This window comes from Pseudacidovorax intermedius (assembly GCF_001476815.1).
Taxonomy (GTDB): Bacteria; Pseudomonadota; Gammaproteobacteria; order Burkholderiales; family Burkholderiaceae_C; genus Xenophilus; species Xenophilus intermedius_A.
Genome location: NZ_LDSL01000038.1, coordinates 1 through 57,090, shown reverse-complemented (window position 1 = coordinate 57,090; position 57,090 = coordinate 1). Strand labels below are relative to the sequence as shown.

Genomic DNA, 57,090 nt, shown 5'->3' with positions numbered 1-57,090 from the left:
GCACAGGGCCAGCTTGCCGTAGCGCAGCCGTTCGCCGCTGCCGGCCAGCACCAGTTCGTGCCGGACCCGGTCTATGGCAGCGACGCGCACGCCGCTGCGGCGCACCACGCCTGCGCGTTCGTAGGCGGCCTCGGGGCGCAGCGCCAGGGCGCCGGCGTCCATCTCGCCACTGAGGTACGCCTTGGAAAGCGGTGGCCGGTGGTAGGGCAGTCCCGGCTCGTCACCGAGCAGCAGGATGCTGCCCGCCCAGCCCGCCTGGCGCGTGGTCACGGCCAGCTCGCTGCCGGCATGGCCGGCACCGATCACGATCAGGTCCCAGTGCGCTTGCTGTACTGTCTCCATGTTCATCCTGTGTGCCGCCTCGAAGCGGGCGCCTTATAGTCCGTCCGGTCGGTCTAATATATCGACTGGGTCAACAAGTGGCAAGACAACCGGCGAAGGACACGCAACGTGACACGCACCCGTGCAGACGACTACGAGGACAAGAAGCGCGCCATCCTGGAGAAGGCGGCGGCCCTGATCGCGCGCAAGGGCTTCGACCAGGCCACGATGATGGATGTGGCGAAGGCCTGCAATGCCTCCAAGTCCCACCTCTACCACTACTTCCCCAGCAAGGAGGACCTGCTCTTCGCCGTCGTGCATGAGCACATCGCGCAGCAGACGGCCGAGTTGCGGGCCATCGTGGCCCTGCCGCTGCCGGCAGAGGAACGCTTCGCGCGCTTCATCGACAGCTTCGTGCAGGGCGCGGCCCGCTCGCGCAGCGAGCACCTCATCCTGATGGCCGACCTCAAGTTCCTGCCGCGCGCCGAGCGCGAGCAGATTCGCGTCATGGAAGTGGAGCTGGCCGACCTGCTGGAACAGCTGCTCGGCGAGATGAACCCCACCGTCATGCGCGACCCCAAGGCGCGCAAGCCCTATTCGCTGCTGCTCTTCGGCATGATGATCTGGACCTTCACCTGGTATCGCAAGAGCGGCCAGATCCCGCCGCGCGAGCTGGCCGCCCGCGTCTCGGCGCTGTGGACGGCGGGCTTCGTTCAACTCGATGCCGAAGGCCGGCCGCTCAGTTGACCGCGCGCTTCTTTCCCTCCCAGTAGGGCGCGCGCAGCACGTTCTTCATGATCTTTCCGGCACCGGAAAGCGGCAGCGCCTCGCAGAACGCCACGCGACGCGGGCATTTGTAGCTGGCGATCAGCATGCGGCAGTGCGCGATCAGTTCCTGCTCGGTCACGGCATGGCCGGCCTTGAGCGCCACCACGGCCAGCACCGCCTCGCCCCACTTCTCGTCGGGGATGCCGATCACCGCGCATTCGCGCACGGCCGGGTGCGCATGCACGGCGTTCTCCACCTCGCGCGAGTAGATGTTCTCGCCCCCGCTGATGATCATGTCCTTGACGCGATCGACGATGTAGATGAAGCCGGCCTCGTCCATCCAGGCGCCGTCCCCGGTGTGCATCCAGCCGTCGCGCAGCACGGCCGCCGTGTCCTCGGGACGCTTCCAGTAGCCCAGCATGACCTGTGCGCCGCGCACCGCGATCTCGCCCGGCATGCCGCGCGGCACTTCCTGACCCTCGGCATCCACGATGCGCACATCGACACCATACGACGCGCGGCCCGCTGCCTTACGCTTGTGAGGGCCGTGCTCCCCGTCGAAGTGAAAGCGCCAGGGCAGGCTCACCGTCAACGCGGCCGTCTCGGTCATGCCATAGCCCTGGATGAACTCCCAGCCCGGCAGCTTCTCGATGGCGGCGGCCAGCACCGCGTCGGGAATGGGCGAGGCGCCATATTCGCAGTAGCGCACGCTGCTGAGGTCGTGGCGCTCGAAGTCCGGGTGGTTCAGCATCATGTTGATCATGGTCGGCACGAACAGCACGTAGTTGACCCGGTGGCGCTCGATGGCCTGGAAGGCCAGCAGGGCATCGAACTTGGGCAGGCACACATGCGTGCCACCGGCCATGGTGAGGGCGAAGGCCGGCGACGCGCCGGCCAGGTGGAACAGCCCGGCCGAATGCAGGTAGCGGGTCTGGTCGGTGAAGTGCAGCGTGGCGATCCAGTTGATGGAGGCGGCGACGAAGTTGCGATGCGACAGCATCACGCCCTTGGGGCTGCCGGTGGTGCCGCCCGTGTAGTAGATGCCGCACAGCGCATCGTCGCGGCCGCAGGCGTCGGGCATGGGCGCCGAGCGCGCGATCAGGGCTTCGGAGCCGGTCATGCCGGCGGGCGTGGGCGCATCGCCCATATGCACCACATGCGCCATGGCGTGGCCGTCCAGCAGGGCCGGCGCCTGCTCCGCGAAGGCGTCGTCCAGCACCAGGCCCGCGCATTCCGCGTCCCGCAGGCTGTAGATGTTCTCGGGCACCGCCCAGCGGGTGTTGAGCGGCACCAGCACCAGGTCGGCCCAGGCGGCGGCGAACAGGAGCTCGATGTAGTTGTCGCTGTTGAGGGCCAGCACGGCCAGGCGCTCCCCGGCCTTCAGCCCCATCGCGCGAAGCCCGGCCGCAAGCCGCGGCACGCGTTCGCCCACTTCGGCCCAGGTGCGCGAGCGGTCGTTGTAGAGCGTGGCCGTGTGGCGGTGGCGGATCTGCACCGCGCGGGTCAGTGCCTGCGTGAGTTGCATGGCGGGTTTCCCTGGCGCAGCTACAGCGCCGGATGCTTCTGCGGCAGCGGATAGCGGCCGTAGCCAGTGGCCACGCCGTATTCGCTGATCCCGATGCCCTGTTCGCCCTCTGTGTGCACACGCATGACGTGGTCGCCGAGGGTGCGGGCACGCTCGCGCGTGAGCGGGTCGTCCAGATTCCAGCGGTCGTGGGCCTCGGCATAGGCGCCGCGGTCGTCGCCGTGGTTCCAGCCGCCCCAGCCGCCGTAGAGGCCCCCCTTGAGGTAGTACCGCGCCGGCAGCGCCTCCACGCGCAGCACGCGCGCCGGGCCCTCGTCGAAGCGCAGGATGAACTCGCCGGCCGTCAGCGTCTGGCCGAGCGGGTCGTCGGCCCACTCCAGCGCATGCGCCAGCTCGCGCACCTCGCGCTTGCGCACCCGCCCGTGGGCGTCGCGTTGGAACTCGGCGCCCGACAGGTAATAGGGCCTGTCCGCCTCGCGCTCCTTGAGGAACAGCGAGACGCCGACCGAGGGCGTCTGAAACATCGACCAGGTCCAGAAGAACTGCTTGTGCGTCTGCATGGGCGGCACGGCCCAGTCGGTACGCATCTCGGACCGGACACCCCAGGACCGGTCACGCTGGCCCCACCAGTCGGAAGCGCTCACTGCATGCCGCTCGCCGGCCACCTGCAGCCAGCCCTGCCAGCGGCCGAACTGGGCGACGCGCGCCAGGTCTTCGTCGACCACGCCGTCGCGCTCGCGCCGGCTCTGCTTCTCCTGGGCGGCGGGAAAGCAGGCCTCGAAGTCCAGTTCGAAGGCGATGCCCGAGGCGTTGTCGCGGAGCGTGAGCCGATGCAGCCGATGGCCTTCGACGATCTGCAGCCGCAGCGGCCCGACCTCCAGGTCCAGCGGACGGTCGCCGAGTTGGCGCGAGGCACGGAAGTTGTGCTGCGTGCGCCCGACCGTCACGCCGGCAAACGCATCCATGACGCCGCGGTTGGGGTAGTAGCCGAAGCCCACGTCCAGGATCAGCGGCCGTCCGTCCAGCGGATGGGCCGTGTACCACCAGCGTTCGGTGAAGCGGGGATCGCCCTGGCCCGCCTGGGCGAAGGGGGCCGGCGTCTGGTGGCCTGGCAGGTCGTCCTGCGAAGTGAGCATGGGTCAGTCCTTGGGAGCGGTTGCGGCTCCGGCCGTCATGGCGCCGAAGTCGGTCAGGGGAATGCGCCTGCGCTCCACCAGGAGCTGTTCGCGCAGGGCTTGGCGCACGATGGCGTCGAGTTCGGCATGGCGTGCGGGGCCGAGGTCCTCGGCGCTGGCATCCAGCCAGTCCACGCACTGGCGCACGCGTGCCTCGGCGGCGGCCAGTTCGTCGGCATCAGGGCTGCCGGCCGCGGCGGGCAGCCGCTGCCCGGCCTGCGCGGCATAGGCCTCGAAACGGCCAAGGCCCGCACGCAGGGCCTCGGCCTGCGCACTGCGCGCGGCCGGGTCCCACACCGCCATGCCGGCCAGCTTGCCGAGGATGTCGTGCACCGCCGCCAGCTGGCCGCGGGCGAAGTCGCTCTGCAGCTCGGGCGCCACCGACTGCTCGAGCGCACGGCGCAGGGCCTCGATCAGGCGCGGCAGGTCGTCGTTCATGGCGCCTCTCCCAGCAGGCGGTTGAGTTCGAGCAGCGTGGAGGCCACCTGGAAGCCCATCGACGCCATGCGCACGTCGCGCGCCTGGCCGCCCTGCACGCGCTGGGCCGCACCCATCAGCATCGACGCGCTCTTGAACAGGCCCAGCACCTCGTAGTAGCGCAGCACGCGCGGATCGGGCTGGAAGCCGGCCTGGGCGGCGTAGCGGTCCAGGAAGGCGTCGCGCGTCATCAGGCCGCCCACGCGGCCGGTGCCGCCCGAGAAGATGCGCAGGGCCGCCCAGGCCAGGTCTTCGTGCGGATCGCCGGCATGCACCAGCTCCCAATCCAGCACCGCCGTGATGCGCCCGGCCTGCTGCAGGAAGTTGCCCACGCGGTAGTCGCCATGGACGATGACCACGCGCGGCGCAACGGGCGCATGGCGCTGCAGCCAGCGCAGGGCATGGTGCATCTGCGGCGGCGGGGCCGTGTCGTGGCCGGCCAGGCCGGCATGCGTCCACCAGAAGTCCACCTGCGCGCGGGCGACCTCGGTGGCGTCCACCGCGCCCCACAGCCGCGCCAGCGGGGTGGCGCGCCAGTCCACCCGGTGCAGCGCGGCCAGGCCATCGACGAAGTCGGCGGCCAGGCTGGCGTTGAGGGCCTCGCCGCGGGCCTCCGCAGCGCCCTTCCAGGGCATGGGCGTGTCGCCCTCCACCCGGCCGGTCACCAGGAAGGGTGCGCCGATCACGGCCGGATCGTCGCTGAAGGCGAAGACGCGCGGCACCGGCAGCGCCGGCAGGCTCTCCAGCGCGGCGAGCACGTGGTATTCGGGCTCGGCGCGATAGGGCGCAAGCAGCCCGGCCGGATCGCCCACGCGCAGGATCAGCGCGCGCGTCTCGCCCGGCGCGTCCCCGTGGGCCGGCAGCATGGCGCTGAAGCCCAGCGTGATCCACGACATGCCGGCCGCAAAGCGATGCAGCGCGTCGATGGCCACCGGCCGGGCCCAGGCCGCGGACAGGAAGCCGGCCAGCCGGGGCACCAGCACCGGCGCCGAGAGGTCGAGGGCCGGCTGCGTCATCCGGCAGCGCTCTTGAACAGCAGGTTGGGCAGCCACAGGCTGAGGGCAGGCACGCCGGCGATCAGCAGCACCCGCGTCAGGTCGGCCACGATGAAAGGCACCACGCCGCGCACGATCGCGCCCATCGGCATGTCCGGCGTCACGGAGCGGATGACGAAGAGGTTGACGCCGATGGGCGGCGTGATGAGCCCGATCTCCACCACCACGACGATGAGGATGCCGAACCACACGGGATCGAAGCCCAGCGCCGTCACGATGGGAAAGAAGATCGGCACCGTCAGCAGGATCATCGACAGGCTCTCGAGCACGCAACCCAGGACGAGGTAGACGGCGATCATCGCCAGGATGATGCCGAAGGGCGACAGCCCACTGCCCTGCACCATCGCCAGCAGCCCCTGGTGCACGCCGGTGATGTTGACGAACTCGCCGAACAGGGCCGCGCCCAGGATGATGGCGAACATCATGGCCGAGGTGCGTGCGCTGTCCGCGAAGATCTCGCCGATCTGCGCCAGGCTCAGGTTGTGTCGGGTCAGTGCAAACACCAGCGCGGCCGCGGCGCCGATGCCCGAGGCTTCGACGGAGGTGAAGAAGCCGCCGTAGATGCCGCCCATCACGATGCCGAAGATGGCCGCGACCGGCCACAGCGTGCGCAGCAGCGCCCCCCCGTCCATGCGGACGCGCTCGGCGTCCACGGGCGCCTGCGAGGGATCCCGCCATACCGTCCAGCGCACGGCGAGCATGTAGCCGATGACCGCGATGAGGCCCGGCACGATGCCGGCGGCGAACAGCTTGCCGATGTGCGTCTGCGTGGCGACGCCGTAGACCACCATGATCACGGAAGGCGGAATGAGGATGCCCAGCGTGCCGCCGGCTGCCACCGCGGCGCTGGCCAGCCGGTCGCCATAGCCGAGGCGGCGCATCTCCGGGATCGCGACCTTGCCCATGGTCGCGGCGGTGGCCACGCTGGAGCCGCAGATGGCGCCGAAGGCGCCGCAGGCCGCCACCGTCGCCATGGCCACGCCGCCTCGCCGGCGCCCGATCAGCGCCTGGGCGGCGCGGAACAAGTCGCCCGAGATGCCGGCGCCCGCCACCAGGTTGCCCATCAGCACGAACAGGGGCAGGACGATCAGCGTGTAGACCAGGGTGCTGTCGCGCGTGATCGTGGCCGCCATGCTGAGCGCGGGCGTCCAGCCGTTGAGCAGCACCACGCCGCCGAAGCCGACCAGGCCCAGTGCCGTGGCGATCGGCACCTGCATGAAGATCAGTGCGAAGGCAACGAGGAAGCCCAGGGTGACGGCCAGCATCTCAGCCCCCCTGCCCGGCCGACGCCGGTGCGACCGTCAGCACGCCCGCTGCGCGCGCCAGGAAGATGACGGCGCTGAGGGCCGCCAGCGCCGTCATGGCCCAGAGCACCCAGGCCGTGGGCAGGCCCAGCACGGCGGACGCATCGCCGTATTCGGCCGAGCGCAGCGCCTGGCGCCCGCAGCACCACGCCACGATGCCGAACAGCGCCGCGCCGACCACACCGGCGAGCGCGCGCTGCAGCATGCGCAGCGCAGGCGCCACCGGAATCAGATCGACCACGATGTGTCCGTCGCGCCGCGCCAGCACAGGGTAGAAGACGAACACCATGAGCGCCAGCAGCACCTCGGCCAGTTCGGTGCCCCACAGCAGCGGCCGGTTGAAGAGGTTGCGGCCCAGCACATCGACGAAGACGATGCCCATCAGGGCGAGCAGGCTGAGCGTGCCAACCGCCGTGAGCAGGCGCTCCAGGCGGCCGGGTGTCATCATGGCCACGCCTTTACTTCCCGGCGGCCACGTCGGCGCGCAGTTGATCCAGCAGCTTCTGCGGCTCGGCCACGCCCTTCTTGCGGGCCTTGGCGATCCAGTCCTGCTCGACCGGCACCAGCACCTTCTTCATGTCCGCCACCAGCGCGGGCGAGGCCGTCTCCACGCTTTTGCCCGCCTTGCGCAGGCCGTCGAAGGCCGCGCGGTCGCCCTTGGCGTAGGCGGCGCCGATCTTCGCCGCGAACACGTCGCCGCTGATGCGCATGACGGCCTCGCGGTCCTCGGCCCGCAGGCTGTTCCACTTCGATTCGTTGATGCCCAGCACCAGCACCGTGTTGTAGATGGCGCCCGGCACGATGGTGGCGTAGGGCACCAGGTCGTTGAGCTTGAATGCCGGGATGGACTCCGGCGGCATCAGCGTGCCGTCGAGCACGCCCGAGGACATGAGCTCGTAGGTCTCGCTCACCGGCTTGCTGACCGGCACTGCGCCCATCAGCGTCAGCGCCTGCGTGGCACTGGGCTGGGGACTGCGCATCTTCAGGCCCTTGAAGTCGTCCAGCGTCCGCAGCGGCCGCTTGTTGTTGAACAGCTGGCCCGGCGACACCACGTACACCGACAGCGGGAACACACCCTTGAACTCGCCATAGCTCGCCAGGTGCTTGCGGAAGAAGCGGTCGGCCACCGGCGCCAGCACTTCGGGGTTGTCGCTCACGAAGGGCATCTGCAGCGCTTCGAGGATGTCGAAGCGGTTCGGCGTGTAGCCTGGGATGAACACGACCAGGTCGGCCTGGCCGTCACGCGCCACGTCGAACTGCGCTGGCAAGGTGCCGACCACCTTCGGCAGCGTGTCGATCTTGACGCGGCCGGCGGTGACCTTCTCAACCTCGGCGATCCAGGGCTCGATCACCTCCATGCGCATGGCCTGGCCGACGGGCAGCCAGTTGGAGTACTTCAGGACCGTGGTCTGCGCGGCGGCCGGCGGGGCCGCCGCGGCGGCGCCCATGAGCGCCAGGGCACCGACGAGGCGGCGGGTACGGGAAATCATGGCTGTGTCTCCGGTTGTAGGTGGGGGCCATCGCGGGAAAACGGCCTGCCTTTGACGACGCTCAATAATAGTCCGACGAGACGGAATATAGGAGGTTCAACCTTCCGGTTTCCGCTCGGGGTTTCCCCCTGGCGCCTGGGCCCGGCCTGGGCCCGGACGCTCAGCCCGCGGCCTGCCGCACCACGCCGCGGTCGTGCAGGCGGCCGAAGCCGGCGGCATCGATGCCCAGCAGTTCGGCCAGCACTTCCTCGGTGTGGGCGCCCAGCTGCGGGGCCGGCCGCGCAGGCTGGCGCGGCGCGGCACCGAAATCCAGCGGCAGGCCGGCCAGCAGCATCTCGCCAACGCCGGGCTGACCGGTCCGGGTGAACAGCGGATTGGCCGGCGAACATTCGGGATCGCGCGCCAGGGCGGCGACGTCCTGGTAGCGGCTCCAGCACACGCCATGCTGCTGGAAGGCCGCGGCCACCTCGGCGAAGGGTCGGGCCGCGATCCATGGGCCGATCAGCGCAGCCAGTTCTTCGCGGGCGCGGAAGCGCTCGCCCTCGCGGTCCAGGTCCACGCCGCGCTGCCTGGCCAGGGCCGCCACCGCGTCGGCGCAGCCGGTGGCTTCGACCAGCGCGCGCCACTGCTTGAGCGTGAGGCCGACCACCATCACGCGCTGGCCATCGTCCGTCAAGAAGTCGCGGCCGAAGGCGCCGAACAGCGCATTGCCATGGCGCTCGCGCGGCTGGCCCTGCTGCGCCTCGGCGATGAAGCCCAGGTGCTGCATCACGGCCAGGGCCACGTCCTCCAGCGCCAGCTTCACATGCTGGCCCTCACCGGTACGCCGGCGGTGCCGCTCGGCAGCCAGCAGGCCCACGGCCACCATCTGGCCGGTGATCAGGTCCCAGGCCGGCAGCACATGGTTGACCGCACCTTGGGCCTCGACGGCACCGGTCATGTAGGGCAAGCCCAGGCGGGCATTGACGGTGTAGTCCACCGCGGAGCCGCCATGCCGGTCGCCGGTCAGGGTGAGCTGGATCAGGTCGGGCCGGCGGGCGCGCAGCGCCTCGTGCGCCAGCCAGCCGCGGGCCGGGAAGTTGGTGAGGAAGAGCCCCGCGTCCTCGCCCGGCGCGCAGGCCAGGGCCATGGCGATCTCGCGGCCCTCGGCCGAGGCCAGGTCCAGCGCCACCGAGCGCTTGGCCTTGTTCAGGCCGCACCAGAAGAGGCTGGCGTCGTCGGCCGTGACCGGCCAGCGGCGATGGTCCAGGCCGCCGTGCAGCGGATCGATGCGGATCACGTCGGCGCCCATCTGCGCCAGGGTCATGCCGCCCAGCGGCGCGGCCACGAAGGCCGCCGCCTCCACCACGCGCAGGCCGGTGAGGATGTCGTTGCTCAAATCAACCTCCGGAGGCGTTCAGGCCGAGCGCGCGTTCCATCAGGCTGCGGGCCACCACCTTGAGCGCCAGCGTCTCCTCGGCGCCCTCGAAGATCGACAGCACGCGGGCGTCGACGAAGTAGCGGCTGACCGCCGTCTCCTCGGCATAACCCATGCCGCCGTGCAACTGCAGCGCCTCGCGCGTGACCAGCTCGGCCGAGCGGCAGGCCAGCAGCTTGACCAGGCTGGCCTCCATGCGGCCTTCACCGGTGTCCACGATGCGGGCCACCGCATAGGCCAGGCGGCGGCAGGCGGCCAGGCGGGCCGCCATGCGCGCCAGCTTGGCCTGCGTGAGCGCCAGGTCGGCCAGCGGCGCGCCGAAGACCTTGCGGTCCTGCGTATAGCGCACCGCCGCGCGCAGGGCGGCGCGCATCACGCCGCAGGCGCGGGCCGACGTCTGCATGCGGCCGCCGACCATGCCGGACAGCGTGTAGTAGAAGCCCTTGCCCAGACCCGCTTCGCCACCGACCACGTTGGCGTCGGGCACGAAGTAGTCCTCGAAGGCGAGGTCGAAGGAATGCATGCCGCGGTAGCCGATGGTCGGAATCGCCCGGCCGCTGAGCCTGCCGCCGCCGGGCTGCTGCACCTCGAAGCTGTGGCCGTCGAAGGCGGGCTTCTCGGCCAGCAGCACCGACAGGCCCTTGTGGCCCAGCGCGCGGTCGGGGTCGGTGCGCGTCACCACCATCAGCACGCCCGCCTTGCCGGCGAAGGTGCACCAGGTCTTGGCGCCATTGAGCAGCCAGCCGCCTTCCAAGCGCGTGCCCTTGAGCTGGCAGGCCGCCAGGTCCGAGCCGCAGTCGGGCTCGGTCATGGCGATGGCGCAGAGCGGGTCGCCCGCCGCCAGCCGCGGCAGCCAGTGCGCCTTCTGCGCCTCGGTGCCGCCGGCCATGAGCGCGCGGGTCAGGATCTCGGGCCGGGTGATCAGGCTGCCGGCCGCGGCCAGCGAGCCTTCCGACAGCGCCTCGGTCACCACCACCATCAGCAGCGTGTCCTCCCGGTCGTCCGGGGCACTGCCGCCGTGCGATTCGGGAATGGCCAGACCGAAGACGCCCATCTCGCGCATGGGCTGCAGCAGCGATTCGGGCACGGTGAGGTCGTGCCGGTGGATGGCCTCGGCCTGCGGCGCCACCACCTCGGCGGCGAAGCGGCGGAAGGCGTCCTGCGCCAGGGCATGCGGCTCGTCGAGCGCGACCTCGCCGACCAGGCCCTGGGCTTCGACCACCCCATGGCCGGCCGCGCGCAGGGCGGCGGCGCTGCCCATTGCGGCGCGCAGGGCGCGCCAGGCAGGCAGGCTGCGCAGGGCATCGACAGCATCGGGCGCCATGCCGGCTTCGGCGGCGATCACGTCCAGGCGGTCCAGCAGGGCGACGATGGCGTCGGTGGTGAAGACCAGCGCCAGTTGGGCTTCCAGCGGATCGGCCTGCGCGTCGAGCGAGGCGATGGCGGTTTCAGCGGCCAGGAGTTCAGCACCAGCCCAGGCCAGCTCGAAGCTGGCGATCTGGTGGGCGTCGAGGCGCGCGGCGCTGAGGCGGCCGGCGTCCAGGCACTGCTCGGCGAGGTTGCGGACGGACTGATCAAAGAGCGCGCGCAGACGGCCGAGCATGTCGCGGGCCTGCGCCGCGTGCGGTTGCAGAAGCTGCGAGCCGGTCATGCCGCTACGCCCACGCCCAGCACGGCCAGCGCCTTGTGCGCGGCCTCGCGGCCGGTGTCGACGCAGGCCTGGGTGCCGCCGCCGCCGTAGTCCTTGACGGCGTCGCCCACGTTCCACAGGTTGGGCAGCGGCGTCTCCTGCGGCAGGTCGAAGCCGGCGCAGGAGCGCTGGGCCGGCCACTCGCCGCGCATGACGCGGATCGACAGGATCTTCGCGTCCTTGAAGCTCGGAAATTCGTTGCGCAGGTCCTGCAGGCCCAGCTCGGTCTCGGCCTTCTCGTCGAAGTCGCCCAGCGCGGGCTTGGGCACCACGTAAGCCACGTACAGGTGCCAGCCGGGCGGCGCCATCTCCGGGCACATGGCCGTCAGCTCGCCCATGTTGCACAGCCGCTCGGTGTTGGCGAAGGTGACCAGGCCCGGGAGGTCGATCAGCCGCTCGCGGGTGGCGAAGTTGACGACGATGTTGGCGGCGGGGCGCAGCACGCGGCGCACCTTGGCCACGTAGTCCGCGCCCAGCGCTGCCTCGCCCGCCAGCGGCACCGTGGCCGCAGGCCCGATGTTGCTGATGACCACCCCGGCTTCAATGCGCTCGGTACGGCCGTTGCGCACCACGTCCACGCCGGTGGCGCGGCCGCCGTCGACATGAATGCGCGTGACCGGCGCGTCGAGCCAGATCTCGCCGCCGCGCGCGCGGATGGCGTCACCCAGGTCGTTCCACAGGCCGATGGTGCCGCGCGGGCAGAAGCCGAAGCGCTTGAACGCGCCCTTGAAGGAGAAGTAGGTGAGGAAGGCCCGGGCCGGCAGCTCGTCCGCATTGGCCGCCCAGATGGCGGCGCACAGGTTGCGGAACAGCCGGTGCACCGTCTGGTTCTTGGTGAACTTGCGCAGCCATTCCTCGGTGCTGAGCGCCTCTTCGGGCAGCTCGGTGTTGCCCTTGCGCACGTCGCCGAAGGTGGCGCCGATCTTGGCGGCGGCCTTGGTCAGCCCACCGATGATCAGGTTCCAGCCGCCGCCCTTGCTCGGGTCGATGATCTTGCCGTCGATGCGGAAGACGGTGGCCGGCTGCGGTTCGCGCACATCCAGTGGCACACCCAGCAGGTCGAAGGTCTGCTCGAAGCCGCTGCCGCGCTCGATGGCGATGGCGCCGCGGTTGACGATGAAGCCGTCGATCTCCTCGCTGGAGGCGCGGCCGCCCAGGCGGTCCTGCGACTCCACGATGAGCACCTTGCGGCCGGCGGCCACCAGGTGGGCGGCGGCGCTCATGCCGCCTGCGCCGGCGCCGATGACGATGGCGTCGTAATGGGATTGGGTCATGGTCTTGTCTCCTCGGGAAGTTCTTTGGGGAGGGGCGCGCTTCGCCGTGCCAACCGGCTCAGCGCTGCGCCTCGGGCGTGGTCAGCGGCAGGCCCAGCGCCACGCGGCGCTGAAGCCAGGCGCTGGGGCGGTAACGCGGGTCGCCCGTGGCCGCGAGCTGCGCCCGCAGCACCTGCAGCAGGCGGGCCGCGCCCAGGTGGTCGCCCCAGCCCAGCGGGCCGCGCGGGTAGCCCAGGCCCAGGCGCACCGCGTCCTCCAGGTCGGCCACGCTGGCGATGCCGCGCTGCGCGATGTTGGCGGCGATGTTGACGATGGTCGCCATCACCCGCTGCGCGATGAAGCCGGGGCTGTCGTTGATCACGGTGACGGCCGTGCCGTCGGCTGCGAGCAGGGCATGGGCGGCGTCGCGCACCGCCGGCGCGGTGACGGCCGTGAGCATCAGCGTGCGGCGCAGCGCCAGCGGGGGCAGCGGGTCCACCGCCACGCAGCGCGCGGCATCCAGGCCCAGGCGCAGTGCGGCCGAGGTGGCGTCCTCGCCCCAGGGCTGCAGGAGAAGCAGGTCGGCCTCGGCCGCCTGCGACAGGGTGCGTGCGCCTGCAGCCTCGGCCAGTGCGCGCAGCCCATCAGCGCCGCTGGACTGCGGATCCACCCACACCGCCAGACCGGTAGGCAAGGCAGGCACGGGACGTGCGGCCGGCCGCTGCTGCTGGCCGTCCGCATAGCGGTACCAGCCCTCCCCGCTCTTGCGGCCGAACAGGCCAGCCGCCACACGCGGCGGCACCAGCGAAGAGGGACGGAAGCGCGGCTCCTGCTGGAACTGCTCGTAGATCGAGGCCATCACGCGTGCCGACACGTCCAGGCCCGTCAGGTCCAGCAGCTCGAAGGGCCCCATGCGAAAGCCCAGCGCCTCGCGCAGCACGTCGTCCACGTCGGCGGGACTGGCGACCTGATCTTCGACGATGCGCAGGCCCTCGGTGTACAGGCCACGGCCGGCATGGTTGATGAGAAAACCCGGCTGGTCGGCCGTGACCACCGCGCGGTGGCCGGCCGATTCGGTGAGCGCGCACAGGCGCTGCACCACGGCCGGTGCCGTCCGCACCGCGGCGATCACCTCGGCCACCTTCATCAGCGGCACCGGGTTGAAGAAGTGCAGCCCGGCCACGCGCCCGGGCCGCGCACAGGCGGCGGCGATCTCGGCCACCGTGAGCGAGGAGGTGTTGCTGGCCAGGATGGCATCGTCGGCGACCAGCGCCTCCAGTTGCCGGAACAGGTTGCGCTTGGCCTCCAGGTCTTCGACGATGGCCTCGATGACCAGCGTGCAGCCGGCCAGTTCTTCGAGCGCGTTGCAGGCCTGCAGCCGCCCGCGCGCCGCCTGGTGGTCGGCCGTCGTCATGCGGCCCTTCTCGACGGCACGGGCGAGCATGCCGTCGACGTACTCGACCGCCTTGGCGGCCGCGCCCGGCTGGGCATCGTGGCAGCGCACCATGTGGCCCGCCTGCAGGAAGAGCTGCGCGATGCCGCGGCCCATGGTGCCGGCGCCGACGACGCCGATCGTGGTGGTGTTTGACGAAGTGGCCATTGAACGATGAACGCGAAGGGGTGATGATGGCCTTCAGCGGCCGTTGAACTGCGGCTTGCGCTTGTCGAGGAAGGCGCGCATGCCCTCGGTCTTGTCCTCGGTGTCGAAGAGCAGCAGGAACTCGCGGTTCTCCAGCGCCAGTGCGGCCTCCAGCGGCAGGTCGGCGCCCTGGCGCAGCACGCGCCGGGTGGCTTCCACCGCCTTGGGCGGCAGGCGCGCCGCCTTGCGCGCGAGTTCCATCGCCCGCGGCAGCGCCTGGCCCTCCGGCGCCAGCTCGGCCACCAGCCCCAGCTGGAAGGCCCGCTCGCCGGTCAGCGGCTCGGCCGTCAGCAGCATCAGGCTGGCGACCTGCTTGCCCACGCTGCGCACCAGCCGCTGCGTCCCGCCTGCGCCGGGCATGATGCCCACCGCCAGTTCGGGCTGGCCCAGCCGCGCGGTGACGTCGGCCACGATGAAGTCGCACATCAGCGCCAGCTCGCAGCCCGCGCCAAGCGCGAAGCCGCTCACCGCCGCGATCACCGGCTTGCGCGACTGCGCCAGGGGGGCCCAGTACTGGCCCAGGTCCAGCCCTGCGACGTCCTGCGCACCCTTGTCCACCAGCAGGTTGAGGTCGGCCCCGGCTGCAAAGACCTGGTCGCCGCCCGTGATGACGATGGCGCGCACCTCGGCATCGGCCTCCAGAGCGCGCAGGGCCTCGGCAATGGCGGCGCGCATGGCCAGGTCCAGCGCATTGCGCTTGTCGGGCCGGTTGAGCGTGAGCACGCCCACCGCGCCCTCGCGGTGGCGCAGGACGAGTTCGACGCCGACATCCACGGCGTGGCCGTCGGCGATCATCGCGCGGCTCCCGGGCGGCCGATGAAGTCGGCGCTGCGCTTGGTCATGAAGGCGTCGTAGCCCTCGCGGAAGTCCTCGCCAGTGAGGCACACGGCCTGGTCGGCCTCTTCGCGCTGCAGCTCTTCGTCAAGCGTGGCCGAAGGATGGTGCAGCCGCTGCTTCATGCGGGCGAAGGCCTCACCGGGCAGGCGGGCCAGCGAGGCGGCCAGGGCCACGGCCCCGACCATCACGTCGGCGTCGTCGTGCACCGCATCCGCCAGGCCCAGGCGCACCGCCTCCTCGCCGTCGACGGCCTGACCATCGCTGAGCAGCCGGCGGGCGACAGGCAGGCCCACGCGGCGCGGCAGCGTCAGCAGCTGGCCCCAGTCGGGCGCCAGGCCCAGCTTGAGGAAGGGAAAGAGCACCCGCGCCCCGCGGCCGATGACGATGCGGTCGCCCAGCAGCGCCAGTCCCACGGCGGCGCCGGCCGTCACGCCTTCCATGGCGCTCACCACCGGGATGCGCGCATGGGCCACCATCCGGCACAGGCCGTGGATGTGCTGCATGCGCTCGCGTGCCTGTGCTTTCGACAGGCCCACCATGCTGGGGATGTCGCCGCCAGCGGAGAACACGCCTTCGACGCCGCCCAGCACAAGGGCTCGCACCTGCGGGTCGGCCAGCAGCACCGTGAGGTGGTCGACGAAGCCCTGACGCACGGCCTGGTCGATGGCATTGCGCTTGTCGGGGCGGTTGATGCGCAGCCGCGCCACGTGGGGCGCCGGATGGTCGAGCAGAACGACCGATGCGCTCGCGTTGGCCCCCATCGTCAGACGCCCTCCAGCCCCACGATGGACACCGCGCAGACGTTCTGCGAGGGCTGCCCGCCCAGGTTGTGGATCAGCCCCGTCTTCGGGTTGGACAGCTGGCGCGCGCCCGCCCGGCCCTGCAACTGCAGGTAGATCTCGTAGAGCATGCGGATGCCGCTGGCGCCCACCGGATGGCCGAAGCACTTGAGGCCGCCGTCGATCTGGCAGGGCACCCGGCCCTCGGCGTCGAAATCGCCGTCGAGCACGTCGTAGACCGCGCGGCCTTCGTCCGACAGGCCCAGGTCTTCCATGGTCACCAGCTCGGTGATGGAGAAGCAGTCGTGCACCTCGGTCATGCTGATGCCGGTGCGCGGATCGGCGATGCCGGCTTCCGCATAGGCGCGGCGAGCGGCGATGCGGGCGGTGTGCACGTAGCTGCCGTCCCATTCGCTGGACTGCAGCTCCCAGCCGTTGGAGGTGGCGATCTGCAGGGCCTTGAAGGTGACGAGGTCCGTCTTGCCCAGGCTGCGCGCAATCTCCGGCGTGGTGACGATCACGGCCGCCGCCCCGTCCGAAACGCCGCAGCAGTCGAACAGCCCCAGCGGCGCCGCGATGGTCGGTGCCTTCAGGCACTGCTCCTCGGTGATCGGCTTCTGCAGGTGGGCCTTGGGGTTCTTGGCGCCGTTGGCATGGCTCTTGATCGAGACATGCGAGATGGCCCGTTTGAGCAGCGCGGCATCCACGCCATGCTTGGCGCGATAAGCAGTGGCCAGCTGTGCGAAGTTGGCCGGCGCCACCGCATTGGGATACCACTGCGGGATGTAGGTGCCGACGGTGGCCATCGGCAGCCCGCCATAGCCGGTGTCCTTGAGCTTCTCCACGCCCAGAGCCAGTGCGATGTCGCAGGCCCCAGCCGCCACCGCGTAGACGGCCGCGCGCACCGCCTCGGAGCCGCCGGCGCAGAAGTTCTCCACCCGCGTGACACCGATGTTGGGCAGGCGCAGCGCGATGCCCATGGGCGTGCCGCCGCGGCCGGTGCCCACGTCGTCCATGTGGGTCGAGAACCAGGCCGCGCCCAGTTGCTCGGGCGCGATGCCGGCGTCGGCCATGGCCTCGTTGTAGGCCTCCAGCATGAGGTCCTCGGGGCTGGCGTCCCAGCGCTCACCGAACTTGCTGCAGCCCATGCCGAGGATGGCGACCTTGTCCTTGATGCCTTGTGCCATGGTGGTGTGCTCCTCGTTCAGTCCTGTGCCTCGCCACGAACCGGCGTGGCCTTCCAGAAATACCGCGTGAAGCCGCGGCGCTCGTCGATGTCCTTGATGCGAAAAACCATCTCCATGGCGGTGCCGGCGTCGACCTCGCCCACCTCCAGGTCGGTGAAGTCCATCAGGATGCGCCCGCCGCCCTCGAAGTCGATCTGGCCGTAGTGGTGTGGCGGCGCCGGGTGCCACGACAGGTATTCGGCCGACCAGCTCAGGATGCGCGCAGGTCGGTCCGCCAGCGGATGGGGCTTCTGCGTGTCCTGAAGCGGCGTGGCGTCGTAGCTCAGGCGCGAAGGCGGAAAGTGCACACTGCCCGTCACCTCACAGCGACCGGCCACCAGCGCCTGCAATGCCTGGTGGTGGCGCCAGGCGGTGGAAAGCGCCGTCTTGCGGTCGGCCTCGCCGCGCATGCCGCGCTCCAGTTGCAGCTGGCCCTTGAAGGACAGGAAGCGGGTGTAGTTGCGCTCCTCCACGCCACGCGCCAGCCAGCGCGAGACGCCCCGCGCCGGCGCAAAACCGCGGATGGCCTCGGTCACGCGGAAGACCAGCGCCTGCGCACCGCTGCCGAACTGCGCCAGCACGATGCACTGGCCGGGCGTGGCCTTCTCCAGCACCCGCGCCAGCAGCAGCAGGCCGTGCGGCACGCCGCTGTCGCCCACGCTGTCCGCCAGGTTGTCGGCCACGGCTTCGGCGCGGATGCCGCAGGCCTTGGCCAGCTGCTGGTCCATCTTGGCGAAGGTGCTGGGAAAGAGGAAGTGGTCCACCTCCGCCGCGGCCACGCCCGCCTGTTGCAGCGCCGCCTTCACGGCCGCGGGCACCAGCTTGGCGATGCCTTCGTCGCGCACCCAGCGCTCTTCCCATTGGTAGTCGACGTCCTCGCCGGCGGCGCGGAAGTGGTCCACGAAGTCGGCCGTGACAGTGCCGGCGCCCAGGTACTCGGCCAGCACGTCCTCGGTGCCCACGAGCACCGCCGCGGCGGCGTCGCCATAGTCCAGCTCCTGCGCGCTGGCCGCGCGGGTGCGCCGGTTGTCGGCGGCCAGCACCAGCGTGTCGCCGCCGCCAGCGCGCACCCGGGCCACGGCCTGGGTGAAGGCCGAGAGCGCGGCGCGCTGCGTGCCGCCGAGGTCCAGCGCCTCGATGTCCTCATCGAGCGCCAGCGCACCGGCCACCACGCCGGCGTTGAGCCGCTCGGCGAAGGGCAGCGTGTCCGAGGCCAGCAGCAGTGCGCGCACGCGACCGCGGTCGCGCTGCGTGGCCGGGCCGAGGGCATCGCGTGCAGCGGCCACGGCCAGCGTGATGCTGTCCTCGTCCCAGTTGGCGAAGGCGCGCGTACCCTTGCGGCCGGCGAATTGCGGCGCGTACCAGGCATTGGCCTGGGCCGCGGCCTGGCGCGACAGGCGCAGCCGCGGGATGTAGCCGCCGTAGGCGGTGATTCCGATCATGGGGCGATGTCTCCGGTGGAAGGGCCACCCAGGTGGGCGGCAAGGAAGAGGCCGCCCTCCGCCAGCGCAGCGCGCGCCTGGGGCAGCTCGTTCGGGAATTGCTGGAACACATGGACCATCTCCGGCCAGGCTTGGCAGACGGCCCGGCCGCCGGCGGCATTGACGCGCTGCGCGAACTCGACGGAGTCGCTCAGCACCGTCTCCCGGTCGCCAACCTGCAGTAGCAGTGGAGGCAACCGGCCCAGCGCGGCCGCATCGGCATACAGGGGCGAGGCCAGCGGGTCGCGCGCATCGGCCTGCGGGCCCAGGAAGTTGCGGGCCATGGCCTGGATCATGGGCCGCTGGTGGATGGGGTCCGCCTGTTTGCGCGTCTCGTAGCTCTCGCCGGTGGCGGCCAGGTCGGTCCAGGCGGACATCAGGAAGGCGGCGGCCGGGCGCTCGTCGCCCAGACCTTGCAGAGCCAGCACCGTGGCCAGCGCCAGCCCGCCGCCCGCGGAGTCGCCGGCCAATGCGATGTGCGACAGCGGCAGGCCCTGCTGGCCCAGCCAGCGAATCACGGTGAGGGCGTCCTCCAGCGGCGCGGGATGGCGGTGCTCCGGCGCCAGCCGGTAGTCCACGCCCAGTACGCGCACGCCCGCCGCGGCGGAGAGCCGGCCCATCAGCTCGCGATGCGACTGCAGCGAGCCGACCTGGAAGCCGCCGCCGTGTAAGTAGACGATGACGCGGTCCTCGCGCACCCCCGGCGCGGCGATCCAGGCGCAGGGCACGCCGTCGGCCTGCACGGGCGTGAAGCGCGCGTCGCCGGTGGCGCCGAAGAGCTGGTCCCAGTCGGCGCGCATCTGCGCCACGGGCGTGTCGCGGCGCCAGCGGCCGTAGACGGCGCGGACCTTGGCGATGACGGCCTCGACGGCGCCGTCGTCGGCGGTCGTTGACGGATCGCCGTTCATGCCCCGCACCCCATGCCGCCCGAGACGCCCAGCACCTCGCCGGTCACATAGCTGGCCTGCTCCGACGCAAGGAAGGCCACGGCCGCCGCCACCTCGTCGGCGCTGCCGAGCCGGCCCAGCAGCGTGGCCTGCGTCATCGCGTCCATCAAGCGCTCGCCACCTGACGCGACCGCCTGCCGCAGCAGCGGCGTGTCGATGGGGCCGGGGGCCACCACGTTGGCGGTGATGCCCTTGCGGCCGTTCTCGCGGGCGATGGAGCGGGTGAAGGCGATCACGCCGCCCTTGGCCGCCGCATAGACCGAGCCGCCACGCGAGCCCAGTCGGCCCGCCTCGGAAGCGACGTTGACGATGCGGCCATGGCCGCGGGCCTGCATTCCCGGCAGCACGGCGTGGGTGGTGTTGAGCACGGCCTCCAGGTTCACGGCCAGCAGCCGGCGCCAGTCCGCGGGCAGGGTCTGCGTGAAGAAGGCATGCTGGTCCACACCCGCGTTGTTGACCAGCACGTCGAGCGGGCCGATGTCGGCCAGCGCGGCATGCACGCGGTCGAAGTCGCAGACGTCGAGGACGCAGGCCGTGGCCCCTGCTTCTTCGGCCAGGGCCCGGGCTGCCTCGGCATCGAGGTCGGCGCACCAGACCTCCAGACCGTCCGCCGCCAGACGCCGGACGATGGCCGCGCCGATGCCGCGGGCACCGCCGGTCACCAGAGCGCGTCGCCGCGTCGTGGTTGCGCCGGGCATTCAGCGCCCCGTGAAGCGCGGCGCGCGCTTCTCGATCACCGCCGCCAGGCCTTCTCGCGCATCGGCCATGCCCGAGAGGAAGGCCTGCGCATGGTTCTCTTCAGGCATGGCCGCTTCCACGCCCTGGCCGATGCCGTTCCACAGCAGGCGCTTGGTGTTGGCCAGCGCGGCCGGCGCGCCGGCCGCCAGCTCGCGGGCCAGGGCCCAGGCGGCGTCCTGCAGTTCGGCATCGGGCACCACGCGCGTGACCAGGCCGATCTCCTTCGCCTCGGCCGCCGTGAGCGTCGGGTTGAGCATGAGGATCTCCATCGCACGCCGGAAGCCCACCAGCTGCGTGAGCGTCACCGACACGCCGGCATCGGGCACCATGGCCACGCGGGTGGCACCGGCCAGGAACCTGGCCGACTCAGCCGCGAGCACGAAGTCGCTGGCACAGACCAGGCCCATGCCGCCCCCACCCGCCGCGAAGCCATGCACAGCGGCGACGACCGGCGGGTTGAGCCGGATCAGCGCAGCCGTGGCCAGCTGCAGCAGCGCGGTCGCCACGCGGATGTAGTCCGGCAGCGCCTCGCCCTTGGAAAGGAAGGTGTGGACGTCGCCGCCCGCGCAGAAGTGCCTGCCTTCGCCGGTCAGCAGCACGGCGCGCACGCGGCCGTCGCCGTGGATGCGAAGCACCGCATCGTGCAACGCGCGCAGCAGCTCCACGTTGAGGCCGTTCGCTGCGTCGGGCCGGTTCAGGTGCAGATGGGCCACGCCATCCGCATGCAGGCTCAGCAGCACCGGTCCATCGGCCACCAGCCGCTCGGGGCCGGGTTGAGTCGGGGTGTTCATGCGTGTCTCCGTGTCCGCCATGGATGGCGTGTCAGTTATCCATCGAATGGCCGCGGAGCAGGCCATATCAGTGCACCCGCGGAACGGGCTTTGCCCGGCCGCCGGGTGCGCCCCTTGAGGGGGATGGGACTTCCACACGCAGTGAGGAAGTCCAAACGGGGTGGGTTCATGTCAGACGAGAAAGGCCATGGAATAGAGGGCGTCCTGGTTGTTCACCAGATTCACCTTCTTGCGCACCATGCGCAGCGTGCCGTCCACGCGGCGCAGCCGGTACTCGGTGCGCGCGGCCCAGAGCACGTCGCCGCGGGTCTGGTTCTCGAAGATGAGCATGTTGCAGCCCACCGACAGCTCCTGGCCATCGTCCTGCTCCACCTCGATGTTCGACACCAGCCGGCGCAGGCGCGACTGCGGCGTCTGGCTGAAGCGCTTGCCGGTGTGGTACTGGCGAATGCGCAGTGCGATGCGCGAGCGGTTGTCGTAGATGATCGACATGACCTGCTCCGGGTCACCGCCGTCGCCGTTGGCGGGCACCCAGTACACGCCGTCGTCGGTCCACAGCGCTTCCCAGTCGTCGTAGCGGTGCTCGTCCTGCAGACGGGCCTCGCGGTAGATGAACTGCGTGACGTCTTCCAGCGCGGCGCGCGCTTCGGGGCTCATCGGCATCACGCGGCCTCCATCATCTGCCGGTAATGGCGCCAGATGCCGCGGCTGGGCACCTCGTCGGTGTTGTCGCCGATCAGGAAGCCGTCCTCGTCGCGGCGCTCGCGGTGCATGCCGCGGCCGAGGAACAGCCATTCGGGATTGCGCATCTGCACGCCCATCTGCGTGCGCTCGTACATCTCGGCATCGTCGGCCAGCAGGAATCCCGCGGGCCCCACCGAGCCCATGGTCTGCTGGCGCATGCGGCGGTTGAGGTCGGGTGCGCCCTTGAACTGCAGTGCGGTCACGTGCTGCACGGTCTCGTTCACCGACAGCGGCTGCAGCACGAAGATCTGGATCTCCGCGATGAACAGGTTCGGGAAGATCATGATGTGGGGCGTGCCGTCGATCATGATGCGGCGCGCCTTCTGCTCGCCATAGGCCGCGTTCATGCGCGCGGTGTAGTCGGGCAGCCGGTCGGCCGTGGTGCCGAACCAGGACATGGGCTCGTCGCGCTTGCGGAACTCGGGCCGCAGATCGTTCTCGGTGTGGCCGTTGCCGAAGTCGCGCGAGACCGCGGTCGACTCGGCGCTGTAGAGCGAGCCGATGCCGCTTTGCGCCACTTCGAAGATCGAGGCATGCACGAAGGAGGGGTGATAGCCGTCGGTCTCGTTCTCGACCAGGAACTTCCAGTTGGCCTTGACCTTGTGCTTGAGGAAGCCGGCGGTCACCTGCACCTCGCCCTCGGGCGAGGTCTCGCACAGCGCGTCGATGGACTTCATGGCCGCACCCAGATGCTCTTCGAGGCTGGGGCCTTCGGCCGCCATGGAGCCGAAGACGAAGCCGCGGTAGCTGGCGACGCGGGCCACCTTGCCCAGGCCATGGTCCTTGCGGTCCACACCCTCGTAGCCCGAGGGAAAGGGCCAGCCTTTGAGTGCGCCGTCGTTGGCGAAGGTCCAGCCGTGATAGGGGCAGGTAAAGGAGCGCGCGTTGCCCTGCTCCGTCATGCACACGCGGTTGCCCCGGTGCGGGCAGCGGTTGTGCAGCAGGTGGATCCGGCCCGTGCGGTCGCGCGTCATGAGCACGGGTTCGGGGCCGATGGACTTCATGACGTAGTCGTTGGCGTTGGGGATCTCGCTCTCGTGGCCGACGTAGACCCAGGTGCGGAACCAGATCTTCTCCAGCTCGGCCTCGTAGACGGCCGGATCGGTGTAGAGCGAGCCGTGCACGCGGCCGTCGTGCACGAGCTGGTCCCAGCGCGGCGCTGCCGCAGCGGCGGCAGAGGCGACGGGAGCAATGGGGATCACGTGGGCGCAAGGGTCCATGCCAGGGGTCCTCCGTTCGATGTGGATGTGTGTGTTGTCCGGCGACTGCGTTGATGGAATAATAGTCCGACGAGACGGACTATGTCAAACTCCGTTTCAGCGACTTTCACGAAGGACGAAGACCCATGCCCACCGTTGTATTCATCGACCCCCAAGGTGCCGAACATGCCGTCGAGGCGCCGGTGGGCCGCAGCCTGATGCAGGTGGCCGTGGACCACGGCGTGCCGGGCATCCTGGGCGACTGCGGCGGGGCCTGCAGCTGCGCCACCTGCCATGGCTACGTGGACCCGGCCTTCCTGCCCCTGCTGCCCGCGCGCACCGAGACCGAGACCTTCATGCTGGAGGGTGTGCCCGATCTGCGCGAGACCAGCCGGCTGTGCTGCCAGATCCGCATGCAGGCCGAGCTGGAGGGCCTGCGGGTGCAACTGCCCGACGAGCAGGTCTGAAAGGCCGGCTCAACGCCCCGCGAAGGCCATCAGGCAGTCCTGCGTGGCGCTGGCCACATGCCGGCCGTCGGCATCGTGGTACTGCGCCACCGCCAGGCCCCGGCCGCCGGCCGAATGCACGCAGGCGGTCTGCACATGCAGCCAGTCGTCGGCCCGCAGCGGGGCGTGCAGCCACAGCGCATGGTTGAGGCTTGAGATGTACATGGCCCGCTCGCCCGCCTCCCCCAGGTGCGGCAACAGCATGCAGGCGTTGAGCCACCAGTCCGACAGATAGGCGAAGGCGGCGATCTGCACCGCCGGATCGTCGCCCAGCGGCTGCGGCGCCTTGAGCCAGTAGCGCAGTTGCGGGCCGGCGCGCCGCGGATCGAGCTGGCGCTCCATCTCTGGAATGCGGAAATCGATCGCGGCATCGCAGCCTCGGCCGTAGCCGCCCATGCGGGCCAGGGCCTCGCGCGTGGCAGCGGGGATGTCGTCGAGCGTGGGCAGGATCGCCGGCTGCTCGCCAGGCGGCGCGGCACTGCCCAGCCGGTGCGAGGGCCCTTCCATGGCGGCGGCGCAGGTCGCGTGGGCATCGAGCACTGTGCGTTCGCCCTGCGTGCCGCGCACATGGCGGGCGCTGAAGCGCTTGCCTTCCTGCAGCCGCGTCACCTCGAAGACGATGGGCTGCTCGGGCATGGCACCCTGCAGGAAGAGGAACTGCATCATCGTGGGCGCGCGGCCGGCCGGCATGTCCAGCAGCAGGGCGCGCATGGCCTGGCCGAGCAGCTGGCCGCCATAGGCGCGGCCGTTCTGGTTGGCGTCGCCATGAAGGTTGCGCCAGCGGCCGGGTCCGGCGGCGCGCAGCTGCAGTCGGTCGGCCAGATCGGGAACGAGGACAGTGGCGCTCACAGGTCCGGCCTCGTCGTGGGCGCGGCGGCGGCGCGGCGGTGGCCGGCCGTGCGCGATGCGACCTCGGGCCTGAGCCGCCAGTCGGGACCGAAGTCCGAGAGTGGATGTGCGGGCATGGGACTGTCGCCCTCGATGCCGCGCAGCCGCTGCGCATAGGCATCGAGATAGGCCGCTCGCTGTGCCTCGTCGCTGTACTGGATGGCCCAGCCCACGAAGGGCGGCAGCACCTGCAGGCCGCTGTAGCCGAAGACGCCATGCTGCAGATGCCACAGGATCACGTCGCGCTCGCCCAGCAGGCCGTCGCTGTCCATCATGGCCGGGAAGCAGCCGGTGGTGAAGGACAGCATGGCCCGCCGGCCGCGCAGCCCACCTTGGTCGAAGCGCTTGCCGCCCGCGCCATAGACCAGCCCGTTGACGAAGACCCGGTCGATCCAGCCCTTGAGGATGGCGGGCACCGAGAACCACCACAGCGGGAACTGCAGGATCAGCAGGTCGCAGGCGAGCAGCTTGTCGATCTCCTGCTGGATGTCGGGCACGAAGCTTCCGCGCTGCGACGCCTGCTTCTGCTCGCGGTCGTACTGCAGGGCATCGGGAAAGCGGCGCTCGCTGAAGTCATCGGGGCCCGCCACCGGGTTGAAGCCCATGGCATACAGGTCGGACACCACCACCTGATGGCCCTGCTCGCCCAGCGTGCGCACGGCCGTGTCCAGCAATGCACGGTTGAAGGAGCGCGGCTCGGGATGGGCATGGACGATCAGCACGTTCACGGAAGGGCTCCTGAATGGGATTCGGCGTGGGAACAGGGGGCGGCGACGCGCCGCGCGGCACGCTGCGGCGTCGGGCTGCGAATCGCACGACTCCCTTGTTTATAACCCGACGCGTCGGTTTATCAAAAGCACGGCGCGGTCAACCGCTTCACCACCGGTAGGCCGGGTTGTCGATGGCCAGTCGGGCCAGGGTGGTTCGCCACAGATGGACGAGCAGCGACGGGTCGTCGACCGCCAGCCGGTCATCGGCCATGCCGTCGCACAGGCGCTGCCGCAGCTCGTCCACCGACGCCCCGCCCGCCAAGTCGTCATCGGCCATGCCATGTGCGCACAGCAGTCGCAGGAGGCCCGCGCGCTCTTCCGCTTCCGCGGCCTCGCCCTGCCGCTGCTCGCGCTGGAGCACGCCCAGCAGCCGCGCGGCCACGCGCAGGTCGAAGTCGGATCGGCCCGCGCCCTCCTCCCGGCGCACCGCCGCCTCGATGGCGGACTGCGCCGCGGCCAGGATCTCCTCGGGCTGGGCAGGCAGGTTCATGATGACGCCGCGCCGCGGGGCGCGATGAGTTGAAGAAGATCGGCCTCGACCTCGGTGGCGCGGCGGCCGATGGCCAGGCGTTCGATGCGGCGGTCCTGCCCGCTGCGCCAGGCCAGGCCCATGGCGTCGCAGGTGACGCCCCACTTGAGGTTGCCCAGCACTTCCCAGAAGCGCACGCGCTGCGGGTCCACCCGCGCGCCGCCGGCCGCCTCGTAGGCGGCGAACAGTTGCTCGCGCGTGCCGAAGCCGCCAGCGGGCCGGCCGGTGCCGCCGAAGCGCCAGGCGTTCACGCAGAACCAGCCCAGGTCTTCCATGGGGTCGCCGCGATGGGCCAATTCCCAGTCGAGCACGGCGCGCAGGCCCTCGGGCCCCACGACCAGATTGCCGTTGCGCAGGTCGCCATGCACCAGCACCGGTGCCACCGCGGGCGGCCGGTGGGCTTCGAGCCAGCGCAGCGCCAGACTGAAGACGGGCCGCGCCGTGCCGTTGGCCGCATGGGCCTGCGCCCAGTGGCGCAACTCGTCGGCCGCCTGTCCTTCCCGCAGCGGCGGCAGTGCGTTGGCGGGAATGGCATGCAGCCGGGCGAGCGCCGCGGCGCAGTCCCGCAGCAGCTGGCCATGGGCGGCCACCAGCGCAGGCTCGCGCACGACGCGCGGCCCGGCGGTTTCGCCCGCCACATGGGCCATCACGTAGCCCGAGCCCAGACCTTCGTCGTCCGCCAACTCGCTGAACACTTCAGGCACCGGCACGCCATGGCGGCCGGCCAGGCGCAGCAGCGCGGCTTCGGCCGGCATGCCGGCACTCATGGCCTGGCTCTCGCAGCTCCACAACCGCGCCCGGCGCAGCACGCGGGGCTCGCGCGTGCCGGCCCGGCAGGCCTCGAAGGTCCAGATCTCCTGGCTGGCGCCGGTGGTCACGGGCCGCAGCGCCTCCACGGCGTCGATGGCCGGATCGTGCGCGCGCAGATGGCGCAGCAGCGCGGGCGCCAGCGTGTCGTCGGCGGCGGTGCTCACCATCCCGCGGCCATGCCTTCGAAGTGGCCCTGCGCATCGACATGGTCCATGTACTCGGCCAGGCCCCAACCCTCGCGGCCGCCGCAGCGGTAGCGCGTGAGGCTTTCCATGATGCGGGTGCGGTCGCTGCGGCCGTCGGCCAGCCGGCGCACATGGCGGCAGGGCAAGGCGTTCACCGTCTCGCCCTCGACCTGGTGCTTCCGGCCGCGCTCGTCGACGAAGCGCAGGTGGAAGCCGGCCGGGTAGCCATCGGCGCCGTAGCGGCTTTCCAGCGCGATCTCCTCCACATGCAGCAGCGCGGGCCCGCCGTCGTGCAGGTAGCCGGTCTTGAGCAGGCGTCCGTTGGCCTGGCGCACCACCATCAGGCAGAAGGCGAAGTCCGCGCCGAAGGTACACGGGAACCAGCGGTACCAGGGAATGGCCTGCCAGATGCGCGGCCCCCAGGAATGGTCGATGAGGCCATGGCCCTGCAGCGTCCACGATTCACCACCCACGGTGATGCGGCCCTGGCCGCGCAGCGACTGGTCGATGTGGGCGCGGGCGAAGTAGCGGCCCTCGCCCTCGTCGTAGGGCCGGCCCGCGTCGTCCAGCAGTTCGCCGCCATGCGGGGGCGCCACGGCGTCGAGCAACAGATCGACCTCGCAGTCCACCACGGGATGCGCCTGGAAGGCCGCACGTGGGTCTTCCATCAGCGCGCCGTGCGGCAGCACGTGCAGCGGCCCGCGGTAGGTGAGCCGCCGCTGCGCGAAGGGTTCGATCACCTCGAAGTGCAGGCCCGCCGCTTCGGCACGCAGCGGGTCCACGCCCTGCGGCCGCGCGTGGTGAAAGCCCACGCGCCCGTCCGGCAGGTAGAGGCACACGGTCATCTCGCCGAAGCCCTGGTTGGCCCGCTGGCCCACGCGGAACCAGCCGCCCAGGCCCTGCGCGCCATCGACCAGATGCAGGTAGCGGCTTTCGTTGAAGAAGGGATGCGCCTCCACCGGATGGTTGAAGTCGTCCTCCGGCCGCAGCGGGCGCACCGGGCGGAAGCGGCCGGAGTAGTCCATGCGCTCGCGCCTGCCCTCAGGCCGGGTGGTAGCGCCCGCCGCTTGCGGCCAGCTCGCGCAGCGCGGGCGGCACCTCGAAGCGCTCGCCATGCCGGCGAGCCAGCCGGTCGCAGGCTTCGACGAAGGCGGCCGACCCCACCGTGTCGATCTGACCCAGCGCCCCGCCCAGCACGGCCGGGAAGCCCCATCCCAGCAGCGAGCCCACGTCGGCATCGCGCGGACTGACGATGCCCTCGGCCACGCAGCGCGCGGCCTCCAGCGACTGCGAATACATCAGCCGCTCGCGCACCTCGTCCACCGTCGGCTGCTCGGCCGCACGCGGAAAGACCTCCGCGAGACCGGACCACAGCTGCCTGGCCCCCTCGGCCGGATAGTCGTAGAAGCCCTGCCCCACCTTGCGGCCCAGCCGGCCCAGGCGCTCGACCATGGTGGTCAGCACATGGTCCTGCGGCTGCTCGCGGTAGGCCGCGCCCTGGTCGGCGCGCAGCTGCTTCATGGCCTTGTGCAGCAGCTCGGCCGACACCTCGTCGATCAGCGCCAGCGGCGGCATCGGCATGCCCGCCTGCCGGCCGGCGTTCTCGATCAGCACCGGGTCCACGCCCTCGCCCAGCATCGTCATGGCCTCGTAGGGGAACATGGCGAAGGCGCGGTTGGCATAGAAGGAGGGGCAGTCGTTGACCACGATGGGCGTCTTGCGGATGCGCTTGGCGAAGTCCAGCGCATGGGCGATGGTCTCCTCACTCGTCCGCGCGCCGCGGATCACCTCCAGCAGCGGCATCTTCTCCACCGGCGAGAAGAAGTGCAGCCCGACGAACTGCGCCGGCCGCGACGACACCTCGGCCAGCCCCGTGATGGGCAGCGTCGACGTGTTGGTGGCGAAGATCGCATCCGCATCCATGGCCGCCTCGGCGCGGCGCGTGACCTCGGCCTTGACGGCGCGGTCCTCGAACACGGCCTCGATCACCAGCTGGCAGCCGGCGAGCTGCGCATAGTCGGTGGTGCAGCGCACGCGGGCCAGGGTTGCGTCGCGCTTTTCCGCGGCGAGCCGGCCCTTGGCCACCTGCGCGTCCATGACCTTCGCGCCATAGGCCTTGCCCTTCTCGGCAGCCTCGATGCTGGTGTCCAGCAGCACCACCTCCAGCCCGGCCTGCGCCGACACATAGGCCAGGCCCGCGCCCATCATGCCGGCGCCCAGCACCGCGATGCGCGAGTAGCTGCGCACCGGAACGCCGCGCGGCCGGTCGGCCAGTCGGTTGGCCTCACCCATGGCATAGAACAGCGTGCGGATCATGTTCTTGGTGGCCTGCGAGGTGGCCAGGCGCGCGAACTGCCGCTGCTCGATCCGCAGGCCCGTGTCGATGTCCACCTGGCAGCCGTCGTACACGCAGGCCAGGATGGCCTCGGGCGCCGGCACCAGGCCCTGCGTCTTCTGCAGCAGGCCGCCGCCCACGCCGAAGAAGAGCTGCGTGGGCCCCGGCGTCTGCGGCGAACCGCCCGGGAACTTGAAGCCCTTGGCGTCCCAGGGCTTGACCGTGGCCTTCGCGCCTTCGGCGAGCAGCCACTCGCGGGCCCTGGCCAGCAGCTGGTCGGCGGGCACCACCTCGTCGACGATACCGGCCGCCAACGCCGCAGCGGGCCCGACCTTGCGGCCTTCCAGCAGGTAGGGCAGCGCGTTCTTGATGCCGATCATGCGCGGCAGCCGCTGCGTGCCGCCGGCCGCGGGCAGCAGGCCCAGCGTCACTTCGGGGAGTCCGAACTGCGCCTGCGGGTTGTCGGCCGCGATGCGGCGATGGCAGGCCAGGCACAGCTCCAGCCCGCCGCCCAGCGCCGTGCCGTTGATGGCGGCGACGAAGGGTTTGCCACCGGTCTCCAGCCGGCGCAGCGTGGCACTCACCGGACCCGATGCGGCGAAGGATTGCTGCGCGTCGGCGATGCCGCGGATCAGGTCCAGGTCGCCCCCGGCCACGAACTCCGGCCGCGCCGAGGTCACGATGGCACCCTTCACGGCGGGGTCTTCCAGCACGCGCCGCACCGCGGCGTCGAAGGCCGCCGTGCTCTCGGCGTTCATCACGTTCATCGGCCGGTCGGCCACGTTCCAGCGCAGGGTGGCAATGCCGTCCGCGTCCACCTGGTAGTCGATCATGTCCATGTGCTCCTTGCTCCTCACACCCGCTCGATCACCATCACCGAGCCCATGCCGCCGCCCACGCACAGCGTGACGAGGCCGGTGGCCAGGTCGCGGCGCTCCAGTTCGTCCAGCACCGTGCCCAGCAGCATGCCGCCGGTGGCACCCAGCGGATGGCCCATGGCGATCGCACCGCCGTTGACGTTGACCTTGTCGTGCGGCACGCCCAGCGCTTCCATGAAGCGCAGCACCACGGCCGCGAAGGCCTCGTTGCATTCGAAGAGGTCGATGTCGCTGGCCGTCATGCCGGCGCGGCGCAGCGCGGCCTCGGCTGCGGCGGCCGGTGCGGTGAGCATGATGGTGGGCTCGCTGCCCACGGCACCGAAGCTGCGCACGCGGGCGCGCGGCCTGAGGCCCAGCCGGTCGGCCATGGCGCGGCTGCCGATCAGCACCGCGGAGGCGCCGTCCACGATGCCCGAGGAATTGCCCGCATGGTGCACATGCGAGATGGCGCCCACCTGCGGATAGCGCTGGATGGCGACAGCGTCGAAGCCCATCTTCTCGCCCAGCTGCGTGAAGGAGGGCTCCAGCTGCGCCAGCGACTCGACCGTGGTGTCGCCGCGCACATGCTCGTCGCGGTCCAGCAGCAGGTTGCCGTGCATGTCCTTGACCGGCACCACCGAGCGGGCGAAGCGGCCTTCGGCCCAGGCCGCCGCGGCACGGCGCTGGCTCTCGGCGGCGTAGGCGTCCACGTCGCGGCGGCTGTAGCCGTGCAGCGTGGCGATCAGGTCGGCCGAGATGCCCTGCGGCACGAGGCGATTGGGCAGCGTGATCTGCGGATCGGTCACCCAGGCACCGCCGCCGGCGAACATGGGCACGCGCGACATGCTCTCCACGCCGCCGCCGATCATCAGGTCTGCCTGGCCGGCCATGACCATGGCCGAGGCGAAGCTGCAGGCCTCCAGGCCCGAGCCGCAGAAGCGGTTGAGCTGGACGCCGGGCACCTCGCGGAAGCCCGGCGTGGCCAGCGTGGCGGCCTTGGCGATGTTGGAGGCCTGCTCCAGCGAGGGCTCACCGCAGCCGAGGATCACGTCGTTGATCTGCTCGGGCGCGAAGCCGTTGCGCGTGCGCAGCGCGTCCAGGGTCACGGCCGCCAGCCGGGCGGGCGGCACTTCGTGCAGGCGTCCGCTGGCGCGGCCCTTGCCGCGCGGCGTGCGCACGGCGTCGAGGATGAAGGCGTCGGTCATGGGTTCGAAGGGAGCGGAGAAAAAAAGGAGCGGCCGGTCATCGGCCCTGGAACTGCGGTTTGCGTCGCTGCTGGAAGGCAGCGATGCCTTCGCGCAGGTCGGCGGTGGCGAAGACCTGCTGCAGTTGCCGGCCCTCGTGCGCCACCATGGCGTCGAAGTCGCCGCCCTGCAGCAGCAACTGTTTGCTGAGGGCGAAGGCGCGGGTGGGGCCCTGCGCGATGTCCTGGGCCAGCCGCCGTGCCTCGGCGGGCAGCTCGGCCGCCGGCAGCGCGCGGTTGACCAGGCGCAGGGCCGCGGCCTCGCCGCCCTTGAGCAGCCGGCCGGTGTAGATCAGCTCGCTTGCCAGGCCCAGGCCCAGTCGGCTCAGCAAGTGGTGGTGGGTGCCGCTGTCGGGCACCATGCCCAGATTGCGGAAGGGGCTGCCCAGCAGCGCGTCTTCCGCGGCCAGCACGATGTCGCAGCACAGCGCCAGGCCGAAGCCGAAGCCCAGCGCGGGGCCGGCCACCTCGGCCACGGTGGGCACGGGCAGTTCGCGCAACTGGCGCAGCAGCGGACCCACCACCTCGGCGATCACGGCCATCGGGTCCGAGTCGCCCGGCCGGATCGAGGCCACGTCCCAGCCCGCGCAGAAGACCGCGCCGGCGCCGCGCAGCAGCACGGCGCGGGCGCCGTCGGCCAGCGCGCCGTCGAGCGCCGCCGACAGGGCCTGCGCGTTGCCAGCGCGGAAGCTGTTCTTGGGTTGCGGCAGGTCGAGCTCGACCACCGCCAGCGGGCCATCGTGGCGCACGGCGATGCCGTCGCGGGCGAAAGAGGCCTTGGTTTCGGATTCGCTCATGCGCTGTCCTTCAAAGATCGCGGGCGATCAGTTCCTTCATGATTTCGTTGGTGCCGCCGTAGATGCGCTGGGCGCGCGCATCGACATAGGCGCGGCCGATGGGCACCTCGGCCATGAAGCCGTAGCCGCCGTGCAACTGCACACAGGCATCGACCACGCGCCCCTGCAGGTCGCTGCACCAGTACTTGGCCATCGAGGCGGCCTGCGCATCGAGGCGGCCGGCCATCAGGTCCGCCAGGCAGCGCTCGACGAAGGTGCGGCCGATGCGGATCTCGGTCTTCAGTTCGGCCAACAGGAAGCGCGTGTGCTGGAAGTCGGCCACCGCCTGGCCAAAGGCGCGGCGGTCGCGCACATAGGCCAGGGTCTGGCGGTAGGCATCCTCGGCGGCGGCCACGGCGGAGACGGCGATCTGCAGCCGCTCCCAGGGCAACTCCTTCATCAGGTAGACGAAGCCCTGGCCGCGTTCGCCCAGCAACTGGTCGGCAGGCACGCGCACATCCTCGAAGAAGAGTTCGCCCGTGTCCTGGGACTTGAGGCCGATCTTCTTGAGCGGCTGGCCCTTGCGCACGCCGGGCAGCGTGGTGTCCACCACCAGCAGGCTGATGCCGCGGGCCCCCGCATCGGGCTCGGTGCGGGCCACAACGATGACCAGGTCGCAGGTAGTGGCGTTGGAGATGAAGGTCTTGGCGCCGTTGAGCCGCCAGTGCCCGTCCTCCAGCACCGCATGCGTGCGGATGGCCTTGACGTCGGAGCCGCCGTCGGGCTCGGTCATGGCCAAGGCGCCGATGGCTTCGCCCGTGACCATGCGCGGCAGCCACTGCGCCTGCAGCGCCGGGCTGGCGAAGTGCAGCAGGTAGTTGGTGACGATCTCGGAGTGCATCGTCAGCGACAGGCCGAAGTTGCTGTACGGCGCAGCTTCCTCCAGCAGCACGGCCGAATACAGCAGGTCCGCCCCCGGGCCGCCCAGCGCCTCGGGCACGGTGGGGCACAGCAGGCCCAGCTCGCCGGCCTCGCGGAAGATGCTGCGGTCGAAGCAGCCGCGCTCGGCCCACCGGTCCAGCTGCGGGCCGACCCGCTCGGCCATGAAGCGGCGTACGGTGTCGCGGAAGAGTTCGTGGTCGGGGCGGTAGAGCTCGCTCGTCTGCGTCATGCGTCGCAGTGTCGAAAGCGCGAGCCGCTGCGGTATCGTCGCTTGCGACGAGATTGCGGCCTGGCCGGGGCCGAGCGCACCTGCTCAGGGAATCAGACCCGCCTTGCGCGTGAGCGCGATGGCTTCCATGCGGTTGCGCGCATCGAGCTTGACGTTGATGTTGCGCAGGTGCGTGCGCACCGTGGTCTCGGCCACGAACAGGCGCTCGGCGATGTCGTCGTTCGACAGGCCTTCGGCCGCCAGGCGCATGACCTGGATCTCCTTGCGCGTGAGCAGCTCGCTGGCCGCAGCGGCGCTGCGCAGCCCTGGCGCCTCGGCGGGCCGTCTGTCGAATGCCGCGGCGGGCGGCTCCCGCAGCAGGCGGTCGATGAAGGCCAGCGGCGCGTCGGCACTGCCCTCCCCCGCGCCATCGAGCAGCAAGTCGGGCACGGCCCGCAGGTCGCGCATCAGTGTCATCAGGTAGGCGTCCTCGTCGAGGAAGGCGCGCACATAGCCTTCCGCGGTAGCCTGGCGCACCGCCTTGGCCAGCACGCGCATGGCCTTGTTGCGCTGCTCCAGCCGGTACAGGGCCTGGGCCAGCAGCAGCCGCAGCGTGAGCGCGCGTCGCTCGCGGTGGGCGCGCTCGACCGTGTCCAGCTGGCGGCGCAGCAGCTCGGCCACCTCATCCGCATGGCCGCTGGCAATGGCCCAGCGCGCCAGGCCCACGTCGTGGGTCTCCACCTCGTTGGCGCGCAGGGACAGCCGGCTCACGCGCCGCCACAGCGCCTTGTCATTACACCGTTCCAGCTCCGCATGGGCCTGGGCCAGGCGACCTTCCACCACCAGCGAGCGGGCCCGCTCCAGGCGCGCACAGGCCACCACACGCGGCAGGCCCTCGCGATGGCCGATGTGCTCCAGCTCGGTCAGCAGGCGCTGCGCGCGATCGGCGTCGCCCTGCCCGCGCGCGATGCGGGCCATGACGATGTGCGCACCGATGAGCTGGTCCGGAATGCCGACCCGGCGGATCAGGGGGATGTAGACCGCCAGCAGGCGCTCGGCCTGCTCACACTGGTCGGCCTCGTACAGCGCCTCGGCCAGCAACACGCCGGCCATGGCATTGCCGTTGGTGGCGCGGGTGGAATCGGCGGCGCCCGCACTCACGGCCAGACGCAGGCGCGCCAGGGCCTTGTGCAGGCGCCCCTGCGTCAGATCGACAGCGCCTTCGGCCGCTTCGGAGATGGCGAAGTTGAAGCTGCTGGCATGCGCCGGCTGGCGGCTGCGCGCGGCATCGGCCAGACGCAGCGCCTCGGGATAGCGGCCGGCGATCATCGACAGGTTGGCCAGCACCACTTCGAGAAAGCTGCGCGCGAAGCTGGCGCTGGACGGCAGCGCCTTGAGCAGCGGCGCCACGCTGTCCATGGCCTCGTCAGTGCGGTCGGTGAGCACCATCAGCAGCGGCTGCAGGGCGAGCAGGATGGCACGGCTGTGCGGATCGTCGTGCACGTCCGGCCCCAGCGCATCGGCCAGCGGACCGGCGGCGCGCGGGCCGTCGGCCAGGCACACGGCCCAGGCATGCACCACCTGCAGCAGCGGCTGGTCACGCAGCTGACCGGCCTTGTGCAGCGGATCGAGCCAGCGCGAGAGCATCCGCACCCGGCCCTGATCCAGCAGCGGCTGCGCATGCGCGCGCAGCAGCGGCAACGCAAAGCCCAGGTCGCCCGCGGCCAGGCCATGCTCGATGGCCGGCACCGGCCTTGCGCTGGCCAGGAACCAGTCGGCCGCGGCCCGATGCAGCACGGCGATGCGCCCCGGATGCTGGCGCCGCAGCTGCGCCCGCAGGAACTCCGCGAACATGCCGTGGTAGCGGAACTCGCTGCGGTCGGCCTGCAGGGGAATGAGGAACAGGTGCGCCTGGTCGATGGCTCGCAGCAGTTCGGCGCTGTCGTGCTGCTCGCCCACCGCCGCGCACACGGCATCGCAGAGCGAGGCATCGAGGCGCGCCAGGATGCTGGTGTTGAGCAGGAAGGCGCGCACGGTCTCGCTCTGGCGGGCCAGCACATCCTCCATCAGGTAGTCCATGACCGCGGCATTGGAGCCCGAGAAGCCGGCGATGAAGCGGCCAGGCTCGTCGCGGTCTTCCAGCGTGACCGAGGCCAGCCACAGCGCCGCCACCCAGCCCTCGGTGCTGCGATGCAGGCGGCGGATGTCCTCCGGCTGCAGGGCCAGGCCGCGGCGCTCGCGCAGGTAGCCGTCGACCTCGGCCTCCGAGAAGCGCAGCTGCTCGGGCTCGATCTCCAGCAGACGGCCGCGGGCCCGCAGCCGGCCCAGGCCCAGCTCGGGCGCGCCGCGCGAACCGGCGATCAGCTGCGCGCCGCGCGGCAACTGCGCGATCAGCTCCTGCAGCAGGCCCAGGCCGACGGCGCCCTGCAGCTCCTCCAGGTCGTCGAGGAAGAGTGCGAAGGGCGCGGGATGCGCGGCCACCGCATCGATGAGCGCGAAGGCCAGTTCGTCGGCGCCGGCCGGGCCGGCGGGCTGAAGGCGGCGCAGGGCGGGGATGAGCGGCTCCAGCGCCGCGATCAGCACGGCCAGCAGCCGGCCCACGTCGTTGTCGGCCCGGTCCAGCGTCAGCCAGGCGTGGGGCAGGCCGGTCTCCTCGAAGCGGCGACGCACCTGCAGCATGACGGTGGTCTTGCCGAAGCCGGCCGGCGCGCGCAGCAGCACGAGGCGCGCAGCGCCGGCGTTGAAGATGCGTTCGCACACCTCGGTGCGCGGCAGCTCGAAGGCGGTGTCCAGCGGCGGACGCAGCTTACCGGCCAGCGGCACCGGCAGCGGTGCGGCGGGCGCTGGCGCGCCGACATCGGCGATTAGCAGTCTCATGGGACTGGAATGCTACCGGCGATGCGCGCCGGTGCGCACAGGGTTCAACCGAGTTCGTACACCGTGACCACGCAGGCGCCGCCCAGGCCCAGGTTGTGCTGCAGCGCATGGCGGGCACCCGGCACCTGCCGGCCGCCGGCCTCGCCGCGAAGCTGCCAGGTCAGCTCGGCGCACTGTGCGAGCCCAGTGGCGCCCAGCGGATGGCCCTTGGAAAGCAGGCCGCCCGAGGGATTGGTCACCACCCGCCCGCCGTGCGTGTTCTGCCCATCGAGCACGAAGCCCTCGGCCTCCCCCTCGCGGCACAGGCCCAGGGCCTCGTAGCTGATGAGCTCGTTGGCGGTGAAGCAGTCGTGCAGCTCCACCACCGGAATGTCCTCGGGCCCAACGCCGGCCTCCTCGTAGGCCGCGCGCGCGGCGCGACGGGCCATGTCGTAGCCCACCAGCTTGCGCAGGTCCTGCTCGTCGAAGCTGCTGTTGCCGTCTGTCGCCATGCCCTGGCCCGCGATGCGCACCCGCATGTCGAGGCCATGGCGACGCGCGAAGGCGGCCGAGCACAGCACCGCCGCCGCGGCGCCGCAGGTGGGCGGACAGCATTGCAGACGGGTGAGCGGATCGAAGACCATGGGCGATGCCATGACCTCGTCCAGCGTGAGCGGCGTACGGAACAGCGCCAGCGGGTTGTGCGCCGCATGCGCGCGGGCCTTGACCGCGATGCGACCGAAGGTGTCGGCACGGGTCCCATAGAGCTGCATGTGCATGCGCCCCGCGCCGCCGAAGAGCTGCGCCGCGATGGGCGCCTGCGGGTCGCGGCCCTGCACCTGGTCCAGCGTGTCCAGCAGCCGCTGCGACGGGTCGGGCCGGTCGGACCACTGCGCGGCGATGGCGCCGCGGCCCATCTGCTCGAAGCCCACCGCCAGCACGCAGTCGGCGGCGCCGCTGGCCACCGCCTGCCGGGCCAGGAACAGGGCCGTGGAGCCGGTCGCGCAGTTGTTGTTGACGTTGAAGACCGGCACGCCGGTGAGCCCCAGCCGGTACGACACCGCCTGGCCGCAGCAGGAGTCGCCGTAGACATAGCCGGCCATGACCTGCTGCACCGACTGGTAGTCGACACCGGCGTCGTCCAGCGCGGCCCGCGCGGCGCGCGCCCCCATGACGTCGTAGGCCTCGCTGGCGCCGGGCTTGGCGAAGGGCAGCATGCCCACGCCGACGACGTGCACCGGCTGCATGGCCTTAGCGGAACTGGTCATAGTCGAGCACCACCTTCCAGCGGCCGTTCTGCAGCTGCGACAGTCGCGAGCGGCTGGAGCCCAGGTGCTGCGCGGCCGAGAAGCGCATCGGCGGGTTGCCGAAGATGTCACCGGGCACGTCCACGCCCTCCATCGCACGCGTGAAGCCCTCGGTCGTGAGCTGCGGCCCGGCGCGTTCGAGCGCCCTGGCGATCAGGTTGATCTTGGTGTAGCCGTACACGCTGAAGATGGTGGGCGCCGACTGGAACTGCGCCTGGTAGCGCCGGGCCCAGTCGGCCACGGGCGCAGAGGCATCGTCCAGATACGGAAAGGCCGCCGTGTGCACCGCATAGAGGCCATCCATGTCCTTGCCGCCCAGGCGCGGAATGAGCTCCGAATAGCCGGTGGACGAGATGAGGAAGGTCGGCGAGAAGCCCAGCTTGCGCGCCTCGGCGATCACGCCCACCGTCTCGCGGATGATGGTGCCCAGCACCACGAAGTCGCAGTTGGCCGCCTTCAGACGCGCCACCTGCGAGGAGAAATCGGTGGCGCCGCGCTTGTAGCTGGCCCGCTCGACGAGCGTGGCGCCCACGGTCTTGAGGCCCGCCTCGGTGCCGCTGAGCACCTCGTGGCCGAAGTCGTCGTCCTGGTAGAGCACGCAGGCCCGCGTGGCCTTGCGTTCGCGGTACAGCCCCGGCACCACCGGCGCGATCTGGTCGAAGGAGGCCGGCAGCATGGCGAACTTGAGCGGGTTCAGCGGCTCGTAGGTCTCGCGCGCCAGCGCCATCGGAAACAGACTGAACACGCCCTTCGGGAACATCACCTGCATGGCCGCCAGCGAATGCGGCGTGCCGAAGCTGCCGACGATGGCGAAGACCTTGTCCTGGTTCACCAGCTTCTGCGCCGCGAGCACCGAGCGCTTGGGGTCGTAGCCGTGGTCCTCGACCAGCAGGCGCAGCTGGCGGCCGTGGATGCCGCCGCGCGCGTTGATCTCGGCGATGGCCATCTGCAGGCCGTTGCGCACGTCGCGGCCATAGGGCGCCACCGGGCCGGAGAGGTCGGCGATGGTGCCCAGCAGCACCTCGTTGGGCGTCACGCCCTGGGGCGGCGTCTGGGCCTGGGCGAGCGCGGCGAGCAGGCCGGCGCCCAACAGCGCCATCGTGCGCACAGAGCGGTCCAGGATGGAAGGAAGCGGCATGGCCGTGTCTCCGTGTCGATGCAGGGCGAAGCGGGCCGGCAGCTCAGCGCGCCATCTGGTCGTAGTCCAGCACCACCTTCCAGCGGCCGTCCTGGATCTGCGACAGCCGGGCCTTGTTGGAGCCCAGGTGGCGGTCGGGCGCGAAGGACAGCTCGGGCACGCCGAACATGTCGGCCGGCGTCTTCAGCGCCTCCACGGCGCGCGCCAGGCTGTCGGTGTCGGGCTGGGCGCCGGCCTTGTCCAGGGCCTGCACCAGGCGGTCGGCGATCACGTAGCCGTAGATCGAATAGGCGCTGGGTGCCTCGTTGAAGCGACCGCGGTAGGCCGTGAGCCAGGGCTTGAGCGCGTCCGACACGCTGTCTTCGTACGGATGCTGCACGGTCATCGTGGAATAGAAGCCGTCCATCGGCTTGCCGCCCAGCTTGTGGATGAGGTCGGTGTAGGTGCCGAAGGCGCCCAGGAAGGTGGGGTTGAAGTCGATGCGCCGCGCCTCGTTGAGCGTGCCCACGGTCTCGCGGATCAGCGTGCCGGTGACCACGAAGTCGCAGCCCGCGGCCTTCATGCGTGCCACCTGCGACGAGAAGTCGGTGGCACCGCGCTTGAAGCTGGTCTTCTCGGCCAACTCGGCGCCCACGGTCTTGAGCCCGGCCTCGGTGCCGCGCAGGATCTCCAGGCCGTATTCGTCGTCCTGGTAGATGATGCAGGGCCTGGCCGCCTTCTTCTCGCGGTAGAGCCGCGCCGCCGCCGGCGCGATCTGGTCATAGTAGGACGAGAGGAAGGCGAACTTGAGCTTGCTCACCGGCTCGTACATGTCACGCGACAGCGCGGCCGGGAAGAAGTTCATGACGTTCTTCGACGCCAGCACCGGCAGCGCGGCGTTGTTGACGCCGGTGCCCAGCGAGCCGGCCATGACGAAGATGCGGTCCTGGTTCACCAGCTTCTGCGTCGCCAGCACGGCACGCTTCGGGTCGTAGCCCGAGTCCTCGACCAGCAGGCGCAGCTTGCGGCCCTGCACGCCACCCTTGTCGTTGGCTTCGGCGATGCGCATCTGGATGCCGTTGCGCAGGTCCTTGCCGTAGCCGGCCAGCGGGCCCGACAGGTCCTGCAGGGTGCCGACCAGGATCTCGTCCTTGGTCACGCCCTGAATCTGGGCGGCGGCCAAGCCGCAGGCCGCCAGGGCCACGCCGCCGATGAAGGAATGAAGGCGTCTCGAAGTGCGCATGGGGTTGTCTCCGTCAGTGGCTGGCCGGTCGGTGCGGGGCCGGCATGTTGTCGTGCCCGAACCATAGGGCGCGCGAGGGCGGCCGGTATCGTCGTATCCGACGAGCGCGGGGCGCGCGATCCTGCACCGACCTGCAGCGCGACGCGCGGCGGTGCGCTGCAGGTCGCCGCTCAGGCCGCGGCCAGCAGCGACTTCAGCTGCATGCGGTCGAAGTACACCGTGTCGCGCGAGATCTGGTCGCCGCGCACCATCACCAGGTCCATGCCCTTGGTCATGACGCGGTCGGTCGAGCCCGGGCGCCAGACTTCCATGTCCCAGAACACGACCAGGCCGTTCTGGCCTTCCAGGCGATGGTGCTCGTAGATGGTCCAGCGCGAGTCCCACGCCTTGAAGTAGCTGTTCAGGTAGTTGCGCAGCCGGTCGCGGCCATCGATGCGCACGCCGGCGCCGGGCTCGCTGTACTGCACGTCCTCGGTGTAGTAGTTCAGCGTGCCTTCGATGTCGCGCTGGTCCCAGCAGCGCGTGAGGCGCTCGGTCACGTCCAGCAGGTGTTCGGTGCTTTGCAGTTCTTGGGTGCTCATGGTTCGCTCCTTGGAAGTGGAAGGGAAAGGACGGTCAGTCCGCCGACACCCATCGGCCGTCGTGGATTCGGGCCAGGCGGACGGCGTCGATGCCCAGGCGTCGGCCCGGGGCATAGCGGATCTCCGGCGTGCCGAAGAGGGTGGCGGGCAGGGGCTGCGTCTCCAGCGTCTTGACGAGGCTGGCGGTGTCCAGCGCGGGGCCGGCGGCACGCGCCGCGGCGGCGAAGCTGTCGATGACGAAATAGCCCTGAGCCGAGAAGACGCTGGGCTCCTCGCCGAAGGCGGCCTTGTAACGCTGGGCCCAGGCGCGCACGGGGGCGGGGCCGCTGTCGGCATAGGGCTGGTCGATGACGACGCTGGCGTACAGACCCTCCACCGCCTCGCCACCCAGCCGCGGCACGGTGGCCGAGTAGGCCGACACGGTGGCCAGGAAGGCGGGGCGGAAGCCGATCTTGCGGGCCTCGGTCATCACGCCCACGGTCTCGCGGATCACGGTGCCGAGCACCACGCCGTCGCAGCCCGCGGCCGCCAGGCGGGCCACCTGCGAAGAAAAGTCCGTCGCGCCGCGCTTGTAGCTGGTGCGCTCGGCCAGCGTGCGGCCGGCGGCCTTGAGCCCGGCCTCGGACCCGCGCAGGATCTCCTGGCCGAATTCGTCGTCCTGGTAGACCGTGCAGACGGTGCGCGCGCCGCTCTGGCGCAGGAAGGCGGGCAAGCCCTTGGAGAGCTGGTCCACGTACGACGGCAGGTAGGCGAAAGTCAGCGGCTGCGGCGGCTCGTAGGTCAGCGCCGTGGCGGTGAGCGGCATGAAGTTGAGCGTCTGCGTCTGCCGCAGCAGACCGGCCGATGCCATCATGGGCGCCGTGCCCAACTGGCCCACGATGGCGAAGACGCCGTCGCGCTCGATCAGCTTCTGCGCGCCCAGCACGGCCCGCTTGGGGTCGTAGCCGTGGTCTTCCACCAGCAGGCGCAGCTTGCGGCCGCCGATGCCGCCCTGGGCATTGATCTCGTCGACGCGCATCTGCATGCCGTCGCGCGCATCCTTGCCGGCGCTGGCCAGCGCGCCGGAGAGGTCCAGCAGTGTGCCGATGCGCAGCTCCTGCGGACCCACACCGCGCGCCTGGGCACCGGCCAGCGCGGCGGCGGTGCCCAGCACCAGGGCCATCAGGGCGCTGCGCAGGGATGCGGTCTTGGTCGTGGTCTTCATCGATGTCTCCTGGGGTGGCGGATCGGTCGGCCGGCCGGCATGTGCGCTCACATGGGCGGCAGGTGCGCCACCTCGTCGTAGCGGCCGTAGCCGGGCGAGAGGCCGCACTGCAGCGCGCCGTAGCCGATGCGTGCACCGTCGCGAATCTCCAGCACCTGGTCGGCCAGGCTGCGCAGCAGCGCGCGGTCGGCCGGGTCCGCGAAGTCCCACCGGCGCGCGCCTGCATGCAGCGGCCCCTTGTCGTCGCCGTGGTTCCAGCCATCCAGGCCGCCGTACAGGCCGCCCTTGAGGAAGTAGCGACCCGGCAGGGCGCGCAGGCTCAGGGCCCGCGTCGAGCCGTCGGCGAAGGCCAGCGTCAGGCGGCCGCCGGTGACGACCTGGCTGGGCGCCGACGCGTCCCAGTCGAGCGCGTGCGTGACGCCGACGATGGGCACCGGCGCCCCGCCCTGCCCGCGCCGGCCGCTGCGCGAGCCGCCCAGGAAGCGCACCTGGCCCGGCGCCTTTTCCTTGAGGAAGAAGTGAAGCGCCTCGTCCTCGAACTGCAGGCAGGCGAAGGCATAGAACATGGGCGGAAAGCGCGAAGGTGCGGCGTCGCCGGCTTCGGTGCGCAGTTCCAGCCGGCGGCCCCAGGAGCGGTCGCGCGCGCCCCAGCAGGTGTCGGCGTCCACGGCGTGGCGACGGCCGTCGAATTCGATCCATCCCTCGTAGCGGCCCAGCTGCACGAAGCGGTTGACGTCGGAATACAGCACGCCGTCCTTGCGGATCAGCTCGCGCCCTTCCTCGTTGGGCACCATGCGGCCATGGAACAGCAGGTCCATCGCCACGCCCGACGCGTTGGGCGCCACCACCAGGCGATGGCGGTCGAAGCCGGCCTGAACCTCGATGCGCAGGGCGCCGGCCTCCGGGTCCAGCGGCCGGTCGCCGGCATGGCGCGAGACCTGGTAGTCGAACTGGCGGCCGTCCATCGACACGCCCGCGTAGCCATCGACGATGCCGCGGCCCGGGTAGCGGCCCATGCCGACGTTGAAGGCCAGCCGGCCCCCGGGCACCACCTGGCCGGTGTACCAGAAGCGTTCGGTGAACACCGTCATGCCGCTGTCGTCGGCCGCCGGCTCGTGCAGGGGCGCGGCCGTCTGGTGGCCGAAGAAGTCGTCCTGGGGCGTGATCATGGTCGGGGGCCTGCCGGTGCGGCGGAAGGGGCCGGCGCCCGCTTGCGCGTGAGCCGGCCGAGGTGGGTGGGCGCCATGAAGCGAAGGTCGGCCTCGGCGGCCACGCGGCCGTAGGCGAGCAGCCAGGCGTCGAGGTCGGGTGGCACGGGTTGCGCGCCCGGCGGCACCTGGGCTTCGGCCCAGGCGTCGCAGGCATGGATGGCCTGTTCCAGCGCCACGGCATCGGTGGCGGCGGGCATGGGGCGCGGCACGCCCGGCGCATCCGCCACGGGCGGCTGTGCCAGCAGCGCCTGCCGTGCGGCCAGCCGGGCGGCCAGGGGCGCCGGGTCCCAGGCCACGGTGGCGCCGAGCTGCGCGATCACCTGCAGCAGGCTGGCCGCGGCGGCCCGCGCCGGGGCATCGGTGAGCCGCGGCATCAGCTGGTCCTCCACCGTGGCGGCCATGGCGGCAAGGATCATCTGGGGGGTCTCGCACAGAGCCGGCTGCGCCGCTCGCCCGGCGCCGGCTCCATCGGAGGCGCCATCGGCGACGGTGATGCGTGCGTTCATGCCGCTTCCTCCATCGCCTGCGCCAGACGCAGCAGGAAGCTCGGGTTGTTGTGCGCCAGACAGACCAGGCGCAGGTCCTGCCCACCCGAGAGGAAGCCCGATTCGCCGCCGAGGTTGATGGCCACCATCTTGTAGAGCGAGAACACCTGCCAGTAAGCCAGCGCCTGCCGGTCCACGCGAAGGCCACCGGCGGCCTCGTACTGCGCGATGAAGGCCTCGTGGTCGATCAGGCCCGCCAGGCGCATGTCGGGCAGCATCACCCAGGCCAGGTCCTCGTGCGGATCGCCCAGGTGCGTCATCTCCCAGTCGAGCATGGCCGTGATGCGCGGGCCAACGCTGAGGAAATTGCCCACGCGGTAGTCGCCATGCACCACCACCGGCCGCGCGACCTGCGGCGCCCTGGCCTGCAGCCAGTGGGACGCATGGGCCATGAGCGGCTGAGGCCGCCGGCTCCAGCGCCGCACGCGGGCCTGCCAGAACTGAACCTGCGCGATGCCTGGTGACTGCGCGGCGTCCTCGCCCTGCAGCGTGTCGATGCCGGCGGCCTGCCAGTCGAAGCGATGCAGCCGCGCCAGCACCTGCGCCAGCTCACCCCCCAGCGGGGCCAGCACCGAAGCATCGGCGATGCCGTAGTCGCGGGTGAAGGGGTTGAGCTCCTCGCCCGCCACGCAGTCGGTGACCAGGAAGGGCGCGGCCAGGATGGCCGGGTCGTCCGAATGCCAGCGAAGCGCCGGTACCGGCACGCCGGAATCGGCCAGGGCCTGCAGCACGCGGGCCTGGGGCAGCGCCGAGTACGGCGCCATCAACCCGGCCGGCGAGCCGACCTTGACGATGAAGCGCCGGCCGTTTAGCGCATGGCCCATCGCGCGCAGGGTGAAGGCGGCCGTGATCCAGGACATGCCACCGGTGAAGCGGCGCAGGGCCTCGACCTGCACCGCGCAGCCGAGCGCGTCGCGCAGGTGACGCGCCAGGCCCGCGGCGATGGCCGCGTCGCTCAGGTCCGGCGCCTGCGGCGCATCGGCGATGACGGTGGCGGCGCTCATCCGGATCAGTTGTTCAGCAGCACCCAGCGGCCACCCTGGATCTGCGAGATCCGCGCCACGTCGTTGCCCAGCCGCCGCTGCGGGCCGAAGCGCATCTCCGGGGTGCCGAAGAGCGAAGGCGGGATGCGCAGCCCGTCCATCGCCTGGCCGAAGCTGGCCGGCGTCAGCGCCGGCCCCGCCGCCTGCACGCCACGCACGAAGCTGTCGAGGATGAAGTAGCCGTAGCCCGAGAACACTGTCGGGTCGTCCGAGAAGCGGGCCTTGTAGCGGGCGGCCCATTCGCGCAGCGGCCCGTTCGGCGAATCGAGGTAGGGCTCCTCCACCAGCATGGTGGCGTAGAGGCCCTCCACCGCCTCGCCGCCCAGGCGCGGGATCGCCGACGAATAGGCCGAAGACGTGCCGACGAACACCGGCTTGAAGCCCAGCTTGCGGGCCTCGGTCATCACGCCGACGGTCTCGCGCACCACCGTGGCCAGCACCACGCCGTCGCAGTCGGCGGCCTTGGCGCGCGCCACCTGCGACGAGAAGTCGGTGGAGCCACGCTTGAAGCCCATCTTCTCGGTCCACTGCAGGCCCTGCGCCTGCAGCGCGGCCTCGGCACCGCGGGTGATCTCCAGGCCCAGTTCGTCGTCCTGGTAGATGGCGCAGATGCGCTTGAGCCCGCGCGCCTGCATCAGGCCGGGCAGCGCATGGCGGATCTGGTCGTAGTCGGCCGGATGGAAGGCGTACTTCAGCGGCGAGGCGGGCTCGAAGGCCTGGCGCGCCGATGACAGCGGAAAGAAGTTGACCATGCCGGCACGCTCCAGCAGCGGCAGCGTGGCCAGCATGGTGGCCGAGCCGAACTGGCCCACCATCATGAAGACCTGGTCGCGATCGATGAGCTTCTGCGCGCCCAGCACGGCGCGCTTGGGGTCGTAGCCGTGGTCCTCGATCACCAGGCGCAGCTTGCGGCCGTGGATGCCGCCCTGGGCATTGGCCTCGTCCAGCCGCATCTGCATGCCGTTGCGGATCTCCTTGCCCGGGCCCGCAGCGGGGCCGGAGAGGTCCTGCAGGCTGCCGATCAGGATCTCGTCCTTCGTGATGCCGCGCACCGGCTGCTGCGCATGGGCATGCCCGGCCGCCAGCACCAGGCCGCCGAGCAGTCCGGACAGCAAGGCCCGCGCGGCGGTGTGCAGGAAATGACGGATGGATGTCATGACGGTCTCCTCGACAGGTGGCACAAAGGCGCGCGGCGCACCGCCCCGCACCTGCGGCGATGCAGCCCGCCTCAGCGGTACATCGCCTCGATCTGCTCGGCGTACTTCTTCTGCACGAAGCTGCGCTTGAGCTTCATGGTGGGCGTCAGCTCCTCGTCCTCGGCCGACAGTTGCGTGTCCAGCAGGAAGAAGCGCTTGATCTGCTCGACGCGGGCGAACTTGCGGTTGGCCTTGTCGATCTCGGCCTGGATGAGCGCCTGGATCTCGGGGGCGCGCGTCAGGCTGGCGTAGTTGGAGAAGGGGATGTCGTGGTCCTGCGCGTACTTCTCCACGTTCTCCTGTTCGATCATCACGATGGCCGTGAGGTAGGCGCGGCGGTCGCCGATCACCACCGCGTCGGTCACGTAGGGGCTGAACTTGAGTTCGTTCTCCCACTCGCTCGGCGTCACGTTCTTGCCGCCGGCCGTGATGATGATGTCCTTCATGCGGTCGGTGATGCGGAAGTAGCCCTGCGCATCCACCGTGCCCACGTCGCCCGTGTGCAGCCAGCCGTCGGCATCGATGGTCTCGGCCGTCTTCTCGGGCAGGTTGAGGTAGCCCATGAACACGTTGGGCCCGCGCACCAGCAGCTCGCCCGTGGCCGGGTCCAATCGCACCTCGTTGTACGGGCTGGCCGCGCCGATGGTGCCCAGGCGGATGCCCCCGGGCGGCATGCTGGTCGAGATGCCGCACGACTCCGTCTGGCCCCAGGCCTCGAGCATGGGAATGCCCAGCGCCAGGTACCAGCGGATCAGCTCCGGCGAGATGGGCGCCGCGCCGGTGGCCATGAAGCGGCAGCGCTGGATGCCGATGAAGCGGCGCACGTTGTCCAGCGCCGCCAGGCCCGCCAGGCGGTAGCGCAGCTTGAGCCCGGCACCGACCGGCTGCCCCGCCAGCACGCGGTCGGCCACCGCCAGGCCCTGGGCGATGGCCCAGCGGTACAGGGCCTGCTGCACGGGGCCGGCCTCCTTGACCGCGATGGTGACGGCCGAATAGAACTTCTCCCACATGCGCGGCACGCCCGCGAACACGGTGGGCGCGATCTCGCGCACGTTCTCGGGCACGGTGTCGGGGTTCTCGACGAAGTTCATGCGCGTGCCGGTGTAGATCGAGGCATAGAGCCCGACCACCCGCTCGGCCACGTGGCACAGCGGCAGGAAGCACATGCGCTCGTCGCGCTCGTCCTGCGGCAGGATGCGGTTCTGCCCATGCACCACCGTCACCAGGCTGCGGTTGTTGTGCATGGCGCCCTTGGGCTTGCCGGTGGTGCCCGAGGTGTAGATGAGGATGGCCAGGTCCTCGGGGCCGCGCAGCTCGCGCAGGCGCTCGAACTCGCCCGGGTGCGCCGCGTCGTGCGCGCGACCGCGTTCGCGCAGCGCGTCCAGGGTGATCACCATCGGGTCGCTGAATTCGGCCAGGCCCTTGGGGTCGATCAGCACGATGGTGTGCAGCAGCGGCAGGCGGGCGCGCACCTCCAGCGCCTTGTCCAGCTGCTCCTCGTCCTCCACCACCAGCACGGTGGTGCGCGAGTCCTCGCACAGGTAATGCACCTGGGCCGCCGCATCGGTGGGATAGATGCCGTTGGAGACGCCCGCCGCGCCCAGCACGGCCAGGTCGAGCCAGACCCATTCGACGCGCGTGTTCGACAGGATCGATACGCAGTCGCCGGGCGCGAGGCCCTGCGCCACCAGGCCCATCGCGAGTTCGCGCACCAGCGTGCCGACCTCGTTCCAGCTCCAGCCGCGCCAGACGCCGAGGTCCTTCTGCCGCATCATGACGCGGTCGCCGCGCGCCGCGACGCCGGCCCAGAAGATGCGCGAGATGGTGTCGCCGGGGACGACGAGGTCGTCCGTGGGCCTGAAGTGATCGAGATTCCAGAGTGCCATGCGCCGCCTCACCGCCAGTTCTTCTTTTTCTTCCAGCGCCGGTCTCCGCGGGCGCCGGCTTCCTTCATGCCGAGGTAGAACTCCTTGATGTCGTCCTTCTCGCGCAGCCGGTCGCAGGCGTCGTCCATGACGATGCGGCCGTTCTCCAGCACGTAGCCGTGGTCGGCCACGTTCAGCGCCATGTTGGCGTTCTGCTCGACCAGCAGGATGGTGGTGCCGCGCTCGCGGTTGATGCGCACCACGATCTCGAAGATTTCCTTGGTCAGCCGCGGCGACAGACCCAGGCTGGGCTCGTCGAGCAGGATCATGGCCGGGCCGGCCAGGATGGCGCGGGAGATGGCGAGCATCTGCTGCTGTCCGCCCGAGAGCAGCCCGGCGTCCTGCGCGGCGCGCTCGCGCAGGATGGGGAAGTAGCCGAACACCGTCTCCATGTCGCGGGCCACCGCGTCGCGGTCGCGCCGGGTGTAGGCGCCCATCAGCAGGTTGTCGCGCACCGAGAGCAGCGGGAACACCTCGCGGCCTTCGGGCACATGCGACAGGCCACGGCGCACGATCCAGGCCGGGTCGCGCGCCGTGATCTCCTCGCCCTGGAAGACGATGCTGCCCTTCTGCGGATCGATGATGCCGCTGATGGTCTTCAGGATGGTGGACTTGCCCGCGCCGTTGGAGCCCAGCACCGTCGCGATCTGCCCCGGCATCACGCGCAGGCTCACGCCGCGGATGGCCTTGACGGGGCCGTAGGCGCTTTCGACGTTGGCGAGCGACAGGGTCGGCTGCATGTCGGCCTGCGGCGCATGTGCGGCAATCGGCAGCGCGCTCATACCATCGCCTCCATGCGCGGACGGCGCAGCGACGCCACATCGTCCACCGTGCCCAGGTAGGCCTCGACAACGGCCGGGTCGGACTGCACCGCGGCCGGTTCGCCCAGGGCCAGAACCGCGCCCTGGTTCATGGCCAGCACCCGGTCCGACACCTTGGACACCAGGCCCATGTCGTGCTCGACCATCAGCACCGTCACGCCCAGGTCGCGCCGGATGTCCTGGATCCAGAAGGCCATGTCGCCGGTCTCCTCCACGTTCAGGCCGGACGAGGGCTCGTCCAGCAGCAACAGCCGCGGCTCGGTGCACAGGGCGCGCGCCAGCTCCACCACCTTGCGCACGCCGTAGGGCAGGCCCGCCACCTGCGCATCGCGGTAGTGCTGCAGGTCGAGCAGGTCGATCACCTCCTCCACCTTGCGGCGCGTCTCGCGCTCGGCGCGGCGCACCTGGGGCAGGAAGAGCATCTCGCTCCACACGCTGGTGCGACGGCGGATGTGGCGGCCGATCAGCAGGTTCTGCAGCACAGTTGCATGCTCGAACAGCTCGATGTTCTGAAAAGTGCGGGCGATGCCCAGGGCCGCCACCCCATGCGGCGGCACGTCGTTCAGGCGGCGGCCGGCAAACTGCAGCTCGCCGGTGGTGGCCTCGTAGATGCGGCTGATGAGGTTGAAGACCGTGGTCTTGCCAGCGCCGTTGGGGCCGATCAACGTGAAGACCTCGCCGGGCATCACGTCGAAGCTCACGTCGTTGACCGCCAGCACACCGCCGAAGCGCACGCTGAGGTGACGGGCCGAGAGAAGGGGCTGTGCGTTCACTTCAGCCTTTCGGATTTGGCGTAGGACTTCTGTCGGCGGAACATGCCGCGGCGGTAGAAGGGATACAGCTCCAGCCAGGTGCGCAGCTTGAGCCAGCGGCCGTAGATGCCCAGCGGCTCCAGCATCACGAAGGCGATCAGCACACCGCCGTACACCACGCTCTGCAGCCCCGCGGCCTGCGCCATGGCGGGCGGCAGCCAGTCCTTGGCCAGGGAGATCAGCTGCGGCATGCCGATCAGGAAGATCGCGCCGAAGAAGGCGCCGTGCATGGAGCCCAGCCCACCCACCACGATCATCAGCACCAGGTCGATGGACTGCACCAGGCCGAACTGGTCGGGCGAGATGAACTGCATCTTGTGCGCATACAGCGCACCGCCCAGGCCCGCCAGCGCGGCGGAGATGGCGAAGGACATGAACTTGAAGCGCGCCAGCGGAATGCCCATGCTCTGCGCCGAGATCTCCGAATCACGCATGGCGACGAAGGCGCGGCCGGTGGGCGAGCGCAGGAGGTTGAGCACCGCCAGCGTGGCCCCGATGACGCAGACCAGACACAGGAAGTACAGCGCCTCGGTGCTGTCCAGCGGCCGGCCGAAGAGCGAGGCGCTGGCCACCGCCTTGCCGGCGTTGCCGCCGGTCACGCTCTCCCAGCGGGCCAGCACCTCCTCGACGATGAAGCCGAAGGACAGGGTGGCGATCGCCAGGTACATGCCCTTGACGCGCAGTGCCGGCAGGCCCACCACCACCCCCACGGCCGCCGCCAGCGCCATCGAGCAGGCCAGGCTCACGGGCAGCGGCCAGCCGCGCGCGATCAGGTAAGCCTCGGTGTACGCCCCCACGCCCATGAAGGCCGCATGGCCGATGGAGAACTGCCCCGTGAAGCCGGCCAGCAGCATCAGCCCCACGGCCACGATGGCGTAGATGAAGACGAAGGTCAGCTGCGCGACCCAGTAGGTGGACAGCAGCCAGGGCGCGGCCAGCAGCGCCACGAGCAGCAGCCCGTACCAGAAGCGCTGGCCGCCGTGGCGGGCCAGGTCGATGTCCTGGTCGTAGCGGGTCTTGAAGATGAAGCGCATGGCTCAGACCTTCTTGCGGGCGCGGTCGCCGAAGAGCCCGGTGGGCTTGATGGCCAGCATCAGCAGCACCACCACGTAGGGCACCACGTCCTTGAAGCCTTCGGGCAGGTAGAAGCCCGACAGCGCCTCGACCAGGCCGATGATCAGACCGCCCACGATGGCGCCCGGCAGGCTGCCGAAGCCGCCCACGATGGCCGCCGGAAAGGCCTTGAGCCCGATGAAGCCCATGTTGGCGTGCACGAAGGTCACCGGCGCCAGCAGCAGGCCGGCGGCGGCGGCCACCGCGGCGGCCAGCGCCCACACCAGCCCGTTGAGGCGCTGCACCGGAATGCCCATGTAGTAGGCCGCCAGCTGGTTCTGCGACGAGGCCTGCATGGCGATGCCGACGCGCGTGAAGCGGAACAGCAGCCACAGCGCGGTGCACAGGCCGGCCGTCGCCACGATCACCACCAGCTGCTCGGCCCCCAGCACCACCGCGCCGCCCAGGGCGACGGTCTCACCCTTGTAGGGGACGGCCAGCGTGTGGGTGTCGGTGCCCACGCCCGGCACCATGGTGATCAGCCCGCGCATCACGTAGCCCAAGCCGAAGGTGAGCATCACGATCGTGAATTGCGGCTGCCCGAGCACGGGCCGCACGATCAACCGCTCGATCAGCAGGCCCAGCAGCGCCATGGCGCCCAGCGCCGCCAGGGCGGCCAGCCAGAAGGGCCAGCCGAACAGGCCCATGCCGGCAAAGCCGGCAAAGGCGCCCAGCATCATCAGGTCGCCCTGCGCGAAGTTGACGGTCTCGGTGGCCTTGTAGATGAGCACGAAGCCCAGCGCGATCAGCCCGTAGACGCAGCCCTGCGCCAGGCCTGCGATGACGATCTGCAGTACCAGCAATGGTTTGTCTCCTGCTCGTTGTTCGTTCTGCGTGCCGGCATGAGCCAGCACGGAACGAACAATAAACAGTCCGACGGGACGGCATATCGTCGCATCCGACGATCTCAGAAGGGACAGCAGTGGACGTACGGCCATGAGATTCGTCGGGCCGAGCGCACACGGCCCAACTGGGCCCGATGCAATCAAAGAACTTGCATGAGCGTTTTCCCATCTGGTAACTTGGCCTCGGCCAATTGATCACCCAATTGGTATGCTGGACAGATCACCAAGAAGCTTGGTCTCGGTTAAGCAAGTGGTTGATCTTCAAAGGCACTGGGTACCGGCTAAATGAGGGAGGCAACGTACCTCCGCCTCTCCACCAACAGATCCAACCCGTTGATTCCTCAACGGGTTTTTTCTTTTGGGCGCGCCGCCAGCGGCGCCTCATGCGCTGAGGCGAGGCTTCACCCTGTACATCGAGGTGTCGCTGCGGTGCAGCAGCGACTCGGTCGTGTCGCCGTCCACCGCCTCGGCCAGGCCGATGCTGGCCGACACGTGCAGGCCCGCGGCAATCGACCCCCAGTCGAAGGACGCGATGGCCGACTGCACCCGCTCGCACACCGGTGTCGCGATGTCGGCCGTGGCATTGCAGAACACGATGACGAACTCGTCGCCCGCCCAGCGCGCCGGCAAATCGCGCTCGCGCAGCTGGGAGGACATGATGCTCGCCACGGTCTTGAGCACGCGGTCGCCCACCTGATGGGTGAAGCGGTCGTTGATCGCCTTGAACTGGTCGATGTCGAGCAGCGCCACGGCCAGCGGCCGGCCGGTGGCGGCATGGAGCCGGAGTTCGTCGCCCATGACCTGCTCGAGGTGCCGCCGGTTCGCGATGCCCGTCAACGCATCCTCCAGCGACCAGCGCTCGAACTGCTTGGACGCCATCAGCGCCTGCTGCAGGTGGCGCTCGCTCTGCCGGGCGCCGAGCCGCCACGAGACCAGGGCTTCCCGGTTGCTCAGGCTGTCGGCGACGACGCCCTGCTCGCGCCGCCGGAGTGTCCGGGTCTCGCGCAGTGCGTCCTCGCACCGGCCCTGGAGCTCGAACACCTGGATCAGCAGCAGGTGCGCGCGGCAGGCCAGTTGCTCGTGCTCGACGCTCAGGGCGAGGTCGCGCATCTTCTCGAGTTCATGCTGCGTCGTCGCCCAGTCCCGGCCCACCCAGGCGATCTCGGCCATGCACCAGCGCACGAAGGCGTCGAGCCAGGTCACGTCGGACCCCAGCGCGCGCCGCGCGGCCTCGACTTCCGCCCGTGCCGAGGACAGGTCGCCCTGCCAGATGGCCAGCAGGGCGCGCGAGGCCGGGGAAATGACAGACCGCATCGGCTGCAGCCCCGGCAGGAGACCCAGCGCACTGCCGTGCCGCTCGAGGTCGTTGCATTCGGCCACCAGGGCCTCCAGCCGCGCCAGGCTGCCCATGGTGCCGGTGTGGAAACGCTCGTCGACCAGCCGGGAGGCCTCGACCCACACCTGGTTGAGGCGAGGCTGAAAGATGCTGACAGGGGGCTCGCAGCGCCGTGCGGTTTCCACCGCCAGTTCCATCGCGGCATCGCCGCGCTGGTGGTCGCCCCCCCACGAATAGGCCAGGCCCAGGCAGTTCAACGCCAGCACGGTGGGCGGCTGCGGCTGCTTCGTCTTGCACAGCTGCACGCTCAACAGCGCGGCCTCGACCGCCTCGTCGTTGCGGCCCAGCAGCATGCAGACATGGGCGAGCGTCGTCAGCGCATTGGCCTCGCCCTGGGCGTCGCCCAGCTGTTCGAAAAGCTGGGCGGCCCGGCGGCTGTTGCCGCTGGCGCGGCGCAGGTGGGAAGTGATGCGGTCGCAGTGGGCCAGGCAGGCCAGGGCACGCGCTTCGAGCCGGGGGTTGTCGCCATTGGCGGCGGACAGCGCGGTGACGGCGAAGTCGTAGGCGGTCCGGAATCTGCCCTCGTCGAGTGCAGCGTATGCCGCCGCCAAAGAGCCGTCCTGGGTGTCGTCCGAGTCACCGAGGATGACGTGGCGCGTCACAGGCCGCCACTTCCTGGCCGAGGCACGCACGGCAGGCGTCCGACCGGCCCCCCGCGCGCGCAGGGCGTCCGACCCAGCAAAACATCAAGCGTCACAGCCCGCACCCCCGGCAACTCGTTCGGACCGTATCGTACTGGGCGGGTCTGCGGAACAGCGGGCGCGCGGGCCCCAGGCATGGCGCGCAAATGTAAGGTATTGCTTCAATAGAAACAATATTTTACGCTTGGACACCTTTTGACGTCGCTCGACGCTCAGAAGGTGTGAATGAATCCGTCGTGGCCGAGCGGGCTGTCAAAACGCGGCCAATCCAGGCGCAAAGCGCAGCCATAGCTCGGGCTATGGCGAGCATTTGCAACGCAGAGTGGGCGTGTTTTGGCAGAACGAGCGGCCATGGCGGGTTCGTTCACACCTTCTCCGGGCTGCCGACCCGCCACCGGGTGCCTTCCACACTTCAGCACCAGCACCATGCCGCATCACTTCACCCGGAAATTCCATCGCGACCGTGCCTTGTTCAAACGTTGGGCCGAGCTCGACGATGCACTGTTCGAGCAGGTCTCGCGTGAGCGCCTGATGGCCGCGCAGTCGAAACTGCAGGGCCACATCGTCCTGCCCTCCGACCCGGCCTACGACGCCGACCGCAAGCTGTTCAACCCCGTGTTCAACACCTACCCGGTCGTGATCGTCTACTGTGCGGTCGAGAGCGACGTGGCGATCGCCCTGGACCTGGCGAAGGCATTGCCCCTGCCCTTCACGGTGCGCTCCGGCGGCCACTGCACGGCAGGCTTTTCGGCCGGCTACGGCGCACTGATCGACGTGAGCGCGCTCAATGACGCGACGGTGGACGAAACCAACCAGATCGCCACGGTGGGCACGGGCTGCCCCTTCAGCAAGCTGGACTCGGTGCTCGCCGGCTGCGGGCTGCACGTTCCGGGCGGCGAATGCGCGGACGTGTGCGTCGGCGGCTATGTGCAGGGCGGCGGTTACGGCTTCACCTCGGTCACCTACGGCATGAACTGCGACAACGTGATCGACATGCGGGTGATGCTGGCCGACGGCACGATCGTCACGGCCAGCGAAACGGTCAACCGCGACCTCTGGTGGGCCGTGCGCGGCGGCACCGGCGGCAACTTCGGCGTGCTGCTGTCGGTGCGCTACCGGCTGCGGCCGCTCGGGGACGTGTTCGGCTGGGCGCTGATCTGGCCCCTGGCGACCGACGCCGACTTCCAGAACGCCACCCAGGCGCTGATGCTGCTGCAGTCGGACTACATGCTCGATGCGCTGCCGCCGGCCCTGAACGTGCAGGTGTCGCTGTGCTACCAGCCGGGCACGGAAGGCGGCCTGTCGCCGAGCGGCCCGCTGTACCCCTACCTGATGGTGCGGGGGCTGTACGTGGGCTCGCAGGCGGACGGCCAGGCCGCCATCCAGCCGCTGTGCGACCTGCCGGGTGCGATCGTGCAGTGGACGAAGGTGGACAGCTTCTACGATCTCAACAACGACCTGCTGAACGTGCCCTACGGCATGCCCTGCCTGCCGCCGGGCAGCCCGATGCCGTTCGAGGACAAGGCGTCCCGCTACGTCACGCGGGCGCTCACCGCCGACGAATGGCAGGGCCTGCTCCGGTTCTACGTGACCTCGCCCAACACGCTGTCCTACTTCTACATGGAGTTCTACGGCGGGGCCATCAATGCCTATGCGCCCGAGGGCAACGCCTTCGTGCACCGGACGTCGGCCTTCAACGCCGTGCTCGACGTCTTCTGGTTCAACGACGAGCAGAAAGGGCCGGCGGAAGACTTCCTGGAGGGCTGGAAGGACTACCTGCAGCCCATGTGGAACGGCGAGATCTACCAGAACTACCCGCAGGTCGGCCAGCCGGACTACGGCCCCTGCTACTGGGGCGATGCCCAGGCCGGCCTGTACGCCGTCAAGTGCAAGTACGACCCGGACGGCGCCTTTCGGTTCGCGCAGGAGGTCTGCCCGATCATGCCGCCGGGCGGCGGCGTGGGGCCGGTGATCATCCTGCCGGACTGGCTGCAGAAAGCGCTCGACCAGCCCATCGCCCGATAGGGGAACGCGCCCGCCGCCGCCTGCGGCGGGGCGCCTCTCAGACCAGATCGGGCGCGCAGGCCTCGCTGCGATTGCGCCCCTTGTCCTTGGCACGGTAGAGCGCATGGTCGGCCGCGCGCAGCAGCTCCCGGGCGCTGGCGCCGTCCTCGGGATACTGCGCCAGACCGCACGACAGGGTGCAGCGGATCGGCTCGCCCTGGTGCCCGATGGCCCGGCCCGCGAAGGCCTGGCGCAGCCGTTCGGCGCGGTCGAAGGCGGCGGCACGGCTGCAGCCCGGCAGCAACAGCAGGAATTCCTCGCCGCCGTGGCGGTAGGCCAGCTCGCCCGGCTGCAGGTCGGCCTGCATGAGGCGCGCCAGCGCCGTCAGGACCTCGTCGCCCACCTCGTGCCCGTGACGGTCGTTGACGCCCTTGAAATGGTCGATGTCCAACAGCAGCAGGGCGAGTTCGCCATCGCCAGCGCCGGCGCGGGCGGCATCGACGGCGGCCGGCAGGGCCTTGCCCAGATGCCGGCGGTTGAGCAGCCCCGTCAGCGGATCGCAGATCGTCTGCTGATAGAGCCTGGCCTGCAGAGCCTTGATCTCCTCGAACTGGGTGCGCAGCTTCATTTCGCTGCGGTGCTGGTCCATCGCACGGCGGTAGCCGTCCAGCGCATAGGTCACGAAGAAGATGGTCAGGGACACCATCGACAGCGCCGTGGTGCGCAGGTCGGTGTCGAAATGCGGTGCGCGGCCCAGGCCGCAGGCCCACACCAGGCCTGCGCTCAGGCCCATGGCCGCCATCACCAGGGGCAATCCCCGCGGCCCGTAGAAGACGACCATGTGCAGGCAGGCCCCCGCAAACATGGTGAAGGCGATCCACAGCGGAAAGCCAAGGCCCGCGATCCAGCAGCCGGCCCACAGCGCATCGAGCACCTGGTTGCGATGCTCCGCCTCGCGCTGGTCCCTCGCATGCAGCGCCCAGAAATAGGCCAGTTGGGGGTAGAGCAGGAATTGCAGCGCCAGCAGACCCCAGGCCGCGGCCGACGCCCCCGTGGCCAGGAAGTGCGAACCCACCGCGATGAACAGCAGCAGATAGAAGATGCCGCGGTTGCGGCGGTTCATTCGCACGAGCCAGTAGGTGCGCGTCTTGCCGGCGGACGCCGGGGCATTGGAATGCGGAAAGATCTTCACAGGCGATGGGCTCGGCGTCGACACGGGAGCGCGGTCAGGGCGCGACCACCTGCCGCCCGTCGGCAAAGGGCGCAAGGGGCAGCGGATCGCCATCGCCCGCGCATCGCGTGCGCATCGGCACCGTCACCCAGCTTTTGTTGCGTCTCCATCCTGCGGGCGATTCTGCGGCATGTAAACCAAATGCGCACATCCCCGCACAAATGCTAAGCCCCCGGAGCCGGCCTGCCGTGACGGGCTAGCCGCGGATCTCGGCCTGGATGTCTTCCAGCCGACGGCCGCGGGTCTCGACGCCGCTGCGCAGCAGCAGTGCCACCGCCACGGCCAGCGGCACTGAGACGACGAGGGCCGACAGCGTGACGTGGGCGAACAGTCCCGCCACCCCGCCGGCCGCGCCCAGGATGCCGCCCGCCTTGGAACTCGCCGCGATCAGGCCCGAGCCGGTGCCGCGCAGGTGCACCGGGTAGATCTCGGCCGCATAGGGAATGAGCATGGCGATCACCCCGCTCGCGCTGAGCAGCAACAGCGCCGACGCGGCGATGAGCGCCGGCGCCGAGGCCGCGGTGCCCAGGCCCAGCACCGCCAGCACCAGCAGCGAGGCGCAGGTCATCGCCAGGAAGAGCATGAGCGCCTTCACGCTGCTCCAGCGGTGGTAGAGCCAGATGACGAGCGCGGTACCCGGCAGCGCGACCAGCGCCGAACGGGCGAGCAGCGCGTTGGCCTGTTCGGGCGCCATGCCCATGGTGCCCAGGCTGGTCGGCAGCCACAGCAGGAAGCCGAAGTTCACCAGCCCCCAGGCCAGGCCGGCGGCGATGAGCGCCCAGCTGAGCGGTGCATGGGCGCCGCGCAGCAGCGAGGCGCTGGCGGCCGGCGCGGCGGCGGCCTCGTCGTCCGCCGGCGCGGCGGCCGGCCCGGCGCCCGCCGGCCCGGCAAAGCGGTCGAGCACCGCCTGCGCCGCTGCCGGCAGGCCGGCATTGGCCAGGAAGCGGGGCGACTCGGGGATGAAGCGCCCCAGGAAGATGATGAGCAGCCCCGTGGGCAGCCCCAGCAGCCAGAGCGAGCGCCAGCTGAACAGCGGGACCAGCAGGTCGGCCGCCAGCGCGGCCAGCAGATAGCCGGCCGAGGTGCCGACGCCG

Annotated in this window: 51 protein-coding genes (1 of these 51 only partly in view); 3 read left to right on the top strand and 48 right to left on the bottom strand. The window is 70.6% G+C overall.

The genetic code is table 11. From position 1 onward, the window contains the following. Window positions 1-342: the 5' end (the start) of an NAD(P)/FAD-dependent oxidoreductase gene (locus NS331_RS05805; protein WP_345940336.1), read on the bottom strand. 915 nt of this gene lie to the left of the window's left edge; the window shows 342 of its 1,257 coding nt (coding positions 1-342); it begins with the start codon at window positions 340-342; the stop codon falls past the left edge of the window. Window positions 343-450: 108 nt separating this feature from the next. Here NS331_RS05805 and NS331_RS05800 point away from each other — a divergent pair, with 108 nt between their 5' ends. Continuing rightward, complete coding sequence (locus NS331_RS05800; protein WP_058641055.1) at window positions 451-1,068, top strand: TetR/AcrR family transcriptional regulator; 618 nt, start codon at window positions 451-453, stop codon at window positions 1,066-1,068. Here NS331_RS05800 and NS331_RS05795 read toward each other — a convergent pair. The 20 genes from NS331_RS05795 to NS331_RS05700 form a co-directional block, all read right to left on the bottom strand. Next, the gene (locus NS331_RS05795; RefSeq protein ID WP_058641054.1) at window positions 1,061-2,614 is read right to left on the bottom strand and encodes an acyl-CoA synthetase; all 1,554 of its coding nucleotides are present in this window, start codon (window positions 2,612-2,614) and stop codon (window positions 1,061-1,063) included. The genes NS331_RS05800 and NS331_RS05795 overlap by 8 nt on opposite strands. Window positions 2,615-2,634: 20 nt before the next feature. Next, window positions 2,635-3,750: an Rv3169 family protein gene (locus tag NS331_RS05790; protein WP_058641053.1), complete on the bottom strand. Its 1,116-nt coding sequence runs from the start codon at window positions 3,748-3,750 to the stop codon at window positions 2,635-2,637. A gap of 3 nt (window positions 3,751-3,753) precedes the next feature. Next, window positions 3,754-4,227, bottom strand: a complete 474-nt coding sequence (locus NS331_RS05785; RefSeq protein ID WP_058641052.1) for a hypothetical protein — start codon at window positions 4,225-4,227, stop codon at window positions 3,754-3,756. Then, window positions 4,224-5,282 (bottom strand): phosphotransferase family protein, encoded by a 1,059-nt coding sequence (locus tag NS331_RS05780; RefSeq protein WP_058641051.1) that lies wholly within the window; start codon window positions 5,280-5,282, stop codon window positions 4,224-4,226. The genes NS331_RS05785 and NS331_RS05780 overlap by 4 nt, the downstream gene beginning before the upstream one ends. Next, a complete protein-coding gene (locus NS331_RS05775) occupies window positions 5,279-6,586 on the bottom strand; it encodes a TRAP transporter large permease (protein WP_058641050.1) in 1,308 nt (435 codons plus the stop codon). Before NS331_RS05775 ends, NS331_RS05780 begins: the two co-directional genes overlap by 4 nt. 1 nt (window position 6,587) lies before the next feature. After that, window positions 6,588-7,073, bottom strand: a complete 486-nt coding sequence (locus NS331_RS05770; RefSeq protein ID WP_058641049.1) for a TRAP transporter small permease — start codon at window positions 7,071-7,073, stop codon at window positions 6,588-6,590. A gap of 10 nt (window positions 7,074-7,083) precedes the next feature. Further along, complete coding sequence (locus tag NS331_RS05765; RefSeq protein ID WP_058641048.1) at window positions 7,084-8,115, bottom strand: TRAP transporter substrate-binding protein; 1,032 nt, start codon at window positions 8,113-8,115, stop codon at window positions 7,084-7,086. A gap of 160 nt (window positions 8,116-8,275) precedes the next feature. Further along, window positions 8,276-9,493: a CoA transferase gene (locus tag NS331_RS05760; RefSeq protein ID WP_058641047.1), complete on the bottom strand. Its 1,218-nt coding sequence runs from the start codon at window positions 9,491-9,493 to the stop codon at window positions 8,276-8,278. A gap of 1 nt (window position 9,494) precedes the next feature. Next, window positions 9,495-11,183: an acyl-CoA dehydrogenase family protein gene (locus NS331_RS05755; RefSeq protein ID WP_058641046.1), complete on the bottom strand. Its 1,689-nt coding sequence runs from the start codon at window positions 11,181-11,183 to the stop codon at window positions 9,495-9,497. Further along, the gene (locus NS331_RS05750; protein WP_058641045.1) at window positions 11,180-12,496 is read right to left on the bottom strand and encodes a phytoene desaturase family protein; all 1,317 of its coding nucleotides are present in this window, start codon (window positions 12,494-12,496) and stop codon (window positions 11,180-11,182) included. The genes NS331_RS05755 and NS331_RS05750 overlap by 4 nt, the downstream gene beginning before the upstream one ends. A gap of 58 nt (window positions 12,497-12,554) precedes the next feature. After that, window positions 12,555-14,075, bottom strand: coding sequence for a 3-hydroxyacyl-CoA dehydrogenase (locus NS331_RS05745; RefSeq protein ID WP_058641044.1), 1,521 nt, complete (start codon window positions 14,073-14,075; stop codon window positions 12,555-12,557). 33 nt (window positions 14,076-14,108) lie between these two features. After that, window positions 14,109-14,909, bottom strand: coding sequence for an enoyl-CoA hydratase-related protein (locus NS331_RS05740; RefSeq protein ID WP_058641043.1), 801 nt, complete (start codon window positions 14,907-14,909; stop codon window positions 14,109-14,111). Continuing rightward, window positions 14,906-15,712 carry an enoyl-CoA hydratase/isomerase family protein gene (locus tag NS331_RS05735; RefSeq protein ID WP_058641042.1) on the bottom strand — a complete coding sequence of 269 codons (807 nt, stop codon included), beginning with the start codon at window positions 15,710-15,712 and terminating at the stop codon, window positions 14,906-14,908. Before NS331_RS05735 ends, NS331_RS05740 begins: the two co-directional genes overlap by 4 nt. A gap of 2 nt (window positions 15,713-15,714) precedes the next feature. Further along, window positions 15,715-16,917, bottom strand: a complete 1,203-nt coding sequence (locus NS331_RS05730; protein ID WP_058641041.1) for an acetyl-CoA acetyltransferase — start codon at window positions 16,915-16,917, stop codon at window positions 15,715-15,717. A 17-nt stretch (window positions 16,918-16,934) separates the two neighbouring features. Beyond that, window positions 16,935-18,398 (bottom strand): hydroxymethylglutaryl-CoA synthase family protein, encoded by a 1,464-nt coding sequence (locus NS331_RS05725; protein ID WP_058641040.1) that lies wholly within the window; start codon window positions 18,396-18,398, stop codon window positions 16,935-16,937. Next, window positions 18,395-19,345, bottom strand: coding sequence for an alpha/beta hydrolase (locus NS331_RS05720; protein WP_058641039.1), 951 nt, complete (start codon window positions 19,343-19,345; stop codon window positions 18,395-18,397). The genes NS331_RS05725 and NS331_RS05720 overlap by 4 nt, the downstream gene beginning before the upstream one ends. Beyond that, window positions 19,342-20,082, bottom strand: coding sequence for an SDR family NAD(P)-dependent oxidoreductase (locus NS331_RS05715; RefSeq protein ID WP_058641038.1), 741 nt, complete (start codon window positions 20,080-20,082; stop codon window positions 19,342-19,344). Before NS331_RS05715 ends, NS331_RS05720 begins: the two co-directional genes overlap by 4 nt. Beyond that, window positions 20,083-20,913, bottom strand: a complete 831-nt coding sequence (locus NS331_RS05710; RefSeq protein WP_082702281.1) for an enoyl-CoA hydratase/isomerase family protein — start codon at window positions 20,911-20,913, stop codon at window positions 20,083-20,085. It lies immediately after the preceding gene. Window positions 20,914-21,084: 171 nt separating this feature from the next. After that, entirely contained in the window at window positions 21,085-21,576 is a 492-nt protein-coding gene (locus tag NS331_RS05705; RefSeq protein WP_058641037.1) for an aromatic-ring-hydroxylating dioxygenase subunit beta, read from the bottom strand. Beyond that, window positions 21,576-22,877 (bottom strand): aromatic ring-hydroxylating oxygenase subunit alpha, encoded by a 1,302-nt coding sequence (locus tag NS331_RS05700; protein WP_082702280.1) that lies wholly within the window; start codon window positions 22,875-22,877, stop codon window positions 21,576-21,578. Before NS331_RS05700 ends, NS331_RS05705 begins: the two co-directional genes overlap by 1 nt. 125 nt (window positions 22,878-23,002) lie before the next feature. Between NS331_RS05700 and NS331_RS05695 the strand changes: the two genes are divergently transcribed. Next, window positions 23,003-23,323 (top strand): 2Fe-2S iron-sulfur cluster-binding protein, encoded by a 321-nt coding sequence (locus NS331_RS05695; protein ID WP_058641036.1) that lies wholly within the window; start codon window positions 23,003-23,005, stop codon window positions 23,321-23,323. Window positions 23,324-23,332: 9 nt separating this feature from the next. Here the strand turns inward: NS331_RS05695 and NS331_RS05690 are convergent, their stop codons facing one another. The 25 genes from NS331_RS05690 to NS331_RS05570 all read right to left on the bottom strand — a co-directional run bounded on the left by NS331_RS05690 (window position 23,333) and on the right by NS331_RS05570 (window position 52,722). Beyond that, entirely contained in the window at window positions 23,333-24,211 is an 879-nt protein-coding gene (locus NS331_RS05690) for an acyl-CoA thioesterase (RefSeq protein ID WP_058641035.1), read from the bottom strand. Next, the gene (locus NS331_RS05685; protein WP_082702279.1) at window positions 24,208-24,978 is read right to left on the bottom strand and encodes an NAD(P)H-dependent oxidoreductase; all 771 of its coding nucleotides are present in this window, start codon (window positions 24,976-24,978) and stop codon (window positions 24,208-24,210) included. The genes NS331_RS05690 and NS331_RS05685 overlap by 4 nt, the downstream gene beginning before the upstream one ends. Window positions 24,979-25,126: 148 nt before the next feature. Beyond that, window positions 25,127-25,510 (bottom strand): DUF6285 domain-containing protein, encoded by a 384-nt coding sequence (locus tag NS331_RS05680; protein WP_058641034.1) that lies wholly within the window; start codon window positions 25,508-25,510, stop codon window positions 25,127-25,129. Next, window positions 25,507-26,523 (bottom strand): phosphotransferase family protein, encoded by a 1,017-nt coding sequence (locus NS331_RS05675; RefSeq protein ID WP_242873663.1) that lies wholly within the window; start codon window positions 26,521-26,523, stop codon window positions 25,507-25,509. The genes NS331_RS05680 and NS331_RS05675 overlap by 4 nt, the downstream gene beginning before the upstream one ends. Next, a complete protein-coding gene (locus NS331_RS05670; protein WP_058641033.1) occupies window positions 26,520-27,569 on the bottom strand; it encodes a DUF7064 domain-containing protein in 1,050 nt (349 codons plus the stop codon). The genes NS331_RS05675 and NS331_RS05670 overlap by 4 nt, the downstream gene beginning before the upstream one ends. A 16-nt stretch (window positions 27,570-27,585) precedes the next feature. Then, a complete protein-coding gene (locus tag NS331_RS05665) occupies window positions 27,586-29,712 on the bottom strand; it encodes a 3-hydroxyacyl-CoA dehydrogenase NAD-binding domain-containing protein (RefSeq protein WP_058641088.1) in 2,127 nt (708 codons plus the stop codon). Between the two features lie 20 nt (window positions 29,713-29,732). After that, on the bottom strand, window positions 29,733-30,941 hold the full coding sequence (locus tag NS331_RS05660; protein WP_058641032.1) for an acetyl-CoA C-acetyltransferase: 1,209 nt from the start codon (window positions 30,939-30,941) through the stop codon (window positions 29,733-29,735). A 37-nt stretch (window positions 30,942-30,978) separates the two neighbouring features. After that, complete coding sequence (locus NS331_RS05655; protein ID WP_082702277.1) at window positions 30,979-31,776, bottom strand: enoyl-CoA hydratase/isomerase family protein; 798 nt, start codon at window positions 31,774-31,776, stop codon at window positions 30,979-30,981. Between the two features lie 10 nt (window positions 31,777-31,786). Further along, window positions 31,787-32,926 (bottom strand): acyl-CoA dehydrogenase family protein, encoded by a 1,140-nt coding sequence (locus NS331_RS05650; protein ID WP_058641031.1) that lies wholly within the window; start codon window positions 32,924-32,926, stop codon window positions 31,787-31,789. Between the two features lie 84 nt (window positions 32,927-33,010). Further along, window positions 33,011-35,782, bottom strand: coding sequence for a winged helix-turn-helix domain-containing protein (locus NS331_RS05645; RefSeq protein WP_058641030.1), 2,772 nt, complete (start codon window positions 35,780-35,782; stop codon window positions 33,011-33,013). Window positions 35,783-35,826: 44 nt separating this feature from the next. Then, entirely contained in the window at window positions 35,827-37,029 is a 1,203-nt protein-coding gene (locus NS331_RS05640; RefSeq protein ID WP_206597321.1) for a lipid-transfer protein, read from the bottom strand. Beyond that, window positions 37,013-38,206: an ABC transporter substrate-binding protein gene (locus tag NS331_RS05635; RefSeq protein WP_193758047.1), complete on the bottom strand. Its 1,194-nt coding sequence runs from the start codon at window positions 38,204-38,206 to the stop codon at window positions 37,013-37,015. Before NS331_RS05635 ends, NS331_RS05640 begins: the two co-directional genes overlap by 17 nt. 43 nt (window positions 38,207-38,249) lie before the next feature. Further along, entirely contained in the window at window positions 38,250-39,428 is a 1,179-nt protein-coding gene (locus tag NS331_RS05630) for an ABC transporter substrate-binding protein (protein WP_058641028.1), read from the bottom strand. Window positions 39,429-39,598: 170 nt separating this feature from the next. Next, a complete protein-coding gene (locus NS331_RS05625) occupies window positions 39,599-40,009 on the bottom strand; it encodes a nuclear transport factor 2 family protein (protein ID WP_058641027.1) in 411 nt (136 codons plus the stop codon). Window positions 40,010-40,043: 34 nt separating this feature from the next. Further along, window positions 40,044-41,213: an ABC transporter substrate-binding protein gene (locus NS331_RS05620; protein WP_242873662.1), complete on the bottom strand. Its 1,170-nt coding sequence runs from the start codon at window positions 41,211-41,213 to the stop codon at window positions 40,044-40,046. A 47-nt stretch (window positions 41,214-41,260) separates the two neighbouring features. Further along, window positions 41,261-42,382, bottom strand: coding sequence for an Rv3169 family protein (locus NS331_RS05615; RefSeq protein ID WP_058641026.1), 1,122 nt, complete (start codon window positions 42,380-42,382; stop codon window positions 41,261-41,263). Continuing rightward, window positions 42,379-42,930: a hypothetical protein gene (locus NS331_RS26030; RefSeq protein ID WP_058641025.1), complete on the bottom strand. Its 552-nt coding sequence runs from the start codon at window positions 42,928-42,930 to the stop codon at window positions 42,379-42,381. The genes NS331_RS05615 and NS331_RS26030 overlap by 4 nt, the downstream gene beginning before the upstream one ends. Continuing rightward, complete coding sequence (locus tag NS331_RS05605) at window positions 42,927-43,973, bottom strand: phosphotransferase family protein (protein ID WP_058641024.1); 1,047 nt, start codon at window positions 43,971-43,973, stop codon at window positions 42,927-42,929. The genes NS331_RS26030 and NS331_RS05605 overlap by 4 nt, the downstream gene beginning before the upstream one ends. A gap of 5 nt (window positions 43,974-43,978) precedes the next feature. Further along, a complete protein-coding gene (locus NS331_RS05600) occupies window positions 43,979-45,169 on the bottom strand; it encodes an ABC transporter substrate-binding protein (RefSeq protein WP_082702274.1) in 1,191 nt (396 codons plus the stop codon). Between the two features lie 71 nt (window positions 45,170-45,240). After that, window positions 45,241-47,094 carry an AMP-dependent synthetase/ligase gene (locus tag NS331_RS05595; RefSeq protein WP_058641023.1) on the bottom strand — a complete coding sequence of 618 codons (1,854 nt, stop codon included), beginning with the start codon at window positions 47,092-47,094 and terminating at the stop codon, window positions 45,241-45,243. 8 nt (window positions 47,095-47,102) lie between these two features. Then, window positions 47,103-47,915 carry an ABC transporter ATP-binding protein gene (locus NS331_RS05590; protein WP_058641022.1) on the bottom strand — a complete coding sequence of 271 codons (813 nt, stop codon included), beginning with the start codon at window positions 47,913-47,915 and terminating at the stop codon, window positions 47,103-47,105. Next, window positions 47,912-48,727 carry an ABC transporter ATP-binding protein gene (locus NS331_RS05585; RefSeq protein WP_058641021.1) on the bottom strand — a complete coding sequence of 272 codons (816 nt, stop codon included), beginning with the start codon at window positions 48,725-48,727 and terminating at the stop codon, window positions 47,912-47,914. Before NS331_RS05585 ends, NS331_RS05590 begins: the two co-directional genes overlap by 4 nt. Beyond that, a complete protein-coding gene (locus NS331_RS05580) occupies window positions 48,724-49,800 on the bottom strand; it encodes a branched-chain amino acid ABC transporter permease (RefSeq protein WP_058641020.1) in 1,077 nt (358 codons plus the stop codon). Before NS331_RS05580 ends, NS331_RS05585 begins: the two co-directional genes overlap by 4 nt. A gap of 3 nt (window positions 49,801-49,803) precedes the next feature. Further along, on the bottom strand, window positions 49,804-50,682 hold the full coding sequence (locus NS331_RS05575) for a branched-chain amino acid ABC transporter permease (RefSeq protein ID WP_058641019.1): 879 nt from the start codon (window positions 50,680-50,682) through the stop codon (window positions 49,804-49,806). A gap of 423 nt (window positions 50,683-51,105) precedes the next feature. Then, a complete protein-coding gene (locus NS331_RS05570; RefSeq protein ID WP_058641018.1) occupies window positions 51,106-52,722 on the bottom strand; it encodes a GGDEF domain-containing protein in 1,617 nt (538 codons plus the stop codon). A 507-nt stretch (window positions 52,723-53,229) separates the two neighbouring features. Between NS331_RS05570 and NS331_RS05565 the strand changes: the two genes are divergently transcribed. After that, window positions 53,230-54,786, top strand: a complete 1,557-nt coding sequence (locus NS331_RS05565) for an FAD-binding oxidoreductase (protein WP_058641017.1) — start codon at window positions 53,230-53,232, stop codon at window positions 54,784-54,786. 37 nt (window positions 54,787-54,823) lie between these two features. Here NS331_RS05565 and NS331_RS05560 read toward each other — a convergent pair whose 3' ends face one another. Both NS331_RS05560 and NS331_RS05555 read right to left on the bottom strand, forming a co-directional pair. Continuing rightward, window positions 54,824-55,957 (bottom strand): sensor domain-containing diguanylate cyclase, encoded by a 1,134-nt coding sequence (locus tag NS331_RS05560; protein ID WP_242873661.1) that lies wholly within the window; start codon window positions 55,955-55,957, stop codon window positions 54,824-54,826. A 235-nt stretch (window positions 55,958-56,192) separates the two neighbouring features. After that, a partial coding sequence (locus tag NS331_RS05555) for an MFS transporter (RefSeq protein WP_153012755.1) occupies window positions 56,193-57,090 on the bottom strand: 898 nt, incomplete at its 5' end.

Coding starts and splice junctions, on each gene's coding strand:
- NS331_RS05645 (WP_058641030.1), bottom strand. CDS start 35,782: ATGAGACTGCTAATCGCCGATGTCGGCGCGCCAGCGCCCGCCGCACCG.
- NS331_RS05660 (WP_058641032.1), bottom strand. CDS start 30,941: ATGACCGACGCCTTCATCCTCGACGCCGTGCGCACGCCGCGCGGCAAG.
- NS331_RS05780 (WP_058641051.1), bottom strand. CDS start 5,282: ATGACGCAGCCGGCCCTCGACCTCTCGGCGCCGGTGCTGGTGCCCCGG.
- NS331_RS05705 (WP_058641037.1), bottom strand. CDS start 21,576: ATGCCGATGAGCCCCGAAGCGCGCGCCGCGCTGGAAGACGTCACGCAG.
- NS331_RS05700 (WP_082702280.1), bottom strand. CDS start 22,877: ATGGACCCTTGCGCCCACGTGATCCCCATTGCTCCCGTCGCCTCTGCC.
- NS331_RS05695 (WP_058641036.1), top strand. CDS start 23,003: ATGCCCACCGTTGTATTCATCGACCCCCAAGGTGCCGAACATGCCGTC.
- NS331_RS05715 (WP_058641038.1), bottom strand. CDS start 20,082: ATGCCCGGCGCAACCACGACGCGGCGACGCGCTCTGGTGACCGGCGGT.
- NS331_RS05620 (WP_242873662.1), bottom strand. CDS start 41,213: ATGAAGACCACGACCAAGACCGCATCCCTGCGCAGCGCCCTGATGGCC.
- NS331_RS05635 (WP_193758047.1), bottom strand. CDS start 38,206: ATGCCGCTTCCTTCCATCCTGGACCGCTCTGTGCGCACGATGGCGCTG.
- NS331_RS05750 (WP_058641045.1), bottom strand. CDS start 12,496: ATGACCCAATCCCATTACGACGCCATCGTCATCGGCGCCGGCGCAGGC.
- NS331_RS05680 (WP_058641034.1), bottom strand. CDS start 25,510: ATGAACCTGCCTGCCCAGCCCGAGGAGATCCTGGCCGCGGCGCAGTCC.
- NS331_RS05670 (WP_058641033.1), bottom strand. CDS start 27,569: ATGGACTACTCCGGCCGCTTCCGCCCGGTGCGCCCGCTGCGGCCGGAG.
- NS331_RS05745 (WP_058641044.1), bottom strand. CDS start 14,075: ATGGCCACTTCGTCAAACACCACCACGATCGGCGTCGTCGGCGCCGGC.
- NS331_RS05615 (WP_058641026.1), bottom strand. CDS start 42,382: ATGATCACGCCCCAGGACGACTTCTTCGGCCACCAGACGGCCGCGCCC.
- NS331_RS05590 (WP_058641022.1), bottom strand. CDS start 47,915: ATGAGCGCGCTGCCGATTGCCGCACATGCGCCGCAGGCCGACATGCAG.
- NS331_RS05605 (WP_058641024.1), bottom strand. CDS start 43,973: ATGAGCGCCGCCACCGTCATCGCCGATGCGCCGCAGGCGCCGGACCTG.
- NS331_RS05665 (WP_058641088.1), bottom strand. CDS start 29,712: ATGATCGACTACCAGGTGGACGCGGACGGCATTGCCACCCTGCGCTGG.
- NS331_RS05770 (WP_058641049.1), bottom strand. CDS start 7,073: ATGATGACACCCGGCCGCCTGGAGCGCCTGCTCACGGCGGTTGGCACG.
- NS331_RS05730 (WP_058641041.1), bottom strand. CDS start 16,917: ATGGCACAAGGCATCAAGGACAAGGTCGCCATCCTCGGCATGGGCTGC.
- NS331_RS05630 (WP_058641028.1), bottom strand. CDS start 39,428: ATGCGCACTTCGAGACGCCTTCATTCCTTCATCGGCGGCGTGGCCCTG.
- NS331_RS05580 (WP_058641020.1), bottom strand. CDS start 49,800: ATGCGCTTCATCTTCAAGACCCGCTACGACCAGGACATCGACCTGGCC.
- NS331_RS05755 (WP_058641046.1), bottom strand. CDS start 11,183: ATGACCGGCTCGCAGCTTCTGCAACCGCACGCGGCGCAGGCCCGCGAC.
- NS331_RS26030 (WP_058641025.1), bottom strand. CDS start 42,930: ATGAACGCACGCATCACCGTCGCCGATGGCGCCTCCGATGGAGCCGGC.
- NS331_RS05600 (WP_082702274.1), bottom strand. CDS start 45,169: ATGACATCCATCCGTCATTTCCTGCACACCGCCGCGCGGGCCTTGCTG.
- NS331_RS05740 (WP_058641043.1), bottom strand. CDS start 14,909: ATGATCGCCGACGGCCACGCCGTGGATGTCGGCGTCGAACTCGTCCTG.
- NS331_RS05650 (WP_058641031.1), bottom strand. CDS start 32,926: ATGACGCAGACGAGCGAGCTCTACCGCCCCGACCACGAACTCTTCCGC.
- NS331_RS05785 (WP_058641052.1), bottom strand. CDS start 4,227: ATGAACGACGACCTGCCGCGCCTGATCGAGGCCCTGCGCCGTGCGCTC.
- NS331_RS05625 (WP_058641027.1), bottom strand. CDS start 40,009: ATGAGCACCCAAGAACTGCAAAGCACCGAACACCTGCTGGACGTGACC.
- NS331_RS05765 (WP_058641048.1), bottom strand. CDS start 8,115: ATGATTTCCCGTACCCGCCGCCTCGTCGGTGCCCTGGCGCTCATGGGC.
- NS331_RS05595 (WP_058641023.1), bottom strand. CDS start 47,094: ATGGCACTCTGGAATCTCGATCACTTCAGGCCCACGGACGACCTCGTC.
- NS331_RS05655 (WP_082702277.1), bottom strand. CDS start 31,776: ATGAGCGAATCCGAAACCAAGGCCTCTTTCGCCCGCGACGGCATCGCC.
- NS331_RS05640 (WP_206597321.1), bottom strand. CDS start 37,029: ATGACCAGTTCCGCTAAGGCCATGCAGCCGGTGCACGTCGTCGGCGTG.
- NS331_RS05725 (WP_058641040.1), bottom strand. CDS start 18,398: ATGATCGGAATCACCGCCTACGGCGGCTACATCCCGCGGCTGCGCCTG.
- NS331_RS05790 (WP_058641053.1), bottom strand. CDS start 3,750: ATGCTCACTTCGCAGGACGACCTGCCAGGCCACCAGACGCCGGCCCCC.
- NS331_RS05735 (WP_058641042.1), bottom strand. CDS start 15,712: ATGGGGGCCAACGCGAGCGCATCGGTCGTTCTGCTCGACCATCCGGCG.
- NS331_RS05775 (WP_058641050.1), bottom strand. CDS start 6,586: ATGCTGGCCGTCACCCTGGGCTTCCTCGTTGCCTTCGCACTGATCTTC.
- NS331_RS05795 (WP_058641054.1), bottom strand. CDS start 2,614: ATGCAACTCACGCAGGCACTGACCCGCGCGGTGCAGATCCGCCACCGC.
- NS331_RS05710 (WP_082702281.1), bottom strand. CDS start 20,913: ATGAACACCCCGACTCAACCCGGCCCCGAGCGGCTGGTGGCCGATGGA.
- NS331_RS05720 (WP_058641039.1), bottom strand. CDS start 19,345: ATGAACGGCGATCCGTCAACGACCGCCGACGACGGCGCCGTCGAGGCC.